The sequence below is a fragment of the Streptomyces sp. NBC_01224 genome, from assembly GCF_036002945.1.
GTDB lineage: Bacteria > Actinomycetota > Actinomycetes > Streptomycetales > Streptomycetaceae > Streptomyces.
This window is the reverse complement of the sequence record NZ_CP108529.1, coordinates 7,421,272-7,478,094: the sequence shown is the minus strand read 5'-3', so window position 1 is coordinate 7,478,094 and position 56,823 is coordinate 7,421,272. Positions and strand designations below refer to the sequence as shown.

53 protein-coding genes, 1 tRNA gene and 2 pseudogenes (2 of these 56 cut by a window edge) are annotated in these 56,823 nt (G+C 69.3%); 11 read left to right on the top strand and 45 right to left on the bottom strand.

The annotated features are described in order from the left end of the window. From carA to pyrR, 5 genes are all read right to left on the bottom strand, one after another. Positions 1-59: the start of a glutamine-hydrolyzing carbamoyl-phosphate synthase small subunit gene (carA, locus tag OG609_RS33735; RefSeq protein WP_327276291.1), read on the bottom strand. Its footprint begins 1,084 nt before the window's first position; the window shows 59 of its 1,143 coding nt (coding positions 1-59); its start codon is at positions 57-59; its stop codon lies beyond the left edge, outside the window. After that, positions 56-637 carry a PH-like domain-containing protein gene (locus tag OG609_RS33730; RefSeq protein ID WP_327276290.1) on the bottom strand — a complete coding sequence of 194 codons (582 nt, stop codon included), beginning with the start codon at positions 635-637 and terminating at the stop codon, positions 56-58. The genes carA and OG609_RS33730 overlap by 4 nt, the downstream gene beginning before the upstream one ends. Beyond that, positions 634-1,947: a dihydroorotase gene (locus OG609_RS33725; RefSeq protein ID WP_093894508.1), complete on the bottom strand. Its 1,314-nt coding sequence runs from the start codon at positions 1,945-1,947 to the stop codon at positions 634-636. The genes OG609_RS33730 and OG609_RS33725 overlap by 4 nt, the downstream gene beginning before the upstream one ends. Positions 1,948-1,949: 2 nt before the next feature. Next, positions 1,950-2,927, bottom strand: a complete 978-nt coding sequence (locus tag OG609_RS33720) for an aspartate carbamoyltransferase catalytic subunit (protein WP_327276289.1) — start codon at positions 2,925-2,927, stop codon at positions 1,950-1,952. A 93-nt stretch (positions 2,928-3,020) separates the two neighbouring features. After that, positions 3,021-3,605 carry a bifunctional pyr operon transcriptional regulator/uracil phosphoribosyltransferase PyrR gene (gene pyrR / locus OG609_RS33715; protein WP_327276288.1) on the bottom strand — a complete coding sequence of 195 codons (585 nt, stop codon included), beginning with the start codon at positions 3,603-3,605 and terminating at the stop codon, positions 3,021-3,023. A 222-nt stretch (positions 3,606-3,827) separates the two neighbouring features. On the opposite strand from pyrR, the gene bldD reads away from it, so the two are divergent. Beyond that, a complete protein-coding gene (gene bldD / locus OG609_RS33710; protein WP_014044812.1) occupies positions 3,828-4,328 on the top strand; it encodes a transcriptional regulator BldD in 501 nt (166 codons plus the stop codon). Positions 4,329-4,490: 162 nt separating this feature from the next. Here the strand turns inward: bldD and nusB are convergent, their stop codons facing one another. The 13 genes from nusB to OG609_RS33645 form a co-directional block, all read right to left on the bottom strand. Next, positions 4,491-4,922, bottom strand: coding sequence for a transcription antitermination factor NusB (nusB, locus tag OG609_RS33705; RefSeq protein WP_327276287.1), 432 nt, complete (start codon positions 4,920-4,922; stop codon positions 4,491-4,493). Between the two features lie 2 nt (positions 4,923-4,924). Continuing rightward, the gene (gene efp / locus OG609_RS33700) at positions 4,925-5,491 is read right to left on the bottom strand and encodes an elongation factor P (RefSeq protein WP_266363161.1); all 567 of its coding nucleotides are present in this window, start codon (positions 5,489-5,491) and stop codon (positions 4,925-4,927) included. A gap of 50 nt (positions 5,492-5,541) precedes the next feature. Beyond that, complete coding sequence (locus OG609_RS33695) at positions 5,542-6,648, bottom strand: aminopeptidase P family protein (RefSeq protein WP_327276286.1); 1,107 nt, start codon at positions 6,646-6,648, stop codon at positions 5,542-5,544. Between the two features lie 104 nt (positions 6,649-6,752). Beyond that, positions 6,753-7,565: a Pro-rich N-terminal domain-containing protein gene (locus OG609_RS33690; RefSeq protein ID WP_327276285.1), complete on the bottom strand. Its 813-nt coding sequence runs from the start codon at positions 7,563-7,565 to the stop codon at positions 6,753-6,755. 138 nt (positions 7,566-7,703) lie between these two features. Next, positions 7,704-8,144 carry a type II 3-dehydroquinate dehydratase gene (gene aroQ, locus OG609_RS33685; protein WP_114243499.1) on the bottom strand — a complete coding sequence of 147 codons (441 nt, stop codon included), beginning with the start codon at positions 8,142-8,144 and terminating at the stop codon, positions 7,704-7,706. Beyond that, positions 8,141-9,787, bottom strand: coding sequence for a 3-dehydroquinate synthase (gene aroB, locus OG609_RS33680; RefSeq protein WP_327276284.1), 1,647 nt, complete (start codon positions 9,785-9,787; stop codon positions 8,141-8,143). The genes aroQ and aroB overlap by 4 nt, the downstream gene beginning before the upstream one ends. Further along, positions 9,784-10,968: a chorismate synthase gene (aroC, locus tag OG609_RS33675; protein WP_114243501.1), complete on the bottom strand. Its 1,185-nt coding sequence runs from the start codon at positions 10,966-10,968 to the stop codon at positions 9,784-9,786. The genes aroB and aroC overlap by 4 nt, the downstream gene beginning before the upstream one ends. A gap of 148 nt (positions 10,969-11,116) precedes the next feature. Further along, entirely contained in the window at positions 11,117-11,953 is an 837-nt protein-coding gene (locus tag OG609_RS33670) for a shikimate dehydrogenase (RefSeq protein WP_327276283.1), read from the bottom strand. Continuing rightward, positions 11,940-13,763: an endolytic transglycosylase MltG gene (gene mltG / locus OG609_RS33665; protein WP_327276282.1), complete on the bottom strand. Its 1,824-nt coding sequence runs from the start codon at positions 13,761-13,763 to the stop codon at positions 11,940-11,942. Before mltG ends, OG609_RS33670 begins: the two co-directional genes overlap by 14 nt. 95 nt (positions 13,764-13,858) lie before the next feature. Next, a complete protein-coding gene (gene ruvX / locus OG609_RS33660; protein ID WP_327276281.1) occupies positions 13,859-14,332 on the bottom strand; it encodes a Holliday junction resolvase RuvX in 474 nt (157 codons plus the stop codon). A gap of 8 nt (positions 14,333-14,340) precedes the next feature. Beyond that, positions 14,341-17,010 (bottom strand): alanine--tRNA ligase, encoded by a 2,670-nt coding sequence (gene alaS / locus OG609_RS33655; protein ID WP_327276279.1) that lies wholly within the window; start codon positions 17,008-17,010, stop codon positions 14,341-14,343. After that, the gene (locus OG609_RS33650) at positions 17,010-17,372 is read right to left on the bottom strand and encodes a DUF6167 family protein (protein WP_327276278.1); all 363 of its coding nucleotides are present in this window, start codon (positions 17,370-17,372) and stop codon (positions 17,010-17,012) included. The genes alaS and OG609_RS33650 overlap by 1 nt, the downstream gene beginning before the upstream one ends. A 7-nt stretch (positions 17,373-17,379) precedes the next feature. Next, a complete protein-coding gene (locus OG609_RS33645) occupies positions 17,380-17,817 on the bottom strand; it encodes a DUF948 domain-containing protein (protein ID WP_266365776.1) in 438 nt (145 codons plus the stop codon). A 507-nt stretch (positions 17,818-18,324) separates the two neighbouring features. Here OG609_RS33645 and OG609_RS33640 point away from each other — a divergent pair. Further along, a pseudogene (locus OG609_RS33640) lies at positions 18,325-19,676 on the top strand (hypothetical protein); the annotation flags it as partial. Between the two features lie 17 nt (positions 19,677-19,693). Here OG609_RS33640 and rpsD read toward each other — a convergent pair. Continuing rightward, positions 19,694-20,308: a 30S ribosomal protein S4 gene (rpsD, locus tag OG609_RS33635; RefSeq protein ID WP_327276277.1), complete on the bottom strand. Its 615-nt coding sequence runs from the start codon at positions 20,306-20,308 to the stop codon at positions 19,694-19,696. A 188-nt stretch (positions 20,309-20,496) separates the two neighbouring features. On the opposite strand from rpsD, the gene OG609_RS33630 reads away from it, so the two are divergent. Next, positions 20,497-21,195 (top strand): DUF2470 domain-containing protein, encoded by a 699-nt coding sequence (locus tag OG609_RS33630; protein WP_327276276.1) that lies wholly within the window; start codon positions 20,497-20,499, stop codon positions 21,193-21,195. A 28-nt stretch (positions 21,196-21,223) separates the two neighbouring features. Here OG609_RS33630 and OG609_RS33625 read toward each other — a convergent pair whose 3' ends face one another. Both OG609_RS33625 and OG609_RS33620 read right to left on the bottom strand, forming a co-directional pair. After that, the gene (locus tag OG609_RS33625; RefSeq protein WP_327276275.1) at positions 21,224-22,582 is read right to left on the bottom strand and encodes a replication-associated recombination protein A; all 1,359 of its coding nucleotides are present in this window, start codon (positions 22,580-22,582) and stop codon (positions 21,224-21,226) included. A 69-nt stretch (positions 22,583-22,651) separates the two neighbouring features. After that, positions 22,652-23,287 carry a vitamin K epoxide reductase family protein gene (locus OG609_RS33620; RefSeq protein WP_327276274.1) on the bottom strand — a complete coding sequence of 212 codons (636 nt, stop codon included), beginning with the start codon at positions 23,285-23,287 and terminating at the stop codon, positions 22,652-22,654. A 163-nt stretch (positions 23,288-23,450) separates the two neighbouring features. Here OG609_RS33620 and OG609_RS33615 point away from each other — a divergent pair. Beyond that, positions 23,451-23,795, top strand: a pseudogene (locus tag OG609_RS33615) (ATP-binding cassette domain-containing protein); the annotation flags it as partial. Between the two features lie 173 nt (positions 23,796-23,968). On the opposite strand, the gene hisS reads toward OG609_RS33615, so the two are convergent. Both hisS and OG609_RS33605 read right to left on the bottom strand, forming a co-directional pair. Further along, positions 23,969-25,231 (bottom strand): histidine--tRNA ligase, encoded by a 1,263-nt coding sequence (hisS, locus tag OG609_RS33610; RefSeq protein WP_327276273.1) that lies wholly within the window; start codon positions 25,229-25,231, stop codon positions 23,969-23,971. A 13-nt stretch (positions 25,232-25,244) separates the two neighbouring features. After that, entirely contained in the window at positions 25,245-25,931 is a 687-nt protein-coding gene (locus tag OG609_RS33605; protein ID WP_327276272.1) for an MBL fold metallo-hydrolase, read from the bottom strand. A 149-nt stretch (positions 25,932-26,080) separates the two neighbouring features. Between OG609_RS33605 and OG609_RS33600 the strand changes: the two genes are divergently transcribed. Both OG609_RS33600 and OG609_RS33595 read left to right on the top strand, forming a co-directional pair. Next, positions 26,081-26,869 carry a peptidylprolyl isomerase gene (locus OG609_RS33600; RefSeq protein ID WP_327276271.1) on the top strand — a complete coding sequence of 263 codons (789 nt, stop codon included), beginning with the start codon at positions 26,081-26,083 and terminating at the stop codon, positions 26,867-26,869. Positions 26,870-27,063: 194 nt separating this feature from the next. Next, the gene (locus OG609_RS33595) at positions 27,064-28,293 is read left to right on the top strand and encodes a DUF349 domain-containing protein (protein WP_327276270.1); all 1,230 of its coding nucleotides are present in this window, start codon (positions 27,064-27,066) and stop codon (positions 28,291-28,293) included. Between the two features lie 95 nt (positions 28,294-28,388). Here the strand turns inward: OG609_RS33595 and OG609_RS33590 are convergent, their stop codons facing one another. From OG609_RS33590 to pgsA, 16 genes are all read right to left on the bottom strand, one after another. Then, a complete protein-coding gene (locus OG609_RS33590) occupies positions 28,389-30,911 on the bottom strand; it encodes a RelA/SpoT family protein (protein ID WP_442818088.1) in 2,523 nt (840 codons plus the stop codon). 376 nt (positions 30,912-31,287) lie between these two features. Beyond that, positions 31,288-31,695 (bottom strand): hypothetical protein, encoded by a 408-nt coding sequence (locus tag OG609_RS33585; protein WP_327276268.1) that lies wholly within the window; start codon positions 31,693-31,695, stop codon positions 31,288-31,290. A gap of 164 nt (positions 31,696-31,859) precedes the next feature. Then, on the bottom strand, positions 31,860-32,411 hold the full coding sequence (locus tag OG609_RS33580) for an adenine phosphoribosyltransferase (RefSeq protein ID WP_327276267.1): 552 nt from the start codon (positions 32,409-32,411) through the stop codon (positions 31,860-31,862). Next, positions 32,408-33,511 carry a protein translocase subunit SecF gene (secF, locus tag OG609_RS33575; protein ID WP_327276266.1) on the bottom strand — a complete coding sequence of 368 codons (1,104 nt, stop codon included), beginning with the start codon at positions 33,509-33,511 and terminating at the stop codon, positions 32,408-32,410. Before secF ends, OG609_RS33580 begins: the two co-directional genes overlap by 4 nt. 1 nt (position 33,512) lies before the next feature. Then, on the bottom strand, positions 33,513-35,252 hold the full coding sequence (gene secD / locus OG609_RS33570; RefSeq protein ID WP_327276265.1) for a protein translocase subunit SecD: 1,740 nt from the start codon (positions 35,250-35,252) through the stop codon (positions 33,513-33,515). Positions 35,253-35,398: 146 nt separating this feature from the next. Further along, the gene (gene yajC, locus OG609_RS33565) at positions 35,399-35,890 is read right to left on the bottom strand and encodes a preprotein translocase subunit YajC (protein ID WP_327276264.1); all 492 of its coding nucleotides are present in this window, start codon (positions 35,888-35,890) and stop codon (positions 35,399-35,401) included. Positions 35,891-36,054: 164 nt separating this feature from the next. Continuing rightward, the gene (ruvB, locus tag OG609_RS33560) at positions 36,055-37,116 is read right to left on the bottom strand and encodes a Holliday junction branch migration DNA helicase RuvB (RefSeq protein WP_327276263.1); all 1,062 of its coding nucleotides are present in this window, start codon (positions 37,114-37,116) and stop codon (positions 36,055-36,057) included. A gap of 83 nt (positions 37,117-37,199) precedes the next feature. Continuing rightward, positions 37,200-37,826: a Holliday junction branch migration protein RuvA gene (gene ruvA, locus OG609_RS33555; RefSeq protein WP_327276262.1), complete on the bottom strand. Its 627-nt coding sequence runs from the start codon at positions 37,824-37,826 to the stop codon at positions 37,200-37,202. After that, the gene (ruvC, locus tag OG609_RS33550) at positions 37,823-38,398 is read right to left on the bottom strand and encodes a crossover junction endodeoxyribonuclease RuvC (RefSeq protein WP_327276261.1); all 576 of its coding nucleotides are present in this window, start codon (positions 38,396-38,398) and stop codon (positions 37,823-37,825) included. The genes ruvA and ruvC overlap by 4 nt, the downstream gene beginning before the upstream one ends. A 124-nt stretch (positions 38,399-38,522) precedes the next feature. Continuing rightward, positions 38,523-39,275: a YebC/PmpR family DNA-binding transcriptional regulator gene (locus OG609_RS33545; RefSeq protein ID WP_327276260.1), complete on the bottom strand. Its 753-nt coding sequence runs from the start codon at positions 39,273-39,275 to the stop codon at positions 38,523-38,525. A gap of 60 nt (positions 39,276-39,335) precedes the next feature. Further along, entirely contained in the window at positions 39,336-39,929 is a 594-nt protein-coding gene (gene pdxT, locus OG609_RS33540; RefSeq protein ID WP_327276259.1) for a pyridoxal 5'-phosphate synthase glutaminase subunit PdxT, read from the bottom strand. A 6-nt stretch (positions 39,930-39,935) separates the two neighbouring features. Next, positions 39,936-40,856 carry a pyridoxal 5'-phosphate synthase lyase subunit PdxS gene (gene pdxS / locus OG609_RS33535; RefSeq protein WP_093898403.1) on the bottom strand — a complete coding sequence of 307 codons (921 nt, stop codon included), beginning with the start codon at positions 40,854-40,856 and terminating at the stop codon, positions 39,936-39,938. Between the two features lie 174 nt (positions 40,857-41,030). Further along, positions 41,031-41,528, bottom strand: a complete 498-nt coding sequence (locus OG609_RS33530; RefSeq protein WP_176740353.1) for a hypothetical protein — start codon at positions 41,526-41,528, stop codon at positions 41,031-41,033. 261 nt (positions 41,529-41,789) lie between these two features. Then, on the bottom strand, positions 41,790-42,998 hold the full coding sequence (locus OG609_RS33525; protein ID WP_327276258.1) for a glycosyltransferase family 4 protein: 1,209 nt from the start codon (positions 42,996-42,998) through the stop codon (positions 41,790-41,792). Then, on the bottom strand, positions 42,995-43,930 hold the full coding sequence (locus OG609_RS33520) for a phosphatidylinositol mannoside acyltransferase (protein WP_327276257.1): 936 nt from the start codon (positions 43,928-43,930) through the stop codon (positions 42,995-42,997). The genes OG609_RS33525 and OG609_RS33520 overlap by 4 nt, the downstream gene beginning before the upstream one ends. After that, complete coding sequence (gene pgsA, locus OG609_RS33515) at positions 43,927-44,601, bottom strand: phosphatidylinositol phosphate synthase (protein WP_327276256.1); 675 nt, start codon at positions 44,599-44,601, stop codon at positions 43,927-43,929. The genes OG609_RS33520 and pgsA overlap by 4 nt, the downstream gene beginning before the upstream one ends. Before the next feature lie 267 nt (positions 44,602-44,868). Between pgsA and OG609_RS33510 the strand changes: the two genes are divergently transcribed. Further along, positions 44,869-47,094, top strand: coding sequence for an elongation factor G-like protein EF-G2 (locus tag OG609_RS33510; RefSeq protein WP_327276255.1), 2,226 nt, complete (start codon positions 44,869-44,871; stop codon positions 47,092-47,094). Between the two features lie 147 nt (positions 47,095-47,241). Further along, positions 47,242-48,912, top strand: coding sequence for a hypothetical protein (locus OG609_RS33505; protein WP_327276254.1), 1,671 nt, complete (start codon positions 47,242-47,244; stop codon positions 48,910-48,912). 64 nt (positions 48,913-48,976) lie between these two features. Here OG609_RS33505 and OG609_RS33500 read toward each other — a convergent pair whose 3' ends face one another. After that, positions 48,977-49,537, bottom strand: a complete 561-nt coding sequence (locus OG609_RS33500; RefSeq protein WP_327276253.1) for an HIT family protein — start codon at positions 49,535-49,537, stop codon at positions 48,977-48,979. Positions 49,538-49,603: 66 nt separating this feature from the next. Between OG609_RS33500 and OG609_RS33495 the strand changes: the two genes are divergently transcribed. After that, positions 49,604-50,281 (top strand): potassium channel family protein, encoded by a 678-nt coding sequence (locus tag OG609_RS33495; protein ID WP_327276252.1) that lies wholly within the window; start codon positions 49,604-49,606, stop codon positions 50,279-50,281. Positions 50,282-50,310: 29 nt separating this feature from the next. On the opposite strand, the gene thrS is transcribed toward OG609_RS33495, so the two are convergent. From thrS to OG609_RS33480, 3 genes are all read right to left on the bottom strand, one after another. Further along, the gene (gene thrS / locus OG609_RS33490) at positions 50,311-52,296 is read right to left on the bottom strand and encodes a threonine--tRNA ligase (protein WP_327276251.1); all 1,986 of its coding nucleotides are present in this window, start codon (positions 52,294-52,296) and stop codon (positions 50,311-50,313) included. A 138-nt stretch (positions 52,297-52,434) separates the two neighbouring features. Further along, the gene (locus tag OG609_RS33485) at positions 52,435-53,709 is read right to left on the bottom strand and encodes a hypothetical protein (protein ID WP_327276250.1); all 1,275 of its coding nucleotides are present in this window, start codon (positions 53,707-53,709) and stop codon (positions 52,435-52,437) included. Continuing rightward, entirely contained in the window at positions 53,709-54,275 is a 567-nt protein-coding gene (locus tag OG609_RS33480) for a DUF4365 domain-containing protein (protein ID WP_327276249.1), read from the bottom strand. The genes OG609_RS33485 and OG609_RS33480 overlap by 1 nt, the downstream gene beginning before the upstream one ends. Positions 54,276-54,467: 192 nt before the next feature. On the opposite strand from OG609_RS33480, the gene OG609_RS33475 reads away from it, so the two are divergent. Next, the gene (locus OG609_RS33475) at positions 54,468-55,193 is read left to right on the top strand and encodes a 3'-5' exonuclease (protein WP_327276248.1); all 726 of its coding nucleotides are present in this window, start codon (positions 54,468-54,470) and stop codon (positions 55,191-55,193) included. Between the two features lie 79 nt (positions 55,194-55,272). Here the strand turns inward: OG609_RS33475 and OG609_RS33470 are convergent. Continuing rightward, positions 55,273-55,344 (bottom strand) — tRNA-Val (locus OG609_RS33470). A gap of 39 nt (positions 55,345-55,383) precedes the next feature. Next, the gene (locus OG609_RS33465; RefSeq protein ID WP_327276247.1) at positions 55,384-55,830 is read right to left on the bottom strand and encodes an SRPBCC family protein; all 447 of its coding nucleotides are present in this window, start codon (positions 55,828-55,830) and stop codon (positions 55,384-55,386) included. Between the two features lie 83 nt (positions 55,831-55,913). Here OG609_RS33465 and OG609_RS33460 point away from each other — a divergent pair, with 83 nt between their 5' ends. Next, positions 55,914-56,823, top strand: the 5' portion of a protein-coding gene (locus OG609_RS33460; RefSeq protein ID WP_327276246.1) for an SCO7613 C-terminal domain-containing membrane protein. 1,607 nt of this gene lie beyond the right edge of the window; only the first 910 of its 2,517 coding nucleotides appear in the window; its start codon is at positions 55,914-55,916; its stop codon lies off the right edge, out of view.

Here is a 56,823-nt window from a genome sequence, read left to right as displayed (position 1 = left end):
CCGTCCTCCAGGACGAGTACGGCGGGAGCTTTGGCGGCTCCCCGGGTGGAGATCGTCATCGTGCGGTGCCTTCCGTAGTGCTGGTGAGTTGTTCGATGGCCTCGACCCAGGCCGGGTGCTCGGCCGAGTGGTCGGAGCGGAAACCGGAGTCGATCAGCTTGTCGCCGTGCGCCCAGGTGATGATCAGCAGGCCGCCCTCGGGGAGGACCTTGCCCGCGATGCCCTTGTCGAGCCGGGCCTCACGCAGTGCGGCGGCCGGGACGAAGAAGTCGGCTGCCCCGGGTCGTACGACGTCGAGGCCCTGGTCGGTCAGGGTGAGCTCGACGCGGCTGCGGGTACCGAGCCCGTGGGCGACGATCCGGTCGAGCCACTGCCCGGCGCTCGTCGAGGCGTGGTACCTGCCGGTCAGCGTCAGCAGCTTCTCGCCGTCCGCGAACCCCTCCGGGGTGGAGCTGAGTTCCGGCAGATCGGACTGGAGACTCCCCCGCCACTTCCATCCCTGGCGCATCAGCCAGTAGACGAAGGCGATGAGGACGACCAGTCCGATGACCCAGCTGATGCGAGCGGACCAGTCGGTCACTTCGGCCGACTTCTGCTCGGCGGCGAGCTGGAGGTACAGGGGGGTGAGTGATGTCACGCGAGCTTCCCGTCGACGACCGTGGCACGGCCCCGCAGGAAGGTGTGGGTGACTCGGCCCGGCAGCTCGCGACCCTCGTAGGGAGTGTTGCGGCTGCGGGAGGCGAAGCCCGCGGGGTCCACCACACCACGGTATGCCGGATCGACCAGCGTGAGGTTGGCGGGCTCACCGGCCGAGACGGGCCGGCCGTGTCCGTCGAGACGGCCGATGGCGGCGGGACGGAACGACATCCGGTCGGCGACGCCCGCCCAGTCGATGAGGCCGGTGTCGACCATTGTCTGCTGGACGACGGAGAGCGCGGTCTCCAGGCCCACCATGCCCATGGCGGCGGCGGCCCACTCGCAGTCCTTGTCCTCGTGCGGGTGCGGGGCGTGGTCGGTGGCGACGCAGTCGATGGTGCCGTCGGCGAGCGCCTCGCGCAGGGCCATGACGTCGGCCTCGGTGCGCAGCGGCGGGTTCACCTTGTAGACCGGGTTGTAGGACCGCACGAGCTCGTCGGTGAGGAGCAGGTGGTGCGGGGTGACCTCGGCGGTGACGTTCCAGCCCTTGGACTTGGCCCAGCGGACGATCTCGACGGAGCCGGCGGTCGACAGGTGGCAGATGTGCACCCGGGAGCCGACGTGGGCGGCGAGCAGTACGTCGCGGGCGATGATCGACTCCTCGGCGACGGCGGGCCAGCCGCCGAGACCGAGTTCCGCGGAGACGATGCCCTCGTTCATCTGGGCGCCCTCGGTGAGGCGGGGCTCCTGGGCGTGCTGGGCGACGACACCGTCGAAGGCCTTCACGTACTCCAGCGCACGGCGCATGATCACCGCGTCGTCGACGCACTTGCCGTCGTCGGAGAAGACTTTCACTCCGGCGGCCGAATCGTGCATGGCGCCGAGTTCGGCGAGCTTCTTGCCCTCCAGGCCGACAGTGACGGCGCCGATCGGCTGCACGTCGCAGTAGCCGGACTCCTTGCCGAGCCGCCAGACCTGCTCGACGACACCGGCGGTGTCAGCGACCGGGAACGTGTTGGCCATGGCATGCACGGCGGTGAAGCCACCGACGGCCGCCGCCTTCGTTCCGGTGAGGACGGTCTCGGAGTCCTCGCGGCCGGGCTCGCGCAGGTGGGTGTGGAGGTCGACCAGGCCGGGCAACAGGATCTGGCCCTCGGCCTCGACGACGGTCGCGTCACCGGCCTCGATGCCGGTACCACTCCAGTCGATTTCGCCCTGCCGGGCGGTGGCGGCGATGGTCTCGCCGTCGATCAGGACGTCCTGGGATTCGCCGCCGAGGACCTTCGCGCCGCGGATAAGGATCTTGCTCATGGTTACTTGTTCTCCTCGGTACGGGCGGGGGTGGCGGGTTCGGAGCCGCCCAGCAGCAGGTACAGGACAGCCATGCGGATCGAGACGCCGTTGGCGACCTGCTCGACGGCCGTGCACCGGTCGGAGTCGGCGACCTCGGCGGTGATCTCCATGCCGCGGACCATCGGACCGGGGTGCATGACGATGGCGTCCTGGGGCATCTTCGCCATGCGGTCGCCGTCCAGGCCGTAGCGGCGGGAGTACTCGCGCTCGGTCGGGAAGTACGCGGCGTTCATCCGTTCGCGCTGTACACGCAACATCATCACCGCGTCGGACTTCGGCAGCACCTCGTCGAGGCTGTAGCTGACGTCGCACGGCCATTGCTCGACGCCGACCGGGACGAGAGTCGGCGGGGCGACCAGGGTGACGTGCGCGCCGAGCGTGGTCAGCAGGTGGACGTTGGAGCGAGCCACCCGGCTGTGCAGGATGTCGCCGACGATGGTGACCCGGCGGCCTTCGAGGTCCCGGCCGATACCGGCGTCGGCCCCGACGAGGCGGCGGCGCAGGGTGAAGGCGTCCAGGAGGGCCTGGGTGGGGTGCTCGTGGGTGCCGTCACCGGCGTTGACAACGGCGCCGTCGATCCAGCCGGAGGTGGCGAGACGGTACGGGGCACCGGAGGCACCGTGCCGGATGACGACGGCGTCGGCGCCCATCGCCTCCAGGGTCAGCGCGGTGTCCTTGAGCGACTCGCCCTTGGAGACGGACGAGCCCTTCGCGGAGAAGTTGATGACATCGGCGGAGAGGCGCTTGGCGGCGGCCTCGAAGGAGATGCGGGTACGCGTCGAGTCCTCGAAGAAGAGGTTGACGACGGTACGGCCGCGCAGGGTGGGGAGCTTCTTGATCGGCCGGTCCGCGACCCGTGCCATTTCCTCGGCGGTGTCGAGGATCAGGACGGCGTCGTCGCGGGTGAGGTCGGCGGCCGAGATGAGGTGACGCTTCATCTGGGTGTTCTCCGGGGGCTGGAGGGTTCAGGCATGCGGGCGTGCGGAAGCTGCCGTACGGGGTTCGAGGTACTCCGTACGGGTGAAGTTCAGCTACTGCTCGCCCGCCGGGGCGGTCTGCAGGACACCGAGCAGCACGGCGTCGCGGCCGTCCTCCTCGGCGAGCTGGACCTTGACCGTCTCCCGCAGCGACGTGGGGAGGTTCTTGCCGACGTAGTCGGCACGGATCGGGAGTTCGCGGTGACCGCGGTCGACGAGGACCGCGAGCTGCACCGCGCGGGGCCGGCCGATGTCGCCCAGCGCGTCGAGCGCTGCGCGGATCGTGCGGCCCGAGAAGAGGACATCGTCGACGAGGACGACCAGGCGGCCCTCGATGCCCTCGCCGGGGATCTCGGTACGGGCCAGGGCGCGCGCAGGGCGCAGCCGCAAGTCGTCGCGGTACATCGTGATGTCGAGTGACCCGACCGGCATCTTCCGGCCGGTGATCTCTTGGAGTTTTTCGGCGAGCCGGCCGGCGAGGAAGACGCCCCGCGTCGGGATACCGAGGAGCACCACGTCGTCGGCGCCCTTGGCGCGTTCGACGATCTCGTGGGCGATTCGGGTCAGTACTCGGGCGATGTCGGGAGCCTCGAGAACGGGGCGTGCCGCATTGCCGGTGGCTTCGTGCTGTGCGTCCATAAGAAACGGACCTCCTTCTCCGCCTCACGGGACGGACCTTAAAGGACGTCGAAATTGCGTCATCAACGTTACCAGGGCTTGCACAGCGCCCTGGTCACACCCCCGGGAGGTGCCGGTCCGGACCATTCGGCTTGACGCATCCAAGTAACGCTGCGTAACCTCACAGTGAGTTACCAGCCACGCGGCGGAGCCGCAAAAATGTTCCAGCGTCCGGGGAGCCTTATGTCCAGCGAATACGCAAAGCAGCTCGGGGCCAAGCTCCGTGCCATCCGCACCCAGCAGGGCCTCTCCCTCCATGGCGTGGAGGAGAAGTCCCAGGGCCGCTGGAAGGCCGTCGTGGTCGGTTCGTACGAGCGCGGCGACCGTGCCGTGACCGTCCAGCGTCTTGCCGAACTCGCTGATTTCTACGGAGTCCCGGTGCAGGAACTCCTGCCCGGTACGACGCCTGGCGGGGCCGCTGAGCCGCCGCCGAAGCTTGTCCTGGACCTGGAGCGCCTCGCCCACGTCCCGCCGGAGAAGGCCGGGCCGTTGCAACGCTACGCCGCGACGATCCAGAGCCAGCGCGGTGACTACAACGGCAAGGTGCTCTCGATCCGCCAGGACGACCTGCGCACGCTGGCCGTGATCTACGACCAGTCGCCGTCCGTGCTCACGGAACAGCTGATCAGCTGGGGCGTGCTGGACGCGGACGCGCGTCGCGCCGTCGCCCACGAAGAGGGCTGACACCCCTCGCAGAAACGTACCGCCGTGTCGGCGCGGGTTCACCCATTCGGGTGCCCGCGCCGACACGGTTTTTTTGGTTGCCGGCAACCGGCCTCCCGCACGCCGAAGGGCCCGCGGTCACAACTTGACCACGGGCCCTTCGTGGCTGAACGCCGCCGGAGGCTACTGCTCCCGGCGGAGGTTCGGCTTGAGGTCCTTGAACCGGGCCAGCAGCCCGTTCACGAAGGACGGGGAGTCATCGGTGGAGAACTCCTTGGCGAGCTGGACCGCCTCGTCGATCACCACCGCGTCCGGCGTCCCGTCCACCCAGATCAGCTCGTACGCACCGAGCCGCAGGATGTTCCGGTCGACGACCGGCATGCGGTCGATCTCCCAGTCCACGGCGTAGGTGATGATGAGGTCGTCGATCCGGTCGGCGTACTGCGCGTACCCCTCGACGAGTTCCATCGTGTACTCGGTGACCGGGGGCTGACGGGTGTCGGACCGCGAGAGCCGCACCCAGTCCGCGAGGACCGTCTGCACGGACTCACCGCGCTGGTCGGCCTCGAAGAGGATCTGGAAGGCTCGCTTGCGGGCCGTGTTCCGAGCAGCCACGGTTAGCTGTTCACCCGGCCGAGGTAGTCGCCCGTGCGGGTGTCGACCTTGATCTTCTCACCCGTGGTGATGAAGAGCGGGACGCCGATCTCGTAGTCGGTCTCCAGCGTGGCGGGCTTGGTGCCACCGGTGGAGCGGTCGCCCTGGACGCCCGGGTCGGTGTGCTTGACGGTCAGCTCGACGGCGGCGGGCAGCTCGACGTAGAGCACCTCGCCCTCGTGCTGGGCGACGGAGGCGGTGAAGCCCTCGATCAGGAAGTTGGCAGCGTTGCCGACGGCCTTGCGGTCGACCATGAGCTGGTCGTAGGTGTCCATGTCCATGAAGACGAAGTACTCGCCGTCCATGTACGAGAACTGCATGTCGCGACGGTCGATGGTGGCCGTTTCGACCTTCACGCCGGCGTTGAACGTCTTGTCGACGACCTTGCCGGACAGCACGTTCTTGAGCTTGGTGCGCACGAAGGCCGGGCCCTTGCCGGGCTTGACGTGCTGGAACTCGACGACGGACCAGAGCTGGCCTCCGTCGAGCTTGAGCACCAGGCCGTTCTTGAGGTCGTTCGTGGAAGCCACGGTTGCGGAATCTCCTGGACTGAAGCTGGTGGAACGACCGAGGATGCGCGCTAGAGCGCGAGCAGCTCCTTGGTCGTAATGGTGAGTAGCTCGGGTCCGCCGTCCGCCTCGGGGCGCACGACGAGCGTGTCATCGATCCGGACCCCGCCCCGGCCCGGGAGGTGGACCCCCGGTTCGACGGTGACCGGCACACAAGCGTCCAGTTTACCCATGGCTGCAGGTGCCAGCTGCGGGTCCTCGTCGATTTCGAGCCCCACCCCGTGCCCGGTCCATGGTGCGAGGCCCCCGCCGTGGCCCGCGGAGTCCAGGAGATAGCGGGCCGCACGGTCCACATCGCGGTAGGCGGCCCCCGGCACGAGAGCCTCGCGCCCGGCCCGCTGAGCGGCGAAAACCAGGTCGTAGAGCTCGATCTGCCAGTCGGCGGGCGCGGTCCCGATGACGAACGTACGGCCGATCTCACAGCGGTAGCCGCGATAGTTCGCACCCAGACAGACGGAGAGAAAATCCCCCTCCTCCACCCGCCGGTCCGAGGGGCGGTGGCGGCCCTGGCCGGAGTTCGGCCCGGTGGCCACGGAAGTGGCGAAGGCGGGGCCGTCGGCACCGTGGTCCACCAGGCGGCGCTCCAGCTCCAGGGCGAGATGCCGTTCGGTGCGTCCCACCAGGATGGATTCGAGGAGTTCGCCCAGGGCCTGGTCGGTGATCTCGGCGGCGATCCGCAGACAGGCGATCTCCTCCTCATCCTTGACGACCCGCAGCTGCTCGACGGTGGCGCCGAGATCGGCGAGCCGCAGCCGCGGGGCGATGGAGCTCATGGCCCGGTGGCGGGAGACCGTCAGATGGTGTTCCTCGACGGCCAGGGACTCCGCACCGACGGAGGTGGCCAGACCGGCGGCCGCGACCACCGGATCGCCGTCTGTGGCCGGCATCAGTGACACCCGCAGCTGCTCGTCGGTGCGCCCGTCGGCGGGATCGCCGGTCGGGGCCTGGGGGCAGAGCAGGACGTCCTCACCGGGGCCGAGCAGCAACACGGCGCCCGGGGGCGCTCCGCCCGCGAGATAGCGGACATTGGCGGGGCGGGAGACCAGAGCGGCCGCGGATCCGACGGCGGCGCACCGGTCGCGGAGCAGCCCGCGGCGGACGGCGTACACGTCTGACATGTCACGAGCCTACGAGTGGTGGCTCGGGCCTGCTCGGTCAGCGCAGCCGACCGGGGGCCGCGGCCGGTCCCGTCACAGGACCGGGAACCCCGCCCGATGGCGGTTCACCAGGCCGGGGGGCTTGCTATGGAGCGGGCGAGTATGTCGTCCAGGACGCGGGCGGTGGTCTCCACGTCGTACGTCGAGTTGTCGATGATCGGCAGTCCGGAGCCGTACCATCCGGCCATCCGGCCGTGGATGCGGGCGACCTCCTCGTCCGAGAGGCGGCGGTTCCCGCTGCGGGCGGCGTTGCGCTCCAGCACGATCTCCAGGCCGGGCAGCAGAACGACCGGCAGCAGTCCGGGGCCGACATGGCGTTTCCAGCCGCCGAGGCCGACGACCGGCCGGTCCGGGAAGACGGCGTCGTCCAGGATGCAGGAGATCCCGTTGGCGAGGAAGTTACGGGCGGCGAAGCCGCAGGTGCGACGGGCGAGACGGTACTGGGCCTCGGAGTGGTCGTTCCACCCGGCCTGGGGGTCGGCAAAGCCGGAGCAGACCCATTCGCGGACGTCGTCGAGGCTGACGTGAGCCGTGGGAACCCGGCGGCGGCTGGCCCAGAGCTTGGCCACGGTGGTCTTGCCCGCGCCCGCGGGACCGATCAGGAGAACGGCGAGGGTCGCGCTGCCGGTGCCGGGCTCGGCGGGCGGCGCGGGCAGCGGGACGGGCCCGCCGGGCGGCAACTGGATGTGCCCGGTGGTCTCCCTGGAGACAGGCACCGGGGCGTGCTGCGGGGCGGGTCCGTGCCAGCCCTGGGGCGTGGGAGGGGTGGTGGGCGGCGGCCCAGGCGGTCCGAGGTGCTGGGCCTGGTGCGTCCAGCCGACAGGTCCGCTTCCGGGGCCTTGGGGCGGCGGCAGCGGGGCCCCCACTGCGTGCTGCATCCGGTGCCACTCCGTCTCGTACAGGCAACTGGCGCTGGTGGAACGGCAACCGTACCGTCCCCGGCCGCCCCTGAGGGAACGGTCGGGAACGGTCCACAGTGCCCGGTCGGCCGGTCGGCCGTCCGGGGCACCGGTTGGTCAGTCGGTCAACTCGTCCGCGAGCGCGCGCAGAGCGAGGCGGTAGGAGCCGATGCCGAATCCGGCCACGGTCCCCGTGGCGACCGGCGCGACCACGGAGTTGTGGCGGAATTCCTCCCGTGCGTACGGGTTCGAGATGTGCACCTCGATCAGCGGGGCGGTGCGCTGGGCCGCCGCATCCCGCATTCCGTACGAGTAGTGGGTGAAGGCCCCCGGGTTGAGAACGACCGGAATTGAACCGTCCGCGGCCTCGTGGAGCCAGCGGATCAGCTCGCCCTCGTCGTTGGTCTCCCGGACGTCGACATCGAAGCCGAGCTCCTTGCCGAGGGCCTGACAGGTCTCGACGAGTCCGGCGTACGACGTGGCGCCGTACACATCGGGCTCGCGGGAGCCGAGGCGCCCGAGGTTCGGCCCGTTGAGGACGAGGACCCGGCGGGTCACGCCGACACCTCCCCGTAGGCGGCCAGCAGCACTGCCGGGTCGGGGCCCTCCAGCACGGTGGGCTTGCCGAGGCCGTCGAGGACGATGAAGCGCAGCAGGTCGCCGCGGGACTTCTTGTCGACCTTCATGTTCTCCAGCAGCTTGGGCCACTGGTCGCCGCGGTAGGTGAGCGGCAGTCCGACGGACTCCAGGACGGCACGGTGCCGGTCGGCGGTGGCGTCGTCGAGGCGTCCGGCCAGCCGGCCCAGCTCGGCGGCGAAGACCATGCCGACCGAGACGGCCGCGCCATGCCGCCACTTGTAGCGCTCGTTCTTCTCGATGGCGTGGGCCAGGGTGTGACCGTAGTTGAGGATCTCGCGCAGTCCGGACTCCTTGAGGTCGCTGGAGACGACCTCGGCCTTGACCCGGATGGCGCGTTCGATCAGCTCCGCGGTGTGCGCTCCGGTGGGCGTACGGGCGCCTTCCGGGTCCGCCTCGATGAGGTCGAGGATCGCGGGGTCGGCGATGAAGCCGGCCTTGATGATCTCGGCCATGCCGCTGACGTAGTCGTGAACGGGCAGCGAGTCCAGGGCGGCGAGGTCGCAGAGGACCCCGGCGGGCGGGTGGAAGGCGCCGACGAGGTTCTTGCCCTCGGCGGTGTTGATGCCCGTCTTGCCGCCGACGGCCGCGTCGACCATGCCGAGCACGGTCGTGGGTACGGCGATCCAGCGCACGCCGCGCAGCCAGGTCGCGGCGACGAATCCGGCGACATCGGTGGTGGCGCCGCCGCCGACGCCGACGATGACATCGGTACGGGTGAAGCCGGTCTGCCCGAGCGCCTTCCAGCAGTACGCCGCGACTTCGACGGTCTTGGCCTCCTCGGCGTTCGGCAGCTGGATCGCGATGGCCTCGTAGCCCTGCTCGGCGAGGTCCTGACGGACCGCCTCACCGGTCTCGGCGAGCGCCTCGGGGTGCAGTACGGCAACCCGATTGGCACGGTCGCCGATGAGCGTGGGCAGCTCGCCGAGGAGCTGCCGGCCGACCAGCACCTCGTACGGGTCGCTGCCCGCGCCGCCGGCGATCTGGATACGGGTGGGGCCCTGCTCGGTCATACGTGTGTTCTCCACGCCGGGGGCGACGGGGTCGCCCGTGCGCTCCGGCAGTTCCAGTGCGTCGAGGACCGCCTGGGCGACCTCTTCGGGGGTGCGCTCGTCGGTGGCGACGGTCGCCCGGGCCACCTCGGTGTACAGATGGCGGCGGGCGTCCATCAGCTCGCGCCACTGCCGGCGCGGGTTGACGGCGAGCAACGGGCGGGCGGTGTTCAGGCCGACCCGTTTGACGGCCTCCTCCACGTCCATCGAGAGATACACGACGGGGTGGTCGGCGAGCAGTGCACGGGTCGTCTCGTCGAGCACGGCGCCGCCGCCGAGGGAGAGAACACCAGTGTGCTCGGCGACGGCGGTCTGCACCGCCCGTCGCTCCAGCTCGCGGAAGTGTTCCTCGCCCTCGTCGTAGAAGATCTCCGAGATCGGCTTGCCGGCCGTGGCGACGACGTCCGCGTCGGTGTCCCGGTAGGTGGTGCCGAGCCGGTCGGCGAGCAGTTCACCGACCGTGGACTTGCCGACGCCCATCGGGCCGACGAGGACGATCAGCGGGCCGCTCATCGGATCTGGAGGTGGTCGAGGTACGACTGGACGTTGCGGTGGGTCTCGGGGACGCTGTCGCCGCCGAACTTCTCCGCGACGGCGTCGGCGAGGACCAGGGCGACCATCGCCTCGGCGACGATGCCGGCGGCCGGCACGGCACAGACATCGGAGCGCTGATGGTGGGCCTTGGCGGGTTCGCCGGTGACGACGTCGACGGTGGCGAGCGCGCGCGGAACCGTCGCGATGGGCTTCATGGCCGCGCGGACCCGCAGCAGCTCGCCGGTGGTCAGACCGCCCTCGGTGCCGCCGGAGCGGCCGGAGGCCCGCTTGATGCCGTCCTCGGTGACCAGGATCTCGTCGTGCGCCTTGGAGCCGGGGACCCGGGCCAGGTCGAAGCCGTCGCCGACCTCGACCCCCTTGATGGCCTGGATGCCCATCAGGGCTGCGGCGAGCCGGGCGTCGAGACGGCGGTCCCAGTGCACGTGCGAGCCGAGGCCGACCGGCACTCCGTACGCCAGCACCTCGACCACACCGCCGAGGGTGTCGCCGTCCTTGTGGGCCTGGTCGATCTCGGCGACCATTTCCTTGCTCGCGTCGGCGTCCAGGCAGCGCACCGGGTCGGCGTCCAGCCTCTCGACGTCCGCGGGTGTGGGGTAGACGCCGTAGGGCGCCTTGGCCGCGGCCAGCTCGACGACGTGGCTGACGATCTCGATGCCGGCGGTCTCCTTGAGGTACGACCGCGCGACGGCACCGAGCGCGACGCGGGCCGCGGTCTCCCGGGCACTGGCGCGCTCCAGGATCGGCCGCGCCTCGTCGAAGCCGTACTTCTGCATGCCGGCGAGGTCGGCGTGGCCGGGGCGGGGGCGGGTCAGCGGTGCGTTACGGGCCAGCGCGGCCAGTTCGTCGGGGTCGACCGGGTCGGCCGACATGACCTGCTCCCACTTGGGCCATTCGGTGTTGCCCACCATGACGGCGACCGGGGAGCCCATGGTCAGCCCGTGGCGTACCCCGCCGAGGAAGGTGACCTCGTCCTTCTCGAACTTCATGCGAGCGCCGCGGCCATAGCCGAGCCGCCGCCGGGCCAGTGCGTCCGCCACCATCTCCGTGGTGATCGGGACACCGGCGGGAAGACCCTCCAGCGTCGCCACCAGTGCGGGGCCGTGCGACTCCCCTGCGGTCAGCCAGCGCAACCTGCTCAACGGTGCTCCTCATGCTCGCGCCTGAAACTGCGACGGCGCGACCGGGTGCGCGGCCCTGGCCCGCCGCCTTCGATCCTCCCACGCTTGGGCACCCGAACCGGCCGCCGGTCCAGCAGACGGACGGATCGGGACCCTCACATGCGCGTGGTCAGCGTGCAGCCAGTGCCTCTGCGCCGGCCTGCCGCATCGCCGCGAGCGGGGCGGGTGAGTGTCCCGTCATCTGCTCGACCTGGAGGACGGCCTGGTGCACCAGAAGGTCGAGACCTCCGACGACTGCGCCGTTACGGGCCGCCCAAGCTGCCGCGAGTCCGGTCGGCCAGGGCTGGTACAGCACGTCGAAGAGCGTGCCGGGCCGCTCCGGTACGGCATCGGTCAGCGCGTCCGTCGCACCTGCCGGAGTGGTGGCGATGACCAGCGGGGCGTGCAGCGCCTGCTCGGCCTCAGCCCAGTCGGAGATCCGGACGTCGACGCCGAGGCGTTCGCCCCAGCCGCGCATCTCCTGGCCCCGTTCCCGGCTGCGGACGTATGCGGTGACCGGGCCCGTACAGATCTCGGACAGCGAGGCGAGCGCCGAGGAAGCGGTCGCTCCGGCGCCGAGCACGGCGGCGGAGTCGGTCTTCTCCACGCCGCGTTCGCGCAGCGCGGCGATCATGCCGGGGATATCGGTGTTGTCGCCGGTCCTTCGGCCGTCATCCGTGAAGACGACCGTGTTGACCGCCTCCACCGAGGACGCGGTCTCGCTGATGGAGTCCAGCAGCGGGATGATCGCGCGCTTGAGCGGCATGGTCAGCGACAGTCCGGCCCACGAGGCGTCGAGCTCCTCGATGAAGCCGGGCAGCCCCGCCTCGTCCACTTCGAAGCGGTCGTACGACCAGTGGGAGAGGCCGAGTTCGGCGTACGCGGCCCGGTGCAGGACCGGGGAGAGCGAGTGGGCGATGGGCGAGCCGAGGACGGCTGCCCGGCGGCGCCCGTCAGTCGAGGCCATGCTGTTTCCTGAACTTCTTGTTGAGCTTCTCGTGCTCGACGGCCGTCTTGGTGAACTCGGTCTTCTTGCCGTCGAGCGAGATGAAGAACATCCACCCGTCACCAGTGGGATTGAGCGTGGCTCGCAGGGCTTCGTCACCCGGATTACTGATCGGACCCGGCGGAAGACCCTCGTGGTAATAGGTGTTATAAGGGTCCGGGTTACTCAGGATCTCACTCGACCCGATCTTGATCTTACTCTGGTTCTTGAGGTAATTGAATGCGGAGTCGAATTGAAGCTTACGGTTCGTGACCGTGTTGGTCGGCTTCAAGCGGTTGTACGCGACTTCAGCCATCTTGCGGAAGTCGTCGTGCGTGAGGCCCTCCGCCTGGACCAGGCTGGCGACAGTGAGAACCTGCCATGGGCCGTCCAGCTTGTACTTCTTGGCCGTTCCCTCGAGGTCGAGCTTGTCGTACTCCTCGTTGGCACGGGAGACCATCTTCTTCAGAATCGTCTCCGGCTTGGTTTCCTTGGTGACCGGATAGGCGGCCGGGTAAAGGAATCCTTCCAGCGGGTCCTTGATGTCCTTGTTGGTGCTCGCCCAGTCGGGCAAACCCAGGCCGGACGCCTTGGACGTGGCAATTCCCTTGGTCGTTCCCTTCTTGAGGCCAAGTTTCTTGTCGACCATCCCGTAGATGGTGACATTGCGGTAACCCTCGGGAATCACCAAAAGATTCTGGCTCTTCGGGTCGACCATCATCTTCACGGCCTCGGCCGCGGACATCTTCTCGTGGAGGAGATAGACGCCTGCCTGGATCGACTTGCCCTTGGGGTTCTCGTTCTGCGCGGCGACAAACGCGTCGACGCTCTTGACGACGCCCTTCTGCTTCAGGATGTTGCCGATGTCGGAGCCGAAGGCGCCCTTTTCGATCTCGACCTCGACCTCGCCGGTGCCCGTTCCGGTGTAGTCGGGCGCCGCGCCGAATTTGTCCTGCCAGTACGAGTAACCGACGTAGCCCAATCCGCCGAGGCCGCCGACCAGGACCACCGAGACGACCAGGCAGGCGACGCCGCTGCGGCTCTTCTTCTTGCCCTTGCCCCGGCGCTCATTGCCGCCACGACCGCCACGGCGTGACTCGCGCGGGTCGTCGTCGTACTCGCCGTCGTTGTCGTCGCGGTCGTCGGCGCCCGTGAAGAAGGGGTGGGTCTCCTCCGGCTGGACCTCCGGGTCCCAGTCGGGACTCTTCGTGGGGGCCTGCTCGGCAACGGCCTCGCGGCGGCCCGGGGGCTGCGGCGGCGGGTAGGCCTCCGGAGTGCTGTAGTAGTCCTGCGTCTCGCCGTAGCCGGCCTGCCGACCGCCGTACGGGTCCGCCTGCTGGGCGCCGTAGGGCGCCGCGGCGGGCTGCTGCCCGGTGTCCCAGCCACCGTTGTCGTACTGGGGCTGCTGGGGCTGGGGTTGCTGCTGCTGCGTATACGGGTCCTGCGGGGCTCCGTACGCGGGCTGCTGATAATGCTGCGGCGCGTACGGGTCCTGCGACTGCTGCTGTGCGTACGGGTCCTGCGACTGCTGCTGTACGTACGGGTCCTGCGAGTGCTGCTGTGCGTACGGGTCCTGCGACTGCTGCTGTGCGTACGGGTCCTGCGACTGCTGCTGTACGTACGGGCCCTGGGGCTGCTGCTGTGCGTACGGGTCCTGGGGGTAGGGCTGCTCCTGGCCGCCGTACTGGTTCTGGCCGTGGGCAGGCTGCTGTCCTCCCCATCCCTGGTCCCCGTACAAGGGGTCCTCGGGATGCCACGGTTCGGAGCCGGGGCCCCGGCCATACTCAGTCATCGATCCCCTAGAGCCGCGAGACGACATTCCGTCTCTGTGCTGTGCAGTGTTTGTTCGAACACCGCCACATCGCGCGGAACGTTACCGTATCGCGATCAGCCAACCGTTTCGACGCCTTCACCCGGGGCTTTACCTGACGCCCGTTCGGACTCCAGAGCGTTCTGAAGGATCACCACAGCGGCTGCCTGATCGATGACGGAACGGCCTTTCTTGGACTTCACGCCCGAGGCGCGCAGTCCTTGACTGGCCGTCACTGTGGTCATCCTCTCGTCCACCAGTCGCACCGGAATGGGCGCGACCGAGCGGGCGACCTCCTGGGCGAAGACCCGGATCTTGGCGGCGGCGGGGCCTTCACCGCCGCCGAGGGACCGTGGCAGGCCGATGATGATCTCGATCGGCTCGTACTCCTCGACGATCTGCCCGAGCCGCCGGTGGGCCGCCGGGACATCGCGTCCCGGAACGGTCTCCACCGGCGTGGCGAGGATCCCGTCGGGGTCGCACGAGGCGACCCCGATCCGGGCGTCCCCGACGTCGATCGCGAGCCGACGGCCGCGGCGCATCTGCGTCATCCCCGCCGTCACGCCGTCTCGGTGACGAGGCGTTCGACAGCGGCCACGGCGGCGCCGATGGCCTCGGGGTTCTGGCCGCCGCCCTGGGCGACGTCCGGCTTGCCGCCGCCACCGCCGCCGAGGGTCTTGGCGGCCGTACGGACCAGGTCACCGGCCTTCAGCCCGCGCTCACGGGCGGCCTCGTTGGTGGCGATCACTGTCAGCGGGCGACCGCCCGCAGTGGAGAACAGGGCCACGACAACCGGGCGGCCGCCCTGGATACGTCCGCGGACGTCGAGGACGAGCTTGCGCAGATCATCGGCCGAGGTGCCGTCGGGGACCTGACCGGTGACCAGGGCGACGCCCCGTACGTCCTTGGCGGAATCGGCCAGTCCGGCGGCGGCCTGGAGGACCTTCTCCGCGCGAAACTTCTCGATCTCCTTCTCGGCGTCCTTCAGCTTGCCGAGCATTCCGGCGATCTTCTCCGGGAGCTCCTCGGGACGGCCCTTGACCAGCTCCTGGAGCTGGGCGACGACCGTGTGCTCCCTGGCGAGGAAGTTGTACGCGTCGACACCGACGAGGGCCTCGATACGGCGCACACCGGAACCGATGGACGATTCGCCGAGCAGCTTCACCAGACCCAGCTGGGCGGTGTTGTGGACGTGCGTACCGCCACAGAGCTCCTTGGAGAAGTCGCCGATGGTGACGACCCGGACCCGCTCGCCGTACTTCTCACCGAACTCGGCGATGGCGCCCTGCTTCTTGGCCTCGTCGATCGACATGACCTCGGCCTGGACGTCGAGTTCGCGGGAAAGGACCTCGTTGATCTTCTGCTCGACGTCGGTGAGGACCGTGCCGGGTACGGCTGCGGGCGAGCCGAAGTCGAAACGGAAGCGGCCCGGCGAGTTCTCCGAACCGGCCTGGGCGGCTGTCGGGCCCAGTGCGTCGCGCAGCGCCTGGTGCGTGAGGTGCGTGGCGCTGTGGGCACGGGCGATGGCGCGGCGGCGGGTGTTGTCGATGGCTGCGTAGGCACAGGCGCCGACGGTCACCTCGCCGACCTGCACCGAGCCCTTGTGGACGGAGACGCCGGGGACGGGCTGCTGGACGTCGCGCACCTGGATGACGGCGCCGCTGTCGAGCCGGATCCGGCCCTGGTCGGCGAGCTGGCCGCCGCCCTCGGCGTAGAACGGGGTGCGGTCCAGGACGACTTCGACCTCGTCGCCCTCCGTGGCGGCGGGCGAGGGCACACCGTCGACGAGCAGGCCGACGATGGTCGACTCGCCCTCGGTGGCGGTGTAGCCGGTGAACTCGGTGATGCCGGAGTTGTCGGCGACCGCACGGTAGGCGGACAGGTCGGCGTGGCCGGTCTTCTTGGCCTTGGCGTCGGCCTTGGCGCGCTCCCGCTGCTCCCTCATCAGGCGGCGGAAGCCGTCCTCGTCCACCGAGAGGCCCTGTTCGGCGGCCATCTCCAGGGTGAGGTCGATCGGGAAGCCCCAGGTGTCGTGGAGCAGGAACGCCTTGTCGCCGGCGAGGACCCTGCCGCCGGCGGCCTTGGTCTCGGTGACGGCGGTGTCGAGGATGTTGGTGCCGCCCTTGAGGGCCTTGAGGAAGGCGGCCTCTTCGGCGAGGGCGACGGTCTCGATGCGCCTGCGGTCCGTGATCAGCTCCGGGTACTGCTGCCCCATCGTGTCGATCACGACATCGACCAGGTCCTTGACGACGGGTCCGGTGGCACCCATCAGGCGCATGTTGCGGATGGCGCGGCGCATGATGCGGCGCAGCACATAGCCGCGGCCCTCGTTGCCGGGAGTGACGCCGTCGCCGATGAGCATCACCGAGGTACGGATGTGGTCGGCGACCACGCGGAGCGACACGTCCGAACCGTGGTCGGCGCCGTACTGGACACCGGTCAGCTCGGTGGCCTTGTCCATGACGACGCGCAGAGTGTCGGTCTCGTACATGTTCTGTACGCCCTGCAGGATCATGGCGAGGCGTTCCAGGCCCAGACCCGTGTCGATGTTCTTCGACGGCAGGTCACCGAGGATCGGGAAGTCCTCCTTGCCGTCACCGGCGCCCCGCTCGTACTGCATGAAGACCAGGTTCCAGATCTCCACGTAGCGCTCGTCGTTGACGGCCGGGCCGCCCTCGACGCCGAACTCGGGGCCGCGGTCGTAATTGATCTCGGAGCAGGGGCCGCAGGGTCCGGGGACACCCATGGACCAGAAGTTGTCCTTCTTGCCCAGGCGCTGGATGCGCTCGGCCGGTACGCCGATCTTGTCGCGCCAGATCTGCTCGGCCTCATCATCGTCCAGGTAGACCGTGATCCACAGCCGCTCGGGGTCGAGACCGAAGCCGCCGTCCGCCACGGAGCTCGTCAGAGCCTCCCAGGCGTAGCTGATGGCGCCTTCCTTGAAGTAGTCACCGAAGGAGAAGTTGCCGCACATCTGGAAGAACGTGCCGTGCCGGGTGGTCTTGCCGACCTCTTCGATGTCCGGCGTACGGACACACTTCTGCACGCTGGTGACGCGCGGGGCGGGCGGCTTCACCTCGCCGAGGAAGTACGGCTTGAAGGGGACCATGCCCGCGGGGACCAGGAGCAGAGTCGGGTCGTCCGCGATGAGCGACGCCGAAGGGACGACGGTGTGACCGCGCTCCTCGAAGAAGCTCAACCAGCGGCGACGAATTTCAGCCGACTCCATCAGTGGTCCTCATTCCGGTTGTACGAGTTGTAGGGGAGCTTGCGGTAGTTGGTTGCTTCGAGGGACCCGTCCGGTCCGACGGGCTCGGCCGCCTCGACGGCGAAATGACGCCGTACGGGGAGGTCGGGGTCGACCGGTGCCTGAAGGCCCAGCGCCTCGCCCAGTTCGGCCTCGCGTCGAGCCATGGACTCACGGACGTCCAGAGCGAAGTCCTTGAGCTTGTGGCCGGTCTCGATCGCCTTGTCCGCGGCCTGCGCCGCGAGACTCTCGGGGGTCAGCTGCTTGAGCTTCCGGTTGACCTTGGCAGTGGCCCAGACACCGGCGGCGGCACCGGCGGTGAACCAGAACGTACGGCGGAACATCGCTGCGTCAGTCCTTCGATCCGCGGGAGTTTCTGCCGCTGCGCTTCCTGCCGCGCGCGGCAGGCACGGTGCGGCCGACGATCACCGTACGACGGGCAGGTTCCGGTTCCGGATCGGTCTTGCGGCCGATGGCCTGCCGTACCCCGTATCCGAACGCGGCGACCTTGACGAGCGGGCCGCCGAAGGCCGAGGCGACAGTGGTGGAGAGCGCCGAGGCGTTCGAGGTGACTTCCTGGACGTCCGTGGCGATCGCGTCGACCTTGTCGAGCTGGGTCTGCGCGGAGCGCACGGTGGCGGAGGCGTCGGCAAGCAGTGGGACCGCCTGCTCGGTCACATCCGCCACGAGCTTGGTGGTCGCCCTGAGCGTCTGGGCCAGCCTCACCAGCACGACGGCGAGGAACGAAACCAGGATCGCCCAGAAGACGGCCACCAGAATCCCGGCCACCTCTCCACCGGACACAGTGCACCGCTCTCTAGCTTGTTGCTGTCTCTGTCTGTCTCTGCCAGGTCCGGCGACCGCTGTCGCAACAGCCGATCGTCGTCTCCCGAGCCTATCGCGCCGGTGGTCGCGCCCTGTACCGCATTACCGGCGGCAAGGACCGCAGTTGCCATAAGGAGATTGCACGGAGAGCTTCCTTACCAGCACTCTGCGTGTTTCATGCAACGCCCCCAGCGCCCCTTTCCGTCCCCCCGCGATCCGGGTGCCCCCGCCACCCCCCTCGGCAATCTCCCGGCGGAACTGAACAGATTCGTGGGACGGGAGGACGAACTGGCCGATCTCGGTCAGCTGCTGGACGAGTCGAGGCTCGTCACCGTGGTCGGAGTGGGCAAGACCCGTTGCGCCACCAAGATCGCAACGCTCATGGAGAAACGGTACTGCGACGGGGTCTGGATGGTGGAGTTGTCCGCCATCCACGATCCCGGGCTGCTGGAGCATGCGCTGATCGACGCCCTGGGACTCACCGATCACACCAGCAGACCGCCCCGCACGACACTCCTCGAACATCTTGCCGGGCGCCAACTCCTCCTGGTGATCGACGGCTTCGAGCATCTCGTGGACGCCTGCGCCCAGCTGGTACGGGAACTGCTGCGCCGGCCCCCCGCTGCTGCGGGTGCTCGCCGCCGGGCGGCTGCCCCTGGAACTGGACGGCGAGCTCGCGTTCCCGCTCGCACCGATGACGGACGAGGACGCGATGCTGCTCTTCGCGGAGCGGGCCGCCGCAGTGCGGCCGGAGTTCCGGCTGACCGACCATGATCGCGCAACCGCGGGAGCTGTGCCGCCGACTGGACGGGATCCCGCTCGCGCTGGAACTGGCCGCCGGACGGTTGCGCGCCCTGTCCACCGAGCAGGTGCTGCAGCGCCTGGACGACCGCTTCCGGCTGCTGACCGGCGCCAGTCGGAGCGCGCCGGCGCGCCAGGAGACACCGTACGACTCCTCGCGACCGAAGGCGCTGTGGGTGCTCGGACACGTGGCCGTACTGCAGGGCGACCCGGTCGGTGCGGTCTCCGCGCTGCAGGAGTGCCGGGATGAGGCCGACCGGGCCGACGACTCCACGGCGCTCGCGTACGCGGTGCACCGGATGGGGTGTCTGGCGCTCGTCATGGACGACATGGCCAGGGCGCGGGAACTGCTGGACGACGCGCTCGGCCGTTACCGGGAGCTCGGCGAGCTGAACAGCAATGTGCTGATGGCCCGGATCGAGCTGGCGATGGCGGTCGGGTTCCACGGGGATCTGGACCGCGCGGCCGCGATCTGCGAAGAGGTCAGGGAGATCTGCGAGGACCACGGGGAGCGGTGGGCCCTCTCGTACGCGCTGTACGTACTGGCCTTCGCTGCGCTGCAACGGGACCTGCCGGGCCGGGCCCGGGAGCTGCTCGAGGAGTCCCTGGCGATCGGCCATGCCTTCCACGACCTGCTCGGCTCGGTGCTCACCCTGGAACTGCTGGCACTGGTCACGGCGGTCGAGGGGGATGCGGCGGAGGCGGCGGTGCTGCAGGGGGCCGCCGACCGGATCTGGCCGTCGGTCGGGCTGCCGCTGTTCGGTTCGGCGTACTACGGGCAGCCGCGTGCCCGGTGCGAGGAGCTGGCCCGCCGGGAGCTGGGCAACGGCCCCTATGAATCGGGCCTGCGTGCGGGGGGCCGGCTGGATCTGGACGCGGCGGTGGCCAGGGCGCTGGCGAGCGGGCCTGCGGACCGGCCGGGGAGGCCTGGGCGGCCGTCCGGGCCCCTGCCGGGCCCCGGGAAAATGCGGAGACCCGCCGCCTCCCGTACATCGGGAAGGGGCGGGCCTGAGCGCTGGTGAGAGCGGCTACGCCTGGATCAGCGGGCGTAGTACTCGACGACGAGCTGCTCGTCGCAGATCACGGGGATTTCCTTGCGGTTCGGGTCCCGGTCAAAGCGGAAGGCCAGGGCCTTCAGGTTCACCTGCAGGTAGCGCGGGGTCTCGCCGTCGGGGGCGTAACCACCCTCGCGGGCAACCTGGAAGGGGTGCTTGTCGCGGCTGCGCTCGCGAACCATCACGATGTTGTCGGGACGGACGCGGAAGGACGGCTTGTCGACCTTGCGGCCGTCGACCTCGATGTGACCGTGCACGACCATCTGGCGGGCCTGGTAGATGGTGCGGGCGATGCCCGAACGCAGGACCAGGGCGTCGAGGCGACGCTCGAGCTCGACGACGAGCGCCTCGCCCGTCTTGCCCTCGGCCTTCTTGGCGCGGTCGTAGGCACGCGCCATCTGGCGCTCGCTGATGTCGTACTGGGCACGCAGACGCTGCTTCTCCAGCAGACGGACCTTGTAGTCCGAGTTCTGCTTGCGGCCACGGCCGTGCTCGCCCGGCGGGTAGGGGCGGGCCTCGAAGTACTTGACGGCCTTCGGCGTCAGCGCAATGCCGAGCGCGCGGCTCTTCTTGACCTTGGGACGCGACTGGTTAGGCACGTTCTCCAGACCTCCGTTGTAGGTTAGGTTAGGCTCACCTTACTTGAGGAGATCGCATGTCTCGCCCGGGGAACACCACACACGTCACGGACAGCACTGACAGCGTCGACACCCCTCAGGGTGCCGATACGACGGAGGACCGATCAGATCGTGGTCAGCCGCGTCCCGGCGGGCTAGATAACACTCGGATGCCGTCAGCAGCCGAGCGCACACGAACTCTCGTACAGAGTACCTGTTCGGCAGTACTGCTCGTCGCCGGGCTGAACGCACCCGGCTCCGATCAGCTGATGCCGCTGACCAGGAATGTGGGTCCCGACGGGGATCTGTTCCTCGAACTCCCCGCTGATTCCCCGGCCGTGCGGGCCGCGACGCACGCCGAGGACGACGAGCTGACCGCTGTGCTGGAGATCACGGACGTCGCCCCGGTCTCCGTACCGCACCGCATCCGCGGCCGCGCCTGGGTCTCGGGATGGCTCACCACCGTACCCGGCATGTCGGGGCCCGGCCGGATGACGCTCCGACTGGAGACGGGCGAGGCGTACGTCGACGATCTGTGGGGCGCCGAGGAGGTCGAACCCGACGGATTCCGGGACGCGTCCCCCGATCCGCTCGTCGGACACGAGGCGGAGCTGCTGCAGCATCTGCACGCGGCGCACGGCGAACAGCTGGACACGCTGTGCGGGCTGCTCGGCGAGCGTGCGGCCCGTCGCTGCGCGGCTCACCGGCCCTCCGTCGTACCGCTCGCGCTGGACCGGTACGGGCTGCGTGTGCGCTTCTGCGAGGACGGGCAGTGCTTCGACGCACGCTTCGAATTCCCCGAGCCGGTGCGGGACGTCGGCGAGCTGCGCCACGCCATGCACACGCTCTTCGAGGCGGCGGCGCACTGAACGGGGGAACGGCCCCTGCGCGTCCTCCTCAGTCGGCGGACGGGCCGGAGAGCCGCTCGCGGACCCGCTCCACCACATCCGCGTAACGCGCTTCCGCGCCGTAGCGCGTGGGCTGGTAGTAGTGCTTGTCGCGCACGGCGTCCGGGGCGTACTGCTGAGCTGCGATACCGCCGGGGACATCGTGCGGATACACATAGCCCTGGGCGTGGCCCAGCTTGGCGGCGCCCTTGTAGTGGCCGTCGCGCAGATGGGCCGGAACTGGGCCCGCGAGACCCTTCCGTACGTCCTCCTGGGCGGCGAAGATCGCCAGTGTCGCCGCATTGGACTTGGGAGCGAGGGCCAGGGCGATCGTGGCGTGGCTCAGGGTGAGCGCCGCCTCGGGGAAACCGATCATGGCGACCGCCTGGGCGGCCGCGACAGCGGTGGGCAGTGCCGTGGGGTCGGCGAGACCGATGTCCTCGCTGGCCGAGATCATCAGCCGCCGGGCGATGAACCGCGGGTCCTCCCCCGCCTCGATCATCCGGGCCAGATAGTGCAGCGCGGCATCCACGTCGGAGCCGCGGATCGACTTGATGAGCGCACTCGCCACGTCGTAGTGCTGGTCGCCGTCCCGGTCGTACTTGACGGCGGCACGGTCGACGGTCTCCTCCAGGGTCAGGAGGGTGATCTCCTTCTCCTGTTTGGCCAGCGCCGCACCGGCCGCGGCCTCCAGCGCCGTGAGCGCCCGGCGGGCGTCGCCGCCCGCGATGCGCAACAGATGCGCCTCGGCGTCGCTCTCCAGCGCCACCGCGCCGCCGAGTCCGCGCTCGTCGGTCAGGGCACGCTGCAGCAGGCCGCGCAGATCGTCGTCGGTGAGTGATTCCAGGGTGAGCAGCAGCGAGCGCGACAGCAGGGGCGAGATGATCGAGAAGTACGGATTCTCGGTGGTCGCCGCGATCAGCGTCACCCAGCGGTTCTCCACCGCCGGAAGCAGCGAGTCCTGCTGCGCCTTGGAGAAGCGGTGGATCTCGTCGAGGAAGAGGACGGTCTCCTTGCCGTAGCCTCCGGTGGCGCGGCGGGCGCCCTCGATGACGGCCCGCACTTCCTTGACGCCCGCGGTGATCGCGGAGAGCTCGACGAAGCGCTTGTTGGTGGCCTTGCTGACCACGTACGCCAGAGTCGTCTTCCCGATGCCGGGCGGGCCCCAGAGGATCACCGACGACGGGCCTGCGGGCCCGCCGTTCCCCTCGCCGACGAGGCGGCGCAGCGGCGAGCCCGGCTTGAGCAGATGCTGCTGGCCGACGACCTCGTCGAGGGTGCGGGGACGCATCCGGACAGCCAGTGGGCTGCTGGACGGGTCCTTCTCCTGGCGGTCTTCGGCGGCTGCGGTAAAGAGGTCGGGCTCCACGTTTTGAAGCCTATGTCACGGCACTGACATCCCTGCCGGGCCGGTCGCCCGGCAGGAGCGACGGGCCGGTCAGCTGGTCCAGAAGTCCCACCAGCGAGTCAGGATCAGCATGCCGATGATGCCGATCCACAGGACCGGCGGCACCCAGTGGAACTCCGTCAGTCCGTTGCGCAGCCAGTTCGGCGCGGGCAGGATCCGGTTCTTGATGTTGTGCGTGGTGACGTAGCAGAACATGACGATCGTGGCGACCCAGGCCAGGCAGCACCACAGGCAGAGGGAGTTGATGTTGTAGAGCGACTGGTACTGGAGCCAGGTGCAGAAACCGACGCCGAACAGCGTGCCGGCGTTCATCCCGAGCCAGTACCAGCTGCGGAAGCGGGCGCCCGCGAGGAGCGCCAGGCCGATACCGATGATCACGGAGTAGGTGACCAGACCGAGCATCGGGTTCGGGAAGCCGAAGGCGGCCGCCTGCTCGCTCTTCATGATGTTGCCGCATGCGACGACCGGGTTGAGGCTGCAGCCCGGTGTGAAGTTGGGATCCTCCAGCAACTTGAACTTGTCGATGGTGATGACCCAGGCGGCGAGGAGTCCGGCGGCGCCCGTGATCACCAGCAGCAGTGCGAACGCCCGACTGCCGCCGATGGCCCTCTTCCCGCTGTCCTCGTCCTGGTCGGAGGAGGGATGGTCAACCGCTGCAGTCGTCATATCGCCGTTCCGTCAGTGAGTGGCCTGCTGGGCACGGCCATTGTGCCGCACCGCACCACTGGTCTTCCGTTCGATGGACATAAAGGTGTGCGCAAGGCTCCGAGCACGGCCGGTACGGAACGCTCGGGTCCGCGAAACGCTCCGGACCACGACCGAACGTGTGGTGGAGGTGCGCGGCCTGCGCAAGCGCTATGGCGAAGTGACCGCGGTCGACGGCCTGGACCTGGACATCCGGCAGGGCGAGGCGTTCGGAATCCTCGGACCGAGCGGGGCCGGGAAGAGCACGACCGCGGAAATCCTGCAGGGCCATCGCAGCCGCGGCGGAGGGACCGTGTCGGTGCTCGGCGTGGACCCGGCTTCCGCCGACCGCCGTCGGCGTTCCCGGGTCGGAACCGTCTGGCAGGATGAATCCCCGCCCGCCGAGTTGACGCTGTGCGAGACGGTGACGCACTTCGCCCGCTACCACCCGAGGCCGCGCGACTGCGAGCACGTCATCGCGCTGGTGGGCCCGGCGAGGTCGTGCTGATGCCGGGTGCCTGGTGCATCGTCGGCCTGGTGCTGTGCCTGCTGACCTTCCGCTGGAAGGACCGGCGCGACGGCTGACCGGGGTGGGCCGGTGAGCCCTGCGCTCCCGGTCGCCGGACGGACCGGAACACCGGCCCGTCCGGCGACCGGGAGGCTCTACGCCAGGCGCCCGCGGATCGCCTCGGCCACGTCCGGCAGCGGTAGCGCCGTCTGCTCGCCGGACTCCATGTCCTTGAGCTGGACGACGCCCTCGGCCAGGTCCCGCTCACCCGCGACGATCGTGAACCGCGCCCCCGACCGGTTCGCACTCTTCATCGCACCCTTGAGGCCGCGGTTTCCGTACGCGAAGTCCGCCGCCACACCCTCGCGGCGCAGCTGCGTGACGATCCCGAAGAGCACCCGCCGGGCCTCTTCGCCGAGCGGTACCGCGAAGACGCTGGTGGCCGCGGGCAGTTCGAGCTCGATGCCCTCCGCCTCCAGCGCAAGCACCGTACGGTCCACGCCGAGCGCCCAGCCGACCGACGGGAGCGCCGGGCCGCCGATCATCTCGGAGAGGCCGTCGTAGCGGCCGCCGCCGCCCACCGCGGACTGCGAGCCGAGTCCGTCGTGGACGAACTCGAAGGTGGTGCGGGTGTAGTAGTCGAGACCGCGGACGAGTTTCTCGTCGTCCTCGTACACGACGCCGGCGGCGGTCAGCAGTTCGCGGACCTCCTCGTGGTACGCCTTGCACGCGTCGCACAGGTAGTCGCGCAGCACCGGAGCGCCGACCAGCTGCTTCTGCACCTCGGGGCGTTTGTCGTCGAGGACCCGCAGCGGGTTGAGTTCGATGCGGCGGCGGGTGTCGTCGTCGAGGTCGAGGTCGCGCAGGAACTCCTGGAGCGCGTCCCGGTAGACGGGGCGGCACTCCTTGTCACCCAGCGAGTTGAGCAGGATGCGGAAGTTCTGCAGACCCAGCGCGCGGTACGCCTGGTCGGCCAGGATGATCAGCTCGGCGTCCAGCGCCGGGTCCTCGGCGCCGATCGCCTCGGCACCGACCTGCGAGAAGTGCCGGTAGCGGCCCTTCTGCGGGCGCTCGTAGCGGTAGTACGAGCCGGAGTACCAGAGCTTCACGGGCAGATTGCCGAGCTTGTGAAGGTTGGCCTCCAGGGCGGCGCGCAGGACGGACGCGGTGCCCTCGGGGCGCAGCGCCAGCTGTGAGCCGCCCTTGGTGGTGAGGGTGTACATCTCCTTGGTCACGATGTCGGTGGACTCACCGACACCGCGCGAGAAGAGGGCGACGTCCTCGAAGCCGGGCGTCTCGATGTAGCCGTAGCCGGAGTTCTTCAGGGGTGCGGCGATCGCCTCGCGCACCGCGAGGTACTTCGCGGAATCGGGCGGGGTCAGGTCGTACGTGCCCTTGGGGGCCTTGAAGGTGCTCACGGAATTTCTCTCGTCACATTCCTCGTCGGGGCGCGTCCATACCGTGCAGATACGGATTCGAGGCGCGCTCGCGGCCGATGGTCGTCTGGGGGCCGTGGCCGGACAGCACCACGGTCGAGTCGTCGAGCGGCAGGCACACACGGGCCAGCGACTCGAGCAGCTCGGCGTGGTCGCCGCCGGGCAGGTCGGTGCGTCCGACGGAGCCGGCGAAGAGCAGGTCGCCCGAGAAGAGGACCTGCGGAACATCCGCGGCCTCGGGCAACCTGAACGTCACCGACCCCTTGGTATGGCCGGGCGCATGCGCGACACCGAACTCCAGACCGGCCAGCTTCAGCTGGGCGCCGTCACTCAGTTCCTTGACGTCGTCCGGCTCCCCCACCGTCAGCTCGCCCATGAGCGGCATCCCGATGGAACGGCCGAGGGCCTTCTCCGGGTCGCTCATCATGTACCGGTCCTCCGGGTGGATCCAGGCAGGGACGTCGTGCGCACCGCACACCGGGACGACCGAGGCGACATGGTCGATGTGGCCGTGGGTCAGTACGACGGCGACGGGCTTCAGCCGATGCTTCTTCAGCGCTTCCTCGACTCCGGATGCGGCCTGATGGCCCGGGTCGATGATCACGCACTCCTCGCCTGCGGCCGGGGCGACCAGGTAACAGTTGGTCCCCCAGGCCCCGGCGGGGAACCCGGCAATGAGCACGATCGTCCTTAATGGTCGTCCAACGATGGATTGCGACTGAGAAGGTCGCGGCAGTTCAGAGCCTACCGGCGCTCCTCATTCCACAGCTAACCCATATACGGTACGGGGCAGCCCAGGCCTCATCACACGACCTACAAGGAGATCACCCGGTGGTCAGCAGCGATCAGCGGCGGCGGCAGCTCGCCAGGGAGAAGTTCGAGCGGCAGCAGCAGCGCCGGGAGGAGGCCCGCCGCAGGACAAGGCGTCTGACGGTCGTCATCGCGTCCGTGGTGGCCGTGGCGGCAATCGTCGGGGTGGGCTCGTATCTCGCCCTCGACGGCGACGGCAAGAAGGACAAGAGCGACGCGGCCGCGAGCGCGAGCCCGTCGGCCTCGCCGTCGGCGAGCGAGAGCAGCGCGCCCGAGCCCGCGCTGAAGATCGACAAAAAAGCGAAGTACACGATGTCGCTCAAGACGAGCCAGGGCGACATCGCGTTCACGATGGACGCGGCGAAGACGCCGCACACCACGAACTCCTTCAAGTCGCTGGCCGACAAGGGCTTCTTCGACGGTACGAAGTGCCACCGGCTGACCACGCAGGGCATTTTCGTCCTGCAGTGCGGTGACCCCAAGGGCGACGGCACGGGCGGCCCCGGCTACACGATCCCGGACGAGAACCTGACCGCGCTGGGCAAGGCGGGCAAGGACGGCACGGTGACCTATCCGGCGGGCACGGTGGCGATGGCGAACACCGGCCAGGCGCACACCGGTGGCAGCCAGTTCTTCCTCGTGTACAAGGACAGCAAACTGCCGCCCACCTACACCCCGTTCGGCACGATGGACGATGCCTCGCTGAAGGCGGTCAAGGACATCGGTGCGGCGGGCGTGGCCGGCGGTGCGGCCGACGGTGCGCCGAAGAAGGCCGTGGACATCTCGAAGGCCGCTGTCGACAAGTCGTGACGCGGCCGGACCGGGCCGGCCGGTGGTGACGACGAAGGGCGGGCCGGATTATTTTCGGCCGCGCTGAGTGCGGACAGCCGGGCAGCCGGTCGCCTAGATTGGCGTTGTGCAGGGCGGGCGCTGCCCGCCCCAGGAAACTGTGGACGATGCCAGGGGGGCGAACCCTCTCGCAGGCATCAGGTGGAGGAGGCGCTGTGAGCAGCGACCCGTGGGGCCGCGTCGATGAGACGGGCACCGTGTACGTGCGTACAGCCGATGGCGAGCAGGTCGTCGGATCGTGGCAGGCGGGTTCCCCCGAGGAGGCTCTGGCCTACTTCGAGCGCAAGTACGAGGGCATTGTGGTCGAGATCGGCCTCCTCGAACGGCGGGTGAAGACCACCGACCTGTCGACCAAGGACGCCACGACCGCCATCGAGCATCTGCGCCTACAGGTGGACGAGCATCACGCCGTCGGTGACCTCGACGCGCTGCGCAAGCGACTCGACGCGCTGGTCGCGACAGTCGACTCGCGGCGCGAGGAGCGCAAGGCCCAGAAGGCGAAGCAGACCGACGACGCGAAGCACGCCAAGGAGGCGCTGGTCGCCGAGGCCGAGGAGCTGGCGCAGAGCGAGCAGTGGCGCTCCGCGGGCGAGCGCCTCCGTGCGCTCGTCGATACGTGGAAGGGCCTGCCGCGGCTCGACCGCAAGTCCGACGACGAGCTGTGGCACCGCTTCTCGCACGCCCGCTCGGCGTTCTCCAAGCGCCGCAAGGCACACTTCGCCTCGCTGGACGCCCAGCGCGAGGAGGCCCGCAAGGTCAAGGAGAAGCTGGTCGTCGAGGCCGAGTCGCTCTCCGGCTCCACGGACTGGGGAACGACGGCCGCCCGCTATCGCGACCTGATGACGGAGTGGAAGGCGGCGGGCCGCGCCCAGCGCGAGGCCGAGGACGATCTGTGGAACCGCTTCCGCGGTGCTCAGGACGTCTTCTTCGCCGCCCGCGGCGAGGTCTTCGCCGAGCGGGACGCGGAGCAGGGCGAGAACCTCAAGCTCAAGGAGGAGCTCGCGGTCGAGGCCGAGACGCTGGTGCCGGTGCAGGACCTGAAGGCGGCCAGGGCCGCGTTCCGGGCCATCAACGAGCGCTGGGAGGCCATCGGCCATGTGCCGCGTGACGCCCGTCCGAAGGTCGAGGGGCGGATGCACGCAGTGGAGCGGGCGCTCCAGGAGGCTGAGGAGTCGGAGTGGCGCCGGACGAACCCGGAGGCGCGTGCGCGCGCCGCGGGTCTGACCGGTCAGCTGCAGGCGGCCGTGGACAAGCTGCGTACGCAGATCGACACGGCTCGCGCCTCGGGCAACAACGCCCGGGCCGACAAGCTGGCCAAGGAGCTCGAAGGCCGGCAGGCACTGCTGGACCAGGCGCTGAAGGGCCTGGAGGAGTTCGGCGGCTGAAGCAGCACCTGCTGCTGACCGGCTTGTGACAAGGCCCCCTGTGTCCGTCCCGAGGGACGGACACAGGGGGCCTCTCGTATGCGCGGGGTCGTCGGTCAGGGCCTGCGGGCCGAAGTGACGCGGTAGACGTCGTAGACGCCCTCCACGCCCCGTACCGCCTTCAGCACGTGTCCGAGGTGCTTCGGGTCGCCCATCTCGAAGGTGAAGCGGGAGGTGGCCACCCGGTCCCGGGAGGTCTGGACGGCCGCCGACAGGATGTTGACGTGCTGGTCGGACAGGACGCGGGTGACGTCCGAGAGCAGCCGCGACCGGTCCAGGGCCTCGACCTGGATGGCGACCAGGAAGACCGAGGACTGGGTGGGCGCCCACTCGACCTCCAGGATCCGCTCCGGCTGCTGCGACAACGAGTCGACGTTGACGCAGTCGGCGCGGTGCACGGAGACGCCGCTGCCGCGGGTGACGAAGCCGATGATCGGGTCACCGGGGACCGGCGTACAGCAGCGGGCCAGTTTGACCCAGACGTCCTCGACGCCCTTGACGACCACACCCGGATCGGCGTTGGAACGGCGCTTGTGGCGGCCGCGCGAGGGCGGCGCGCTCTCTGCGAGGTCCTCGTTGGCGGCGTCCTCGCCGCCGAGCGCCTGCACCAGCTTCTGCACGACGCCGGCTGCCGCGACATGGCCCTCGCCGATCGCCGCATACAGCGACGAGATGTCGGGATAGCGCATCTCGTGGGCGAGCGTGACCAGCGAGTCGCCGGTCAGAATCCGCTGGATCGGCAGATTCTGCTTGCGCATGGCGCGCGCGATGGCGTCCTTGCCCTGCTCGATCGCCTCGTCGCGGCGCTCCTTGGAGAACCAGGCGCGGATCTTGTTGCGGGCCCGGGGCGACTTGACGAAGCCCAGCCAGTCCCGAGAGGGTCCGGCGCCGGCCGCCTTGGAGGTGAAGACCTCCACCAGATCGCCGTTGTCAAGGGTCGATTCGAGCGGTACGAGCCGCCCGTTGACCCGTGCTCCTATGGTCCGGTGGCCGACCTCCGTGTGCACGGCGTACGCGAAGTCCACCGGCGTCGCGCCCGCGGGGAGCGCTATGACGTCGCCCTTGGGCGTGAAGACGAAGACCTCGTTGCGGGAGAGGTCGAAACGCAGCGACTCCAGGAATTCGCTGGGGTCCTCGGTCTCCTTCTGCCAGTCCAGGAGCTGGCGGAGCCACGCCATGTCGTTGACGGTGTCCTGGCTCCGGCCGCCGCCCGTGCTCTTGGGGACGTCGGTGCGGACCTTGGAGGCGCCTGCGACGGCCTCCTGCTTGTACTTCCAGTGCGCGGCGATGCCGTACTCGGCGCGACGGTGCATGTCGAAGGTACGGATCTGCAGCTCGACGGGCTTGCCGCTGGGGCCGATCACCGTGGTGTGCAGCGACTGATACATGTTGAACTTGGGCATCGCGATGTAGTCCTTGAACCGGCCGGGGACCGGATTCCATCGCGCGTGGACGGTGCCGAGAGCCGCGTAACAGTCGCGGACGGTGTCGACGAGGACCCGAATGCCCACCAGGTCGTAGATCTCGGCGAAGTCCCGGCCCCGCACGATCATCTTCTGGTAGACGCTGTAGTAGTGCTTCGGCCGGCCTGTGACGGTGGCTTTGATCCGGGCGGCGCGCAGGTCGGCCTGGACCTCGTCGGTCACTATGGCGAGGTATTCGTCGCGCTTGGGGGCCCGCTCGGCGACGAGGCGGACGATCTCGTCGTACATCTTGGGGTAGAGGATCGCGAAGGCGAGGTCCTCCAGCTCCCACTTGATGGTGTTCATGCCCAGGCGGTGTGCCAGTGGGGCATAGATCTCAAGCGTCTCGCGGGCCTTCTTCTCCTGCTTCTCCCGCTTGAGGTAGCGCATGGTGCGCATGTTGTGCAGCCGGTCGGCGAGCTTGATGACGAGGACCCTGGGGTCCTTGGCCATGGCGACGACCATCTTGCGTACCGTCTCGGCCTGTGCGGCCTCGCCGAACTTGACCTTGTCCAGCTTGGTGACACCGTCGACGAGCAGGGCGACCTGGTCGCCGAAGTCGCGGCGCAGCGTGTCGAGGCCGTACTCGGTGTCCTCGACCGTGTCGTGCAGCAGTCCGGCCATCAGCGTCGCCGGGTCCATGCCCAGCTCGGCGAGGATCGTCGTGACGGCGAGCGGGTGCGTGATGTACGGGTCGCCGCTCTTGCGCTTCTGGCCGCGGTGCCAGCGCTCGGCGACCTCGTAGGCGCGCTCGATCTGACGCAGCGTGGACGTCTCGATCTTGGGGTCGTTGCTGCGGACGGCGCGCAGCAGCGGTTCGAGGACCGGGTTGTACGGGCTGGAGCGCTGCACACCGAGGCGGGCGAGCCTGGCCCGTACCCGGTTGGAGGAGCCGCCGGAGCGGGTCGTGGGAGCAGGCGGGGTGACTGGCTTCGCAGCGGGCTTCGCCGGGGGCTTCGGCGCGGAGGCGGCCGGGGAGGCCGGCTGAGCAGGCGAGGCGGTCGCGGGCCGCAGCGCCGGGCCACTGGCCCGCTCCGGGCCCGTGCCGGGCTCGGGGGCCGGGGGCTTCGGCTTCTCCGCGGCCTGCTTCTTCCCGGGCACGACTGGGGCCGCCACCGGCTTGTCGGGCTGCGGGGCGGCGACTGGCTGGGCCTCGTCTGGCAAGAGCGCTCCTCATGCGGATCCGGATACCCGGAAAGGCCATCGTATCGACCCTGTGGCCGGTCCTCCCCCGGGGACCGTGAGAGCCCTCACAACGCGGGACGGGCACCCGGTTGTTCCCGGGTGCCCGTCCCGCGCCTGCGAGTGTGACAATGGCCCTCGTGTGCCGTTGGGCCGGAGGTCAGCCCGTCCCAACCCTGCAGTGCCGAGCCAGTACTCACATCAGGGCGTAGTTCAGATGGTGAGGGCGGAGAGGCCCCGCCCCCTCCCACCCTGCCCCGTCAGTACCACGGGTCGCTGCACGTGGGCCCGATCGGAGTCGGGCGACGCCTCAGTTCCACCTCAAGAGGGCTGCCCCCTTGGCCTTCATCTCCTTGTTCGCGGCAACGTTGCCCCACGGCACCGTTATCTGGCCGCTCTTCCCGCAGCCGGCGTTGTACCAGGTCTTCCCCTTGGCATTGAAGCCCTTGACCTGCACACAGATGCTGCTGCCCTTGAAGACCTTCCAGCCGTAGACCATCTTCATGCCCTTGAAACCGAAGTGGGCACAGCCATCGTTGAGCGTGCTCCACTTCCCCGGGATTGACCCTGCATTCTTCCAACCCATGCAGACACCCTTCGCGCCCTGGGTGGTCGGCGCGGGCGCAACTGTCTGGCTCGCACTCGCAGGAGCGGCGCCCGCAGCGATTGCTGCAAAGGAAAGAAGGGAAACCGCCCCCGTGGCGATCCTGGGCGACATCCTCATGTGGTTCCTCCCGTTTAGATGCCGATCAGCGGCATCAGGTGGTCCCATAACCTGGCACTTATTTTTGAGCCATTCTTGATCTCCATGGTGATGCTGATACGCAAACGCGAATCGGGTGCCCAGAAGAATCCTGGACACCCGATTCGTGCATGCGGTACTCACACGTGGATGAGTGCCTCCAGCGGAGCACCCGCCAGACCCTGTTCCAGCCGGGCACGTCCGTCCAGGAAGCCGAGCTCCATGAGGACCGCGACGCCCGCGATCTCGGCACCGGCCCGCCGGATCAGCTCCAGCGAGGCCTCGGCGGTGCCACCGGTCGCAAGGATGTCGTCGATGACCATGATCCGGTCGCCGGCGGACAGGTCCTCCGCGTGGATCTCGATCTCGGCGGTGCCGTACTCCAGCTCGTACGCCTGGCTGAGGGTGGCCCCGGGCAGCTTCCCCACCTTGCGGACGGGTACGAAGCCGAGCCCGGCCCGGACCGCGACCGGGGCAGCCAGGATGAAGCCGCGCGCCTCAAGGCCCACGATTTTCGTGGCACCGTGCCGGACGCACAGCTCCGCGAGGGTCTCGGTGAGGGCCGCGAACGCGAGCGGGTCCGCGAGGAGTGGGGTGATGTCCTTGAACATCACACCCGGCTTCGGATAGTCCGGCACGTCGCGGATCCGGCTGAGCAGGAGTTCCCTCGTGCTCTCGGTCGTGCTGGTCATCGACGCTTCCCCGAGGTCCGGCCGTGGCCCCTGGGGGGCTGCTGGCGCTGACCGACGACCGCGGCGGCGGGTGCGGCGTCCTCCGGGAAGTCGTCGTCCGAGGGCTCGTCCTCGGCTGTCTCGCCCTTGGCGGCGGCTGCCGCACGCTTGGCGAGGACCCGCTTCTTCAGAGCCTTCATCTGCGGGTCGCGTTCCTTGAGGTCGGCGACGAGCGGGGTGGCGATGAAGATCGAGGAGTACGCACCGGCCGCGAGGCCGACGAACAGCGACAGCGAGATGTCGTTCAGCATGCCGGCGCCAAGGACACCGCCACCGATGAACAGCAGGCCGGCGACGGGGAGCAGGGCCACGACGGTGGTGTTGATGGAACGGACCAGCGTGCCGTTGATCGAGCGGTTGGCGATCTCGCTGTACGTCCAACGGGTCTGCTTGGTGATGTCCCCCGTACTCTCCCTGAGGCTGTCGAAGACGACGACCGTGTCGTAGAGGGAGTAGCCGAGGATGGTCAGCAGACCGATCACGGTGCCCGGGGTGACTTCGAAGCCGACCAGGGCGTAGATGCCGACCGTGATGGTGATGTCGTGGATCAGCGCGACCAGGGCCGCGATGGCCATGCGCCACTCGAAGGCGATGGCCAGGTAGATCACCACGAGGACCATGAAGATGCCGAGGCCCGTCCAGGCCTTGTTGGCGATCTGCTCACCCCAGCTGGGGCCGACCAGGTCGGCGGCGATCTTCTCCGTCGGGACGTTGAGGTCCTCGGAGAGCTGGTGCTTGATCTGGTCGGACTTCGCGGTGTCGACCTCGGAGATCTGAATACGCAGACCACCCTTGCCGAGCTTCTGGACGATCGCCTGGTGGCCGGAGGCCTTCGTTGCGAAGTCCTCCGCCTGGGAGACGCTGACGCTCGTCTTCGGCGTCGTGAAGACCGCGCCGCCCTTGAACTCGATGCCCATGTTCAGGCCGCTGACCGCCAGGCCGACAATGGCCGTGATGGTGATCAGGATCGAGATCCCGTACCAGATCTTGCGCTTGCCGATGAAGTCGTAACCGACCTCGCCGCGGTAGAGACGGGCGCCGAGACTGCCGAGTCGCGACATCTCACGCCTCCTTCGGGTCAGTGGGGGCGTTGACACGGCGCGAGCGGCGCAGCGGCGGCTTGGCGCCGAGCCGCTTCGGGTCCAGACCGGACCACGGGTGACCGCTGGAGAAGAACTTCGTACGGGCCATCAGCGTCATGACGGGCTTGGTGAAGAGGAACACCACGACCACGTCGAGCAGGGTGGTGAGACCCAGTGTGAAGGCGAATCCCTGGACCTTGCCGACGGTGACCACGAAGAGCACCGCCGCGGCGAGGAACGACACGAAGTCGGAGACCAGGATGGTGCGCCGGGCGCGCGGCCAGGCGCGCTCGACGGCCGGGCGGAGCGTACGGCCCTCGCGGATCTCGTCGCGGATTCTTTCGAAGTACACGATGAAGGAGTCAGCGGTGATACCGATGGCCACGATGGCTCCGCAGACCGCCGGGAGGTTCAGCGCGAAGCCGATGGCGGGGCCGAGAAGCGACATGATCGTGTAGGTCAGGATGCCGGAGGCCGTGAGGCTCAGGAGCGCGATGAGCGCCAGTCCGCGGTAGTAGGCCACCAGGTAGATGACCACCAGGGCCAGACCGATGGCGCCGGCGATCAGACCCGCCTGGAGCTGCTCGCCGCCGAGTGCGGCGGTGACGGTGGTGACGCTCTGCTCCTTGAACGAGAGCGGGAGCGCACCGTAGGAGAGCACGTTGGCCAGATCCTCGGCGGACTGCTGGGTGAAGCTGCCGGAGATCTCGGCGTTGGCGCTCAGTGCCGTGCGCACGAAGGGCGCCGAGACGACTTCACCGTCGAGTGCGATGGCGAACTGGTTCTGCGGCGACTGCTGCTGGGCGAGCTGGCCCGTGATCTTCTGGAACTTCTTGGCGCCGCCCTTGGTGAACTCCATCTGAACGATCCACTGACCGTTTGTCTGGTCGATCGCCGCCTTGGCGCTGTCCACGTCCGTGCCGGACACCTGGGCCGGGCCGAGGACGTACTTGGCGTCGCCCTCGGAGCTGCACGCGACGACCGTGTCGGTGGGCTTGGCGCCCCGTGCGGCCTCGGCGCGGGAAGCCTTGCTGGAGCAGTCGAGCTCCGCGAACTGCTTCTGCAGCTTGGCGGCGGCCGCCTGGTCCGCAGCGGATGCCGACGGCGTGGCGTCGGCCTTCGGCGTGGTGCTCGCCTTGGGGGTGGGCGAGGAATCGGCCTTGAGGGCGCCGGTGACCGCGCGGCCCTGGGTGGTGGCGCTCGCGCTCGGCGTCGCCGACGCCTTCCCGTTGTCCGACGACGAGGCGCTCGGGCTCGTGGACGGGCTGGGCTTGCCGGACGACGAGGCGCTGGGCGTCGGCGTGGGCGTGCCCTGGGCGACGGTCAGCACCGGCCGGAAGTAGAGCTTGGCGGTGGTGCCGACCTGCTCGCGGGCCTGGGCGGAATTCGTGCCCTTGGGGATGTTGACGATGATGTTGCGATCGCCCTGTGTCTGGACCTCGGCCTCGGAGACACCCAGACCGTTGACACGGCGTTCCATGATCTGGACCGCGGTGTCCATGTTGGTCTTGTTGATCGCCGATTCCTGGCCCGGCTCGCTCTTCGCCTCAAGCGTGATGGACGTGCCGCCCGCCAGGTCGATGCCCAGTCGTGGGGTCGGCTGATCGGCCAGGAACATCCCGCCGGTGAGCGCGACCATGGCGATCAGGATCAGAGCCAGGGAACGCCCCGGCCTGCCCTGACCGCCGGCCGGCCCTCGGCTCTTCTTCGGTGCTGCCACCTTCTCGTTTCTCCCTGTCCAACCGCCCCGCGCCGGGTACGCGCCCGAGCGGCCACGAAGTGTAGTGAGGACCCGCCCCCGCAGAAGATCGCACGGTCCGGGGAGTGCCGGATGCCGGTGGGCTCGCGGCATCCCCGGGTCGTGGGTTACTTCGCGTCGGCCTCGCCGTCGGTCTTGCCCTCGGACTTCTTGTCGGACTCGGCGTTCTTCGGCTCGGCGTCTTCGGCCTCGGCCTTCTTGCCCAGGTCGATCTTGGCGTCGTCCGAGGTGTCCTCGTCGGCGTCGGCCTCGGCCTCGGTCAGCGAGGAGGCGTCGTCCGGCACGACCGCGCCGTCGATGTCGAGGGCGTCATCGCCGTCGCCGTGGACGATGCGGTTGTACTCCGCGTCGTCCAGGACGGCGCCGATGGCGTTCTTGGCGTAGATGGCGTGGACGCCGGGTGCGATCTCAAGGAGAACGGTGTCGTCGTGAAGCTCCTTGACGGTGGCGTACATGCCCCCGATCGTCCGGACGCCGGTGCCGGGCTGCATCTCATTGCGCATCTGGGCAGCGGCCGCCTGCTTCTTCTTGGCGGACCGCGTCATCAGGAACATGGCCCCGATGAGCACGATGAAGGGGAGGAGAGTCACGGGATTCACGGGACGAGTTTCCTTCGCACGACCGCGCTGGAAGGCGGCCTGATCTACGGGGGTGGGTACACCGACCTGTACGGGCGGCATCGGCGGAGTCTAAGCGAGTCCGCATCGATGGAACAACGCCCGGCGCCGCTCGGTGGTTCCTGTCCGGGTGAACCTGTGATGCATCACGCCCCGAACAGGCCCTGTTGTCCCTTTCCGCCATGCTGGGGAGGTACGAGGCCGAGGTGGGCCCAGGCCGCGGGTGTAGCGACACGCCCCCTCGGCGTCCTGGCCAGCAGTCCTTCCCGTACCAGGAAGGGCTCCGCGACCTCCTCGACCGTCTCACGCTCCTCGCCCACGGCCACCGCGAGGGTGGACAGCCCGACGGGTCCGCCGCCGAAGAGCTTCAGCAGGGCGCCGAGTACCGCCCGGTCCAGCCGGTCGAGGCCGCGCGCGTCGACCTCGTACACGCCGAGAGCGACGGAGGCGACGGCGCGGTCGATCCGTCCGTCGCCCTTGACCTGGGCGTAGTCCCGGACACGGCGCAGCAGCCGGTTGGCGATGCGCGGGGTGCCGCGGGAACGTCCGGCGATCTCGGCGGCGCCGTCCGCGTCTATCGCCACGTCGAGGAGGCGGGCGGAGCGGTGAATGACGCGTTCCAGCTCGGTGGGGGCGTAGAACTCCATATGGCCGGTGAAGCCGAAACGGTCGCGCAGCGGGGGCGGCAGCAGTCCGGCCCTGGTGGTGGCGCCGACCAGGGTGAAGGGCGGCAGTTCCAGCGGGATGGCGGTGGCTCCGGGGCCCTTGCCGACGATGACGTCGACGCGGAAGTCCTCCATCGCCATGTAGAGCATCTCCTCGGCAGGCCGCGACATGCGGTGGATCTCGTCCAGGAAGAGAACTTCGCCCTCCTGGAGTGAGGAGAGAATCGCGGCAAGATCACCCGCATGCTGGATGGCGGGGCCCGAGGTGATCCGGATCGGGGCGCCCATCTCGGCCGCGATGATCATGGAGAGGGTGGTCTTGCCGAGACCGGGGGCGCCGGAGAGCAGGACATGGTCGGCGGTGGCGCCGCGGGCCCTGGCTGCCTTGAGGACCAGGTCGAGCTGTTCGCGCACCTTTTCCTGGCCGACGAATTCGTCGAGGTCCTTCGGCCGCAGCGCCGCTTCGACCGCGGTGTCCTCGCCGTCCGCGTCGGCGTCGACGAGGCGCTCGTCGGTGTCGGGTCCGGTCTCGTCCCAGTTCATTCAGTCTGTCCCGCCTCGGGTGTTTCGGTGCCGTGCGGTGCCCGGCCCGGCGTAGGGGTCTCCCCCGGTGTGACGCGCTCCGGTCAGCGCGCGCGGTTGAGGGTCTGCAGCGCGGCGCGCAGCAGCTGCGGCACGGGGGCCTGTCCGCCCTCGGCCAGGGCCGCCTCGGCCTGTGGGGCGACAGCGGTGACCGCTTCGTCGGCCTCACGGGTGGCGTAGCCGAGACCGATCAGGGCGGCCTGCAGCTGATCGCGCCAGGAGGAGGTGACGGCGGTGCCGATGCCCTGTCGGCCGATGTGGGCGCCGACGGGCTCGCCGAGTCTGTCCTTCAGTTCGAGGAGCAGTTTCTGCGCGCCCTTCTTGCCGATGCCGGAGACGGCGGTGAGCGCCTTCTCGTCGTCGGTGGCGACCGCGATCCGCAGGGCGTCCGGACTGTGGGTGGCGAGCATGGCCTGGGCGAGCCGCGGTCCGACTCCGCTGGCGGTCTGGAGCAGCTCGAAGACCTGGCGCTCGTCGTCGTCGGCGAAGCCGTAGAGGGTGAGCGAGTCCTCCCGCACGACGAGGGAGGTGGCCAGCCTGGCCTCCTTGCCGATCCGAAGGCCGGCGAGGGTGTTCGGCGTGCACTGGACGGCCATGCCGATGCCGCCGACCTCGATCACGGCCGTGGTCAGGGCGAGTGCGGCCACGGGGCCGCTGACGAAGGCGATCATCGGGGGACCTTCCGGACGGGAGCTGCGGGTGTACGGGGAACGCGTGAGGTGCGAACCGCTGCGGCGGCTGCCGCGTGTGCCTGCTGGAGGCGGTTGACGGCGGGGGCGCGCCAGATGTGGCAGATGGCGAGCGCGAGGGCGTCGGCCGCGTCGGCGGGTTTCGGTGGGGCGTCGAGCCGCAGCAGCCGGGTGACCATGGCTCCGACCTGTGCCTTGTCGGCACGGCCGCTGCCGGTGACGGCCGCCTTGACCTCGCTGGGGGTGTGCAGGGCGACCGGTATGCCGCGCCGGGATGCGCAGAGCATGGCGACCGCACTGGCTTGGGCGGTGCCCATCACCGTACGGACGTTGTGCTGGCTGAACACCCGCTCCACGGCGACGAATTCGGGCCGGTGCTCGTCGAGCCATTCCTCGATGCCGCGCTCGATGGCCACCAGCCGGTGGCCGAGCTCCGCATCGGCCGCGGTGCGGACGACTCCGACGCCGAGCATCGTCAGGGGCCGACCGGCGACGCCTTCGACGACGCCGACACCGCACCGGGTCAGCCCCGGGTCGACGCCGAGTACCCGCATGGGAGGCCCCCTCCGTACCGATCGGTCAACTGTTCCCGCAGGCTATCGGCTCGCACTGACAATGCGACGGGCCGACGGGGTGTGTCCCCGTCGGCCCGTCCGTGAAGGCTGTGCTGAGCGTGGCTCAGGCGTCGACCTTCTCCATGACCTCGTCCGAGACATCGAAGTTGGCGAAGACGTTCTGCACGTCGTCGCTGTCCTCCAGCGCGTCGATCAGCTTGAAGATCTTGCGCGCGCCCTCCTCGTCCAGCTCGACCTGCATGGTGGGCAGGAAGTTGGCCTCGGCGGAGTCGTAGTCGATGCCGGCCTGCTGGAGCGCGGTACGGACCGCGACCATGTCGGTGGCCTCGCTGACGACCTCGTAGGTGTCACCGAGGTCGTTGACCTCCTCGGCGCCCGCGTCGAGCACGGCACCCAGGACGTCGTCCTCGGTCAGCTCGCCCTTGGGGACGATGACGACACCCTTGCGGTTGAAGAGGTAGGAGACCGAGCCGGGGTCGGCCATCGAACCGCCGTTGCGGGTCATCGCGACACGTACGTCGGATGCGGCACGGTTGCGGTTGTCGGTGAGGCACTCGATGAGCACCGCGACACCGTTCGGGCCGTAACCCTCGTACATGATCGTCTGATAGTCGACGCCGCCCGCTTCGAGACCGCCACCGCGCTTGACCGCGGAGTCGATGTTCTTGTTCGGTACGGAGCTCTTCTTCGCCTTCTGGATCGCGTCCACGAGGGTCGGGTTTCCCTCGGGGTCCACACCGCCGGTGCGGGCCGCGACCTCGATGTTCTTGATCAGCTTCGCGAAGAGCTTGCCGCGCTTGGCATCAATCACGGCCTTCTTGTGCTTCGTCGTAGCCCATTTAGAGTGGCCGGACATCTGCCTTCTCCTTCGCGTCACCAATTCGATCCGAACCCGAGAGATCCTACCGGGATCGAGTCAGCCGACTGCGCGCACCATGTCCACGAACAACGCGTGAACCCTGTGGTCCCCGGTCAGTTCCGGGTGGAATGACGTCGCCAGGGCGTTTCCCTGACGCACGGCGACGATGCGGCCACCGTGCTCCGCCACCACCTTGGCCTGCGCGCCGACCGATTCCACCCACGGGGCGCGGATGAACACACCCTCGACGGGGCCGCCCTCGATACCGGCGACCTCGACGGCCGCCTCGAAGGACTCGTTCTGCCGCCCGAAGGCGTTACGGCGCACGATCATGTCGATCCCGCCGACCGTCTCCTGGCCCGAGCGCGGGTCGAGGATCTTGTCGGCGAGCAGGATCATTCCGGCGCAGGTGCCGTAGACCGGCATCCCGTCCCGTACCCGCTCGCGCAGCGGTTCCAGCATGCCGAACAGGGAAGCCAGCTTGGACATCGTGGTGGACTCGCCACCGGGAATGACCAGGCCGTCGACCTCGGCGAGTTCCTCGGGACGCCGGACCGGCCTGGCCAGGGCATCCGCCGAGGCCAGGGCGATCAGGTGTTCCCGTACGTCGCCCTGGAGAGCCAGGACTCCGATCACAGGGGTGTCGCTCATCAGTGATTACCAGCCACGGTTGGCGTAGCGCTCGGCCTCGGGCAGGGTGTCGCAGTTGATGCCGACCATGGCCTCGCCCAGGTTCCGGGAGGCGTCCGCGATGATCTTCGGGTCGTCGTAGAAGGTGGTGGCCTTCACGATGGCGGCGGCGCGCTTGGCCGGGTCGCCGGACTTGAAGATGCCGGAGCCCACGAAGACGCCCTCGGCGCCGAGCTGGCGCATCAGCGCGGCGTCGGCGGGGGTGGCGACGCCGCCCGCGGAGAACAGCACGACGGGCAGCTTGCCGAGCTCGGCGACCTCCTTGACCAGCTCGTACGGGGCGCGGAGCTCCTTCGCGGCGGCGTACAGCTCGTTGTTGTCGTAGCCGCGCAGCCGGGCGATCTCGTTCTTGATCTGGCGCAGGTGACGGACCGCCTCGACGACGTTTCCGGTGCCGGCCTCGCCCTTTGAACGGATCATGGCCGCGCCCTCGGCGATGCGGCGCAGGGCCTCACCGAGGTTGGTGGCGCCACAGACGAACGGGGTGGTGAAGGCGAACTTGTCGCTGTGGTTGACCTCGTCGGCCGGGGTGAGGACCTCGGACTCGTCGATGTAGTCGACACCGAGGGACTGCAGGACCTGGGCCTCGACGAAGTGTCCGATGCGGGACTTCGCCATCACCGGGATGGAGACGGCCTCGATGATCTCCTCGATCATGTTCGGGTCCGACATCCGGGCCACGCCGCCATCCTTGCGGATGTCGGCAGGCACCCGCTCCAGGGCCATGACGGCCACGGCGCCCGCATCCTCGGCGATCTTCGCCTGCTCGGCATTGACGACGTCCATGATCACGCCGCCCTTGAGCTGCTCGGCCATGCCGCGCTTGACGCGAGCGGTGCCGGTGGCCGGGGAGTCGGCGGACTGCGGGGTGGTGGGAAGCGTGGACACGGATCGACCTCACTCGGAGAAAAAGTTACTGAAAGTGCTGGATGGTGCAGTGCTGAGCAAACTCTCCGGGACCAGTCCACAGCAAGGGCCAATGGAAGGCCGGTGGATCGTTTTGCACGCGCATGAAATGGGTCGTGATCCCGGTCACGCATGAGCCCGGCCGCCGGGTCAGTGTCAGCTGACGGGTCGGTCCGCCAGGGCGACAGGCGGTTCGTCGTCCATCTCGAAGGCGAGCGGGAACGGGGCGTGCCCGGCCAGCCGGAACCACCGCACCGTACGATGCCGGCGCAGCGCACGCGCCGCGCGCACCGCATCGTTGTGGAACCGCCGGGCCATCGGGACACGACGTACGGCCGCGGCTAGTTCGAATGCCGCCTCCTCACCGCCGGGGATCTCCTTCACGGACTCCACCTGCGCAGTCTCTCCGAACACCGCCCGCAGCGCGGTGCTCAGCTCGCTCTCCGCAACCTCACGGTTCTCCTCCTCCGCCTGGCGGGCGGCGTGCGCGGCCTCGTACAGCACGATGGACGCGGCCGGGTCGAGGACACCCGATGTCGCCAGTTCCTGGGTGACCGAGGCGCGGCGCAGGAGCTGCGCGTCGAGGGCGGCGCGGGCGGCGTCGATGCGCGTGTGCAGCCGGTCCAGCCGCCCGGCGGTCCAGCTGAGGTACATACCGGTCGCGACGATCGCGACGGCGATCCAGATGAGGGTTTCGATCACGGGCGGCAAGGCTACCGTCGGGGCGCAGGCGGTGCGGCCGCCCCGTCCTGGGCGCGGAAGCGGGGCAGGACGGGTGCGGGCAGGCTCGATTGCCGCCGGGGTGCTGCCCCGGACCCCCGCCCTCGATCGCCGGACGGGCTTGAACTGCTGCGCGCATCACTCTGCGGACTCGACGCGGAACACGGATCGCCCGGCGTGCTTGAACCGGCGCCCCTAGTCCCGTGCCAGTCCGAAGCGTGCGCGCAGGCCCGTGCGTTCGTCGGCCGCCACCGACGCCGCGCCGTCCGTCACCGTCTCGTACACCGCGAGGATGTCCGCCCCGACCGTCGACCAGTCGAAGCGCCGCACGTGCGCGGTTCCCCGTTCGCGCAGCTCCGTACGCCGCTCCGGGTCTCCGAGCAGCCGGAGCGCCGCCGCCGCCAGCGCGTCCGCGTCCTCGTTGGCGAAGAGTTCGCCTGCCGCACCCAGGTCCAGGACCTGCGCGAACGCGTCCAGATCGCTGGCCAGGACCGGCGCACCGGCCGACATCGCCTCGACCAGGATGATCCCGAAGCTCTCGCCGCCCGTATTGGGCGCGACGTACACATCGACGCTGCGCAGCAGCCGCGCCTTGTCCTCGTCGCTCACCATGCCGAGGAATTCGACGCGCTCGCGCATCTCCTCGGGCAGCGAGGCGACGGCCTCCTCCTCGTCGCCGCGGCCCGCCACCAGCAGCCTGGTGTCCGGACGCGCGGCAAGGATCGAGGGCAGCGCCCTCATCAGGACGGGCAGGCCCTTGCGTGGCTCGTCGATACGCCCGATGAAGCCGATCGTGCCGCCCTCCCGGCTCCCCCCACCGCCCTCGACCGAGCTTCGTGCCCTCTCCGATTGCCACTCGGCCTTGGGCTCGGCCCCGGCGAAGAAGCCGACATCGACCCCATTGGGGATGACGACCGCGTCGCCGCCCAGGTGCTCGACCAGGGTCCGGCGTGCGTACTCGCTCACCGCGATGCGCGCGCTGATCTTCTCCAGCGCGGGCTGCAGGATCGGGTACGCGGCGATCATGGCCCGGGAGCGCGGGTTGGAGGTGTGGAACGTGGCGACGATCGGCCCCTGCGCCGCCCAGCAGGCGAGCAGCCCCAGCGACGGCGAGGTCGGCTCATGGATGTGGATCACGTCGAAGGTGCCGTCGTGCAGCCAGCGGCGCACCCGGGCGGCCGAGAGGAAGCCGAAGTTCAGCCGGGCCACGGAGCCGTTGTACGGGACGGGCACGGCCCGGCCCGCCGAGACCACGTACGGCGGCAGCGGTGTCTCGTCGTCGGCCGGTGCCAGCACCGACACCTGATGTCCCAGACGGATCAGGTGTTCGGCCAGGTCCCGGATGTGGAACTGCACACCTCCCGGTACGTCCCAGGAGTACGGGCAGACGATGCCGATCTTCACGGCCGGTCCTCCCGGTTCTCCAGGTCGGCCAGCCAGAGCCGTTGCAGCATGTGCCAGTCCTCCGGATGCTCGGCGATTCCGACGGCGAAGGCATCGGCCAGCGCCTGTGTCATCGAGGACGTCTTCTCCGTACGACTGCCTGACTCCGGCACCTCGACCGGCGGATGGATACGCGCCTTCATCACGGGCGTGTCGTCGTACGAGAGGGTCACCGGCAGCAGCAGCGCCCCGGTCTGCTGGGCCAGCAGCGCCGGCCCAGCGGGCATGCGTGCGGTGTCGCCGAAGAATTTCACCTCGACGCCGGACGCCGACAGATCACGGTCGGCGACCAGACAGACCAGGCCGCCCGCGCGCAGCCGCCGCGCCAAGGTACCGAAGGCGGCGCCGCCGCTGTGCGGCAGCACCTCCATGCCGAGTCCCTCGCGGTAGGCCACGAACCGGTCGTACAGCGTCTCGGGCTTGAGCCGCTCGGCGACCGTGGTGAAGGGCACCTTGAGATCGGTGGTGACCCAGGCTCCGGCCAGGTCCCAGTTCCCCAGGTGCGGCAGGGCGAGGATGACACCGCGGCCGGTGTCCAGCCCGCCGGTCAGCCGGTGCGCGTCCGTCACGTCTATGGACGCCTTGATCCGCGCCGGACTCCAGGTGGGCAGCCGGAACGACTCCATCCAGTAGCGCATGTACGAGCGCATCCCGGCCTTGGAGAGCGCGGCGAGCCGGGCCGGGGAAGCCCCGGGCACGACCCGTGCCAGATTCGACTCCAGCCGTAGCACGCCCTTGCCGCGCCGCTTCCACACCTGGTCGGCGATGGTACGGAAGAGGGCCCGGGCGACTGGTTCGGGGAGCTTCTTGACGGCGGTCCAGCCGAGCCCGTACAGCCCGTCGGTCAGCCGGTCCCGCAGGCCGGGCCGCGTGTCACCCGGTGCGCCGCTCACTGTGCGGCCCCGCTCCCCCGGTCCGCAGCAGCGGCCTCGGCCGCGTCGGCCTCCGCGGACTCGCGGCGCACCGTCACGACCCGCTGCACGAGCGTCACCAGGCTGCCCACGGCGACGATCCACAGCGCGATCGGCAGCAGGATCTGAATCCCGGGGACACCGAACTTGTGAAGACCCGCGAGTCCGGCCGCGACCAGCGAGATGACCAGCCGCTCGGCGCGTTCCACAAGACCGTTGACCGCGACCGGCAGCCCGATCGACTCACCGCGCGCCTTCGTGTACGAGACCACCTGGCCGCTCGCCAGGCAGAAGATCGCGACCGCGCACATCACGTTGTCGTCGCCGTTGCCCGCGTACCAGAGCGCGAACCCTCCGAAGATCGCCCCGTCGGCGACCCGGTCCAGGGTCGAGTCCAGGAACGCGCCCCAGCGGCTGGAGATACCGGCCTGCCGGGCCATATTGCCGTCGACGAGGTCGGAGAAGACGAAGATCGTGATGACGATCGTGCCCCAGAAGAACTCCCCCATCGGGAAAAAGACCAGCGCACCTGCCATCACCCCGGCCGTACCGATCAGAGTGACCGCGTCAGGACTCACGCCGAGACGGAGCAACAGTGCGGCGAACGGTGTGAGGACACGCGTAAAAAATGCACGCGCGTACTTGTTCAGCATGGCCTTCCCGAGGGTCGGTGGGCCGAGCGGCCCCTACGGCCACCGGCTGGCCCATCGTAGTCACGCCCGCCGGACTCCACCGTCCGGGCACCCGGCATCGCGCCGCGGTGCACGACGTATGGACGCAACCTGACCTGAGTGGAAAGCTCGAATTACCACGGGCGTCGCCGTAGCCGCCGCGGCGGCTCCCCGTGCCCGTGCACCCTTCTCCCCACACCGCGCCGGCTTTTCTTCCCGCTCCGCGCCACTATCTGGGAGGCACGCATCATGGGCGACAAGGCACACGCACACACCGGGGCCGCCGGCAGGGCAGCGACGGCCGACCAGCCCTCATCCGTACGGAATGTGGTGCTGGTCGGCCACAGCGGCTCCGGCAAGACCACCCTCGTCGAGGCCCTCGCACTGGCCGCGGGGGCGGTCAACCGGGCCGGGCGGGTCGAGGACGGCGCCACGGTCTCCGACTACGACGAGATCGAACACCGCCAGCAACGCTCCGTACAGCTCTCGCTCGTACCCGTCGAATGGGGCGGGTACAAGATCAACCTGCTGGACACTCCCGGATACGCCGATTTCGTCGGGGAACTCAGGGCCGGTCTGCGGGCAGCGGACGCGGCCCTGTTCATTGTGTCCGCTGCCCAGGAGGCCGACGCCGTGGCGGGCGCCACCCGCGCCGTGTGGGAGGAGTGCGCCGCCGTCGGCATGCCGCGCGCCATAGTCGTCACGCACCTCGACACGGCGCGCACCTCGTTCGACGAGATGACCCGGATCTGCGGCGAGATCTTCGTCGGCGACGACCCCGACGCCGTACTCCCGCTCTACCTGCCCGTGCACGGACCCGTGGGCCCGGACGGGCACGCTCCGCTCACCGGGCTCACCGGACTCCTCACCCAGCGGATCTTCGACTACTCCTCGGGCGAGCGGCAGGAGAACCCGCCAGCCGACGCCCAGCAGGCCACGCTCCAGGAGGCCCGGAACCGGCTCATCGAGGGGATCATCGCCGAGAGCGAGGACGAGACCCTGATGGACCGCTACCTCGGCGGCGGCGAGATCGACATCAAGACACTCATCGACGACCTGGAGCGCGCTGTGGCCCGGGGCGCCTTCCACCCCGTCCTCGCTGCGGCCCCCGCCGCCGAAGGCGCCCGCCAGGGCATCGGCACCGTCGAGCTCCTGGACCTGATCACCGGCGGCTTCCCCACCCCGCTGGAGCGCCCCCTCCCCGAGGTCACCCCCCTCCATGGGGCCCCGCGGCCGGTCCTGACCTGCGACCCGCAGGGCCCACTCGTCGCCGAGGTCGTCAAGACGGCCTCCGACCCGTACGTCGGCCGGGTCTCGCTCGTACGCGTCTTCTCCGGCACCCTCCGCCCCGACGAAACCATCCACGTCTTCGGCCACGGCCTCAACGACCCCTGCCACGAGACACGCCCCTTCCATGAGGCGGAGGTACGCGTCGGCGCCCTCTCCTCCCCCTTCGGCAAACAACAGCGCCCCCTCACCGCATGCATCGCCGGAGATCTGGCCTGCGTCGCCAAACTGGGCAGCGCCGAGACCGGGGACACTCTCTCCGCCCAGGACCAGCCGCTGCTGATGGACCCCTGGACCACACCGGACCCGCTGCTGCCGCTCGCCATCGAGGCGCACAGCAAGGCGGACGAGGACAAGCTCTCCCAGGGGCTCTCCCGGCTCGTCGCCGAGGACCCGACCATGCGCCTCGAACAGAACCAGGACACCCACCAGGTGGTCCTGTGGTGCCTCGGCGAGGCCCATCAGGATGTGGCGCTGGACCGGCTGCGCAGCCGCTACGGCGTCCAGGTCGACGCCGTACCGCACAAGGTGTCGCTGCGCGAGACCTTCGCCGGCCCGTCGACCGGGCGCGGCAGGCATGTGAAACAGTCCGGCGGCCACGGCCAGTACGCAATCTGCGAGATCGACGTGGAGCCGCTGCCACCGGGGTCGGGCATCGAATTCGTCGACAAGGTGGTCGGCGGAGCGGTGCCGCGCCAGTTCATCCCGTCCGTCGAGAAGGGTGTGCGCGCCCAGGCCGCCCGAGGAGTCGCGGCCGGACATCCGCTCGTGGACGTACGTGTCACCCTGCGGGACGGGAAGTCCCACTCGGTGGACTCCTCCGACGCCGCGTTCCAGACCGCGGGCGCACTGGCCCTGCGCGAAGCCGCCGCGGACACCCGTATCCAGCTCCTCGAACCCGTCGCTGAGATCCAGGTCCTGGTCCCCGACGACTACGTCGGCCCGGTGATGAGCGATCTGTCCGGGCGGCGCGGCAGGGTGATCGGTACCGAGCAGTCCGGCCCCGGACGCACCCTCGTGCGAGCCGAGGTCCCGGAGCTGGAGATCGGCCGGTACGCGATCGACCTGCGCTCCCTGTCCCATGGCGCCGGTCGCTTCGACCGGGCGTACGCCCGGCACGAAGCCATGCCCCCACAGCTCGCGGAACGTATCCGCGAGCAGCAGGAGAACAACCCGAATGACGCGTAATCGACTGTGCCGCCCGCCCTTGTCCACAGAGGCGGGCGGCGTATTGATCCGGACGATACGCTGTGGTCCCAGCTCAGAAGGTGTGCCGGGCACGGCAGTTGGGAAACAGCCGCAGGAGCAGTTCCTTGGCGGCGAGTGGGGGCGACAGTGGCCAACGACGGATTCGATTTCTCTCCCGGAGCGCAGATCCCGCTCCAGGGCGCAGGCTCACAGGCGGTGGCGACGAACGCCCTCGCCTCCGCCGCGTACCGCGACAGCCCGGTGGAGAAGATCCTTGAAGCCAACAGCGAGTGGCACAAGTCCGAAGTGAAGGCGGGCGGTTCCAAGCTCTTCAAGTCCGACTACTTCAAGCCCAACCTCGGCGAGGCGTTCTCCCGCGCCGTCCAGGAACGCATGCTGGGCGGCGCCCGGAAGGCCCTCATCCAGTCCTTCGGAACCGACCCGCAGACCGTCGTCGAGCACTGCCTGTCCGCGACCCGTCTGCGCAGGGCGCGCGACACCAGACTGACCGCCGTCACCACCTTGTTCGGCTTTCTCTTCCTGCCCGGAATGCTCCTGTGGGTCATCGCCTTCCGACTGCGCGACTCGCTCGGCAAGACCAAGGACAAGGCCCTCGCCGCCGTGGGCAACGCCCTGCTCCCGATCATCGGCATCGTGGCCCTGTTCTTCCTGATCAAGCTGCCGCTCACCGGATTCCCCGCACTCTACGTACGGGCAATGATCGTCGCTCCCGTCATCGGCTGGCTCATCGCCAAACGGATCGCAGAGTCCTCCGCCAAGGACATGCGCGCCCGCTGGGAAGGACTGCTCTCCGGCGGCGGCGTCATCGCCAAGATCCCCGAGGCCGTACCCAAGAACCCGAACGAGACCTCCCGCGAGGCGCTCCGCCAGGGCCTGGAGAAACTCTCCGCCGAGCAGCAGTCCAACTCGGTCTTCTACGCGGGCCCCAAGGGAATCCTCGGCATGGGAACCCGCTGGGGCAGCTGGCAGCTCGCCGAACAACTCGTCTCCAAGGAACCCGGCAAGGAATTCCACCAGTTCCGCAGTTGGGACCTGATACGGGTCATCCACGACCAGCTCAAGGTGCTGGAGCGCGGCCCGCTGAACACCGGTGGATTCCCCACCCCGTCGGTCACCCACTGGATCGTGTCACCCGTCGGCGAGAACGCCGACGCGGTCTCCAGGCCCGACGGTGAGGACGTCGCCACCTTCCAGGTCAAGCCGCACGAAATACAGCGGATCTGCAACCACCAGCAGTTCGGCGGCGGCGACCGGCACTATCTGGGCGTCCAGTTCACGCTCTGGGACGGCCAGTTGGTCATCACGATGATGATCACGGTCACGGTGCTCTACGAAACCCTGCGCATCGAAGTCACCGGACACGCGCTCGGCCCGGTCCACTCGCTCTTCACCAGCAAGCCGGCGGCCAAGACCAAGACGGTCAACAAGACCGTCCGCTTCTGGGAGACCCGCGACATCACCCTCGCACTGGTCGAACCCCGCGAAGTCGTCCGCCTCGCCCTGCGCGCCCCCTTCACCTGGTACCCGCCGCTCCTCGACTACCTGGGCGGCAAGATCGCCCTGCCCGAGCCGTTCGGCCTGCGCCACGCCTGGGCCGAGAAGCCATGGCGCCACCGCTTCATGGCCGACGACGCGATGCGCGCCGCCACCCCCGTCCTGCGCGCCGTGCACAGTGCCGCCCTGCGCGTCCTGGAGGAGAACGGCGTCGACACCGAACGCTTCGACAACCGCTCGATGATACTGAGCGGACTGGTACAGGACCCGACCCCGCGCAAGGCCGACCTGTACGACGCATAGACATGCGCAGGGCGCCCCGGCAGAAGCAGAGACCGGGGCGCCCGCGCAGAGGCAACAGCTCGGATCAGGCGACCGGCCAGGCGTCGGCAAGCATCTTGCGCGTATCGGCGAGCAACTGCGGCAGCACCTTCGTATGCCCGACCACCGGCATGAAGTTGGTGTCACCACCCCAGCGCGGCACCAGATGCTGATGCAGATGGGCCGCGATACCGGCCCCCGCCACCGAGCCCTGGTTCATACCGATATTGAACCCGTGGGCCCCCGACGCCACCCGCAGAGCCGCCATCGCCCGCTTGGTGAAATCGGCCAGCTCCATGGTCTCCGGACCGTCCAGCTCCGTGTAGTCGGCGACATGCCGGTACGGCACCACCATCAGATGCCCGCCGTTGTACGGATACAGATTCAGCACGGCGTACACGTTCTCGCCGCGCGCGACGACGAGTCCGTCCTCATCCGATTTCGCCGGGATCGCACAGAACGGACAGCCGTCGCCGGCCTCCGGACCGGTCGGCTTGTTCTCGCCCTGGATGTACGCCATCCGGTGGGGCGTCCACAGGCGCTGGAACGCGTCGGGCGTCCCCACTCCGATCTGCTGCTCCGGCTCACTCGTCATGCCGATCAGCATATTGCTTCGCTCCCGGGCAGCGTGTCGCCGGGGCCGCACCCGTCGGCCCACGGCGATGCTGAGGCGATGAGCGACCAGCCCGCGGACTCCACCCCTCTTCGTTTCAGGCGCTGGGAGCAGCGCACAGAAGTGCCGCTCTTCGGCGCCTCGCTGCTCTTCCTGCTCGGCTACGCGGTCCGCGTCCTCGCCCCCCACGACGCCGAGCCCTGGCGCCGCCTCGCTCTCGCCCTGGTCGGCGCCACCTGGCTGGTCTTCGCCGCGGACTACGTCGTACGGCTCCGTCTCAGCGGCCTCGGCCACCGCTTCATCCGTGTGCACTGGCTGGACACGGTCGTCCTGCTGCTTCCCCTGCTGCGGCCGCTGCGCCTGATCCGGGTCTACACCGCGGTCCAGCAGCGCAGGGAGAAGCCACGGCTGAGCCTGTACGCCCGCGTGATCGCGTATGCCGGCGCGACCGCTCTGCTGCTCGGCTTCTCCGCCGCGCTCGCCGTCTACCACCAGGAACACACTGCGAAGGGGGCTTCGATCCGTACCTTCGGCGACGCGGTGTGGTGGGCGTGCGAGACGCTCACGACGGTGGGGTACGGGGATACGGTGCCGGTCACGACAGGCGGCCGAGTCGTGGCGTCGGGCCTGATGGCCTGCGGGCTGGCGCTGCTGGGGGCGGTGACGGGTTCGTTCTCGTCGTGGCTGTTGCAGGTGTTCACACGGGAGGACGAGAAGAGGCCCCCGGGGGGCAGGTAGCTCTCCGGGGGCCTCTCGCTCCGTGCCTGTCAGACCTGGACGCGGTCCTCGACGGCCTTCTGGATCTTGGCGATGGCGTCCTCGACGGGGATGCCGTTCTCCTGCGATCCGTCGCGGTAGCGGAAGGAGACGGCGCTGTTGGCCATGTCCTCATCACCCGCGATGATCATGAAGGGCACCTTGGCCTTCTGCTGGTTCCGGATCTTCTTCTGCATCCGGTCGGACGAGGCGTCCACCTCGACCCGCAGGCCCTTCTTCCGGGCCTTGGCCGCGAACTCCTGGAGGTACGGAATGTGCGCGTCGCCGATCGGGATGCCGACCGCCTGGACCGGGGCCAGCCACACCGGGAACGCACCCGCGTAGTGCTCGAGAAGCACCGCGAAGAAGCGCTCGATGGAACCGAACAGGGCGCGGTGGATCATGACCGGGCGCTGCTTGGTGCCGTCGGGGCCGGTGTACTCCAGGTCGAAGCGCTCCGGCAGGTTGAAGTCGAGCTGCACGGTCGACATCTGCCAGGTGCGGCCGATGGCGTCCTTGCACTGCACCGAGATCTTCGGGCCGTAGAACGCGGCGCCGCCCGGGTCCGGGACCAGGGGCAGCCCCTGCTTCTCGGCGACCTGTCGCAGCGTCTCGGTGGCCTCTTCCCAGACCTCGTCCGAGCCGACGAACTTCTCCGGGTCCTTGGTGGAGAGCTCCAGGTAGAAGTCGGTCAGACCGTAGTCGCGGAGCAGGTTGAGAACGAAGGTGAGCGTCCGGTCGAGCTCCTCCGCCATCTGCTCCTTGGTGCAGTAGATGTGCGCGTCGTCCTGCGTGAAGCCGCGCGAGCGGGTCAGGCCGTGCACGACGCCGGACTTCTCGTACCGGTACACCGTGCCGAACTCGAAGAGGCGCAGCGGCAGTTCACGGTAGGAACGCCCACGCGCATCGAAGATCAGGTTGTGCATCGGGCAGTTCATCGGCTTGAGGTAGTAGTCCACCCCGTCGTCGAGCTGCATGGGCGGGTACATGCCTTCGGCGTACCAGTCCAGGTGGCCGGACTTCTCGAAGAGCTTGCCCTTGGTGGCGTGCGGCGAGTAGACGAACTCGTAGCCCTCCTCCTCGTGGCGCCGGCGCGAGTAGTCCTCCATGGCGCGGCGGATGATGCCGCCCTTGGGGTGGAAGACCGCGAGACCGGGGCCGATCTCGTCCGGGAAGGAGAAGAGGTCCAGCTCGTTGCCGAGCTTGCGGTGGTCGCGCTTGGCGGCCTCCTCCAGGAACTCCAGGTGCGCCTTGAGCTCGTCCTTGGTGGGCCACGCCGTGCCGTAGATGCGCTGCAGCATGGGGTTCTTCTCGCTGCCCCGCCAGTACGCCGCGGCGTTCCGCATCAGCTTGAACGCCGGGATGTTCCGGGTGGTGGGCAGGTGCGGACCACGGCAGAGGTCCTTCCAGCACAGGTCGCCGGTCTTCGGGTCGAGGTTGTCGTAGATGGTCAGCTCGCCGCCGCCCACCTCGACATCCGCGCCGTCGCCGGCGTTCTCGACGGAGTCGGAGCCCTTGATGCCGATGAGCTCCAGCTTGTACGGCTCGCCGGCCAGCTCCTCGCGGGCTGCCTCGTCCGTCACGACCCGGCGGGAGAACTTCTGCCCCCGCTTCTGGATCTCCTGCATCTTCTTCTCGACGGCCTTGAGGTCCTCGGGAGTGAACGGCTTCTCGACGTCGAAGTCGTAGTAGAAGCCGTCCTTGACCGGCGGACCGATGCCCAGCTTGGCCTCGGGGAAGAGCTCCTGCACGGCCTGCGCCATGACGTGCGCGGTGGAGTGCCGGAGGATGTTGAGGCCGTCCTCGGAGGAGATCTCGACGGGCTCGACGACCTCGCCGTCGGCGACGACGTACGCGAGGTCCTTCAGCTCACCGGCGACCCGGGCAGCGACAACGGTGCGTTCGCCGGGGAAGAGCTCGGCTGCCGTAGTGCCCGTCGTCACCACGCGCTCTTCCCGCTCGGAATCGCGTTGGATGATCACACGGACGTCTGACACCGGTCTCTCCTGACTCAGGGGGTACGCACGCATTCGTGGTGCACGTGCGATACGAATCGTACCGAGCCGTGGGCCCCCTCTGCGAAACGGTTGAGCGCGAAGGGCCGCCTCTTGCCCGCAGCCTGCCCCCTGCGCCCCTTATTCGCCGGTGCACGCCTCCTCGAAATAGTCGACGTTCTCCTGGAGCGACTTCATCAGCCGGTCCCGTTCCGCCTCGTCCACCTGCACGGGCACGACCTGCGAGGTCCGGGTCAGCCGCCGGAAGCCGCCGCGGCTCTCCAGCCTGCCCTCCACCCGGATCGGCAGTCCCACCAGGTGGGCGTGGCCGGCGATCCGGTACGCCTCCTCGTCCAGCTCCAGCCGTACGTGCGGCACCTCGGCGCCGGCCAGCACCCGCAGCCGTACGATCCCGGCGCCACGCGGTCCCGAGCGGCGCAGCCGGACGACGGCGCCGGTGATCCGTACCGTCACGGCGGGTTCGTCCTGGAGGTAGCGGGCGCCCGCCCGGCGCAGGGCGGGCAGGTCGCCCGGGGAGAATTCCACCGGCTCGGGGCGGGCCGGGCAACCCTCGGGCGTCCCGGCGGCGGGCGCCCATTCCAGGGCGATCCCGGCCCCTTCCGAGCCCCGGACCAGCGCGATGACGGCCTCGGTGAGTTCCCGGCTGACGCCTGCCTCGACCGCGGCGCCGAAGGCTTCATCGCCACCGGTGGCCCGCTGGTAGTCCACTGCCTCACGGGTGGCGTGCAGGGCGTGGTAGAGCCGTACGGCGACGGCACGGCCCGGTTCGACGGGGATGAAGGCGGTGAGATCGCGGCCTCCGGGCGCGGGCCCGACGAGGATGTCTTCGAGGGCTGCCAGGGCCCTGCGGCGGTGGCGTGCGCCGTGGTAGCCGGTGCGCCCTCGCACGGCGAGCGCCCCGGCGAGCAGGATCTGCCGAGCAGCGGTGTGCAGCTGCTCCGCCCCCGTCCAGCTGGCGGCCCCGGCCGCTCCCGCGACCGGTTCGGGGACCTCGCGCCACCAGCGGATCTCGTCGCTGGGTACGGCGAGGGAGACCAGAACTTCGCGGGCGGAGGGGGCGGCGCTGCGGGCGAGCGCGGTCAGCGCCTCGCCGAGGAGGTCCTCGCTGTCGGGGAAGGCGGTGGTGTCGGGGACGAGGAGGCTCGTACCGCCGCCGGGCGGGGCCGGTGGTCCGGGCGGGGTCCAGCGGCTGTAGCGTCCCGCCGCCCCGCCGCGGCGGTGCCAGCCGTGCCGGTCGAGCAGGGCGCCGAGGACCGCGGGGTCGATACGGGCGGGGTCGGGGATGTTTCCGAACGGCTCGGGAGCGATGGGCCACGGTCCCGCGGATTCACTGGGGTGCGGGCGTGTCGCTGACGGGATCGCTTCGTTGACGGACTCGTCCATCGGCCGATGCATCAGGGTCTCCCTCCCGCCCCTACGCGGGTCATGATCTCGCAGAGCGCCCGGTCGTCGAATATGCGCGAGGTCGGGATCCGCACGGTGGTCCGGTGCCGGCCTGTCACCGCGTGGCCGGCCAGGTTGGTCCAGTAGCAGCAGTGCCGCAGGTCGAGCCGGTCGTGTCCGGCGCGCAGCCAGTCGTCCTGGCTGCGCGGCACGATCATCACGACCAGGATCTTGTGCACCGACACGGGGGTCCGGGCGAGCTTCACGAGGTGTGCGTTGTCGAGCGTGAAGGAGAACGTCGGTCCGGGCGGGTGCGGCGGGATCTGGTAGGTGCATTTGAGCTGCACCTTTATGGTCACTTCGTCGTCCACGGTGTGACCCGGGGCGCCGTGGCTGACGTGCCAGTCGATGCCGTTGTCGGGGAAGGGCTGTGACAGGGAGCACCCCGCCGCGGCCGCGACGGCGTGCAAGTAGCCCACCTGGAGGGTCTCCATGCAGGCGGTGGTGGCGAGTGTGCCGCGCAGCGGTGCGATCCGCTGGGGCAGCAGCCCGCTCGGTTCGGGCTGCGCGAGCGCCATGGCTGCGTGTGCCTTCCGGGCTGTGCCGATCGGTTCTTCGTTGCAGGGGTGACGGGCAACTTCCGTTCCCGTCACCTGTGTTGTCACCGCACAGGGCGGCCCGCAAACGGCGTATCAGGCAAAGGGTGCGGGTATCACCGAACCGGGCAGGGGAATCACGCCATCTGCCGTTCGGGCACGAGGAGTTCGGGGATGACTCACTGGTATGAGGGGCCGCTGGCCGCTTTTGACACCGAGACAACAGGAGTGGACGTCGAGGAGGACCGGATCGTTTCGGCCGCCCTGGTCGTCCAGGACACGACAGGCGGGCGGGTGCGTGTCACTCGCTGGCTGGTGAATCCAGGGGTGCCGGTGCCCGCCGGGGCGACCGAGATCCATGGTCTGACCGACGATCATCTTCAGCGCAACGGCCGCTGGCCGGCGCCCGTGGTGGAGGAGATAGCCCGGGCGCTGGCCGAGCAGTGTGCGGCCGGCCGTCCGCTCGTCGTGATGAACGCGCCGTTCGATCTGACTCTGCTGGACCGGGAGCTGAAGCGTCATCGCGCGTCGTCGCTCGCCGGTTATCTGCAGAACGCACCGCTGTGTGTGCTGGATCCGCGCGTACTCGACAAGCATCTGGACCGCTACCGCAAGGGCCGGCGGACCCTCACCGATCTCTGCGAGCTGTACGGGGTGGTGCTGGACGGTGCGCATGACGCGGCGGCCGATGCGGCGGCCTCGCTGGAGCTGGTACGGGCGGTGGCGCGGCGGTTCTCGTCCCGTCTGGAGCGGCTGACACCTGCGGAGCTGCACACCTTGCAGGCCGTGTGGCATGCGGCACAGGCGCGCGGCCTGCAGGCGTGGTTCGCGAAGAACGGCACGGCGGAGGCGGTGGATCCTGCGTGGCCGCTGCGCCCGGAGCTTCCTGCTGCGGCGTGATCGGTCACGCCCCGGAGCCTCTTCCCGGACACGCAGAGGCCGGTCCGTCGATTCTGCTGACGGACCGGCCTCTTCCGGGTGGGCGATACTGGGTTCGAACCAGTGACCTCTTCGGTGTGAACGAAGCGCTCTCCCACTGAGCTAATCGCCCGGGAACGGGTTGAACCATACAGGGCCCGGCGGGTCTGGTTCAAACTCGTTCCAGCCGGGCCGTGAGGCCCCGCCGTCCGGCACGCATCATCAGGGCATGGTTGGCCCGGAACACTGCGCGTCCGGGCACCGCGAGGAGCCGCATCAGCCGTCTGTGCACCTCGACCTCCTGCTCGTAGGTGGCACGGCTGCCGGTGCCGTGCGCGGTGACCGTCCACCGGGCCCAGCCGTCGAGGTCGCCGCTGAGGGTCGCTTCGAGGACCCTGGCCCCGGGGTCGCGGCGGCGTTCGCGGACGGTCATGACGAGTTCGTACGGGAGGAAGGAGCGGATGCGGGTGGTCACGGTGGCACCGTCGACCGAGGTGACCTCGCGGATCTGTGGCCACCATCGCGGGTAGTCATCCGCGCGTCCGAGGATCTCGTACACGGCATCGGGTGGGCCTGGCAGGTCCCAGATACTCACAAATCGGTAGCGACTCCAGTCCATGGTCCCAGTCTGCGCGTACTCAGCCGGACAACTGAGTACCCGAGCGCATGTCCGAACCTGTGGCTCGCGCCACACTCCCGTTCATGGAACATGTGCCGCCGCCCGCCGAGGAATTGGCGCTCCTCGATCGCGAGCTGGCCCGGCTGGATGCCCGCCGGTCCCAGTTGCTGGTTCGTCGTACCTGGCTGCTGAGTGTGCTGACGCAGCCCGTCGCGCGCCCTGCCGCCCCGCCCGCACCGCCGTTCGCCGCTCCGTTCGGGCCTCCTGCCGCACCTGTCGGGCCGCGCGGTGCGCAGAATGTGCTGCTGACCCTGGGCGGTCTGCTGCTGACGATCGCGGCGATCGCGTTCACTCTGGTCAGCTGGGGGCACATGGGCATCGGTGGCCGCTCGGCGGTTCTCGGGGTGGTGACGGTCGCGGCGCTTTCCGCTCCTGCCGTGCTGCTGCGTCGTGGGCTGCCCGCGACAGCCGAGTCGCTCGCCGCCCTGGCTTCGGTGCTGATGGTGCTGGACGCGTTTGCGCTGCACCGGGTGGCGGTGCCGGAGGCAGACGGACGAGGTTTCGCCGCGATCGCCGCGGCAGTGCTGGCCGTGCTCTGGGGCGCGTACGGGCTGCTGCTCGACCGGCTGCGACTGCCGCTGCCCCTGGCGGTGGTGAGTGCGCAGCTGCCGCTGCTGCTGTGGGCGTGGGCGGCGGGTGCGGGAGCCACGATGTTCGGTTGGGCGTTGCTGGTGACGGCGGCGTTGGGCTGCGCGATCGCGGTGTGGGGCAAGGGTGTTGCCGTACGGCTGACGGCCTGCGTCTGCTGCTGGGCTACGGGCCTGCTGGGGCTGCTGGTGGCCCTGGCGCAGTCGGTGTCCGCCGATGCGGTGTCGGCCGCGCTGGCGCCGGGTGCGCTGTTGCTCGTGGGAGCGCTGATCGCGGTGTCCGGGGCGTGGCGTGCACCGGCGGGGCTTGCGGTGGCCGGTGGCGTGGTGGCCGGGTTGTGCGGGG

Excerpts from the sequence above, each read along its gene's own strand:
- OG609_RS33725 (WP_093894508.1), bottom strand. The coding sequence starts at position 1,947 with ATGAGCAAGATCCTTATCCGCGGCGCGAAGGTCCTCGGCGGCGAATCC.
- OG609_RS33720 (WP_327276289.1), bottom strand. The coding sequence starts at position 2,927 with ATGAAGCGTCACCTCATCTCGGCCGCCGACCTCACCCGCGACGACGCC.
- pyrR (WP_327276288.1), bottom strand. The coding sequence starts at position 3,605 with ATGGACGCACAGCACGAAGCCACCGGCAATGCGGCACGCCCCGTTCTC.
- bldD (WP_014044812.1), top strand. The coding sequence starts at position 3,828 with ATGTCCAGCGAATACGCAAAGCAGCTCGGGGCCAAGCTCCGTGCCATC.
- OG609_RS33695 (WP_327276286.1), bottom strand. The coding sequence starts at position 6,648 with ATGTCAGACGTGTACGCCGTCCGCCGCGGGCTGCTCCGCGACCGGTGC.
- OG609_RS33690 (WP_327276285.1), bottom strand. The coding sequence starts at position 7,565 with ATGCAGCACGCAGTGGGGGCCCCGCTGCCGCCGCCCCAAGGCCCCGGA.
- aroB (WP_327276284.1), bottom strand. The coding sequence starts at position 9,787 with ATGAGCGGCCCGCTGATCGTCCTCGTCGGCCCGATGGGCGTCGGCAAG.
- OG609_RS33670 (WP_327276283.1), bottom strand. The coding sequence starts at position 11,953 with ATGGCCTCGACTGACGGGCGCCGCCGGGCAGCCGTCCTCGGCTCGCCC.
- mltG (WP_327276282.1), bottom strand. The coding sequence starts at position 13,763 with ATGACTGAGTATGGCCGGGGCCCCGGCTCCGAACCGTGGCATCCCGAG.
- ruvX (WP_327276281.1), bottom strand. The coding sequence starts at position 14,332 with ATGACGCAGATGCGCCGCGGCCGTCGGCTCGCGATCGACGTCGGGGAC.
- alaS (WP_327276279.1), bottom strand. The coding sequence starts at position 17,010 with ATGGAGTCGGCTGAAATTCGTCGCCGCTGGTTGAGCTTCTTCGAGGAG.
- OG609_RS33650 (WP_327276278.1), bottom strand. The coding sequence starts at position 17,372 with ATGTTCCGCCGTACGTTCTGGTTCACCGCCGGTGCCGCCGCCGGTGTC.
- OG609_RS33630 (WP_327276276.1), top strand. The coding sequence starts at position 20,497 with ATGCCGTCAGCAGCCGAGCGCACACGAACTCTCGTACAGAGTACCTGT.
- OG609_RS33620 (WP_327276274.1), bottom strand. The coding sequence starts at position 23,287 with ATGACGACTGCAGCGGTTGACCATCCCTCCTCCGACCAGGACGAGGAC.
- OG609_RS33585 (WP_327276268.1), bottom strand. The coding sequence starts at position 31,695 with ATGTCGCCCAGGATCGCCACGGGGGCGGTTTCCCTTCTTTCCTTTGCA.
- OG609_RS33580 (WP_327276267.1), bottom strand. The coding sequence starts at position 32,411 with ATGACCAGCACGACCGAGAGCACGAGGGAACTCCTGCTCAGCCGGATC.
- secF (WP_327276266.1), bottom strand. The coding sequence starts at position 33,511 with ATGTCGCGACTCGGCAGTCTCGGCGCCCGTCTCTACCGCGGCGAGGTC.
- ruvB (WP_327276263.1), bottom strand. The coding sequence starts at position 37,116 with ATGAACTGGGACGAGACCGGACCCGACACCGACGAGCGCCTCGTCGAC.
- ruvA (WP_327276262.1), bottom strand. The coding sequence starts at position 37,826 with ATGATCGCCTTCGTCAGCGGCCCCGTGGCCGCACTCGCCCTGACCACG.
- ruvC (WP_327276261.1), bottom strand. The coding sequence starts at position 38,398 with ATGCGGGTACTCGGCGTCGACCCGGGGCTGACCCGGTGCGGTGTCGGC.
- OG609_RS33545 (WP_327276260.1), bottom strand. The coding sequence starts at position 39,275 with ATGTCCGGCCACTCTAAATGGGCTACGACGAAGCACAAGAAGGCCGTG.
- pdxT (WP_327276259.1), bottom strand. The coding sequence starts at position 39,929 with ATGAGCGACACCCCTGTGATCGGAGTCCTGGCTCTCCAGGGCGACGTA.
- OG609_RS33530 (WP_176740353.1), bottom strand. The coding sequence starts at position 41,528 with ATGTACCTCAGCTGGACCGCCGGGCGGCTGGACCGGCTGCACACGCGC.
- pgsA (WP_327276256.1), bottom strand. The coding sequence starts at position 44,601 with ATGCTGAACAAGTACGCGCGTGCATTTTTTACGCGTGTCCTCACACCG.
- OG609_RS33510 (WP_327276255.1), top strand. The coding sequence starts at position 44,869 with ATGGGCGACAAGGCACACGCACACACCGGGGCCGCCGGCAGGGCAGCG.
- OG609_RS33500 (WP_327276253.1), bottom strand. The coding sequence starts at position 49,537 with ATGCTGATCGGCATGACGAGTGAGCCGGAGCAGCAGATCGGAGTGGGG.
- OG609_RS33495 (WP_327276252.1), top strand. The coding sequence starts at position 49,604 with ATGAGCGACCAGCCCGCGGACTCCACCCCTCTTCGTTTCAGGCGCTGG.
- OG609_RS33485 (WP_327276250.1), bottom strand. The coding sequence starts at position 53,709 with ATGCATCGGCCGATGGACGAGTCCGTCAACGAAGCGATCCCGTCAGCG.
- OG609_RS33480 (WP_327276249.1), bottom strand. The coding sequence starts at position 54,275 with ATGGCGCTCGCGCAGCCCGAACCGAGCGGGCTGCTGCCCCAGCGGATC.
- OG609_RS33475 (WP_327276248.1), top strand. The coding sequence starts at position 54,468 with ATGACTCACTGGTATGAGGGGCCGCTGGCCGCTTTTGACACCGAGACA.
- OG609_RS33465 (WP_327276247.1), bottom strand. The coding sequence starts at position 55,830 with ATGGACTGGAGTCGCTACCGATTTGTGAGTATCTGGGACCTGCCAGGC.